At 66.4% G+C, this 45,786-nt stretch carries 49 protein-coding genes; 20 read left to right on the top strand and 29 right to left on the bottom strand.

Annotated features, from left to right (window positions below):
- The first annotated feature begins 750 nt into the window (after nucleotides 1-750).
- On the top strand, nucleotides 751-1,215 hold the full coding sequence (locus Q2100_RS08455) for an SRPBCC family protein (protein WP_302913653.1): 465 nt from the start codon (nucleotides 751-753) through the stop codon (nucleotides 1,213-1,215).
- Nucleotides 1,216-1,251: 36 nt separating this feature from the next.
- On the opposite strand, the gene Q2100_RS08450 is transcribed toward Q2100_RS08455, so the two are convergent.
- From Q2100_RS08450 to Q2100_RS08435, 4 genes are all read right to left on the bottom strand, one after another.
- Nucleotides 1,252-2,061 carry an LLM class F420-dependent oxidoreductase gene (locus Q2100_RS08450; protein WP_302913652.1) on the bottom strand — a complete coding sequence of 270 codons (810 nt, stop codon included), beginning with the start codon at nucleotides 2,059-2,061 and terminating at the stop codon, nucleotides 1,252-1,254.
- 88 nt (nucleotides 2,062-2,149) lie between these two features.
- Nucleotides 2,150-3,853 (bottom strand): GMC family oxidoreductase, encoded by a 1,704-nt coding sequence (locus Q2100_RS08445; protein WP_302913656.1) that lies wholly within the window; start codon nucleotides 3,851-3,853, stop codon nucleotides 2,150-2,152.
- Nucleotides 3,850-3,996, bottom strand: a complete 147-nt coding sequence (locus Q2100_RS08440) for a hypothetical protein (RefSeq protein ID WP_302913651.1) — start codon at nucleotides 3,994-3,996, stop codon at nucleotides 3,850-3,852. The genes Q2100_RS08445 and Q2100_RS08440 overlap by 4 nt, the downstream gene beginning before the upstream one ends.
- Before the next feature lie 112 nt (nucleotides 3,997-4,108).
- Nucleotides 4,109-4,660 (bottom strand): YaeQ family protein, encoded by a 552-nt coding sequence (locus tag Q2100_RS08435; RefSeq protein WP_302913655.1) that lies wholly within the window; start codon nucleotides 4,658-4,660, stop codon nucleotides 4,109-4,111.
- A 158-nt stretch (nucleotides 4,661-4,818) separates the two neighbouring features.
- Between Q2100_RS08435 and Q2100_RS08430 the strand changes: the two genes are divergently transcribed.
- The 4 genes from Q2100_RS08430 to Q2100_RS08415 all read left to right on the top strand — a co-directional run bounded on the left by Q2100_RS08430 (nucleotide 4,819) and on the right by Q2100_RS08415 (nucleotide 8,114).
- Complete coding sequence (locus tag Q2100_RS08430; RefSeq protein WP_302913650.1) at nucleotides 4,819-5,076, top strand: DUF3297 family protein; 258 nt, start codon at nucleotides 4,819-4,821, stop codon at nucleotides 5,074-5,076.
- 207 nt (nucleotides 5,077-5,283) lie between these two features.
- Nucleotides 5,284-5,766: a hypothetical protein gene (locus tag Q2100_RS08425; protein ID WP_328518116.1), complete on the top strand. Its 483-nt coding sequence runs from the start codon at nucleotides 5,284-5,286 to the stop codon at nucleotides 5,764-5,766.
- A gap of 515 nt (nucleotides 5,767-6,281) precedes the next feature.
- On the top strand, nucleotides 6,282-7,028 hold the full coding sequence (locus tag Q2100_RS08420) for an SDR family oxidoreductase (RefSeq protein WP_302913648.1): 747 nt from the start codon (nucleotides 6,282-6,284) through the stop codon (nucleotides 7,026-7,028).
- 591 nt (nucleotides 7,029-7,619) lie between these two features.
- Nucleotides 7,620-8,114: a hypothetical protein gene (locus Q2100_RS08415; protein WP_302913647.1), complete on the top strand. Its 495-nt coding sequence runs from the start codon at nucleotides 7,620-7,622 to the stop codon at nucleotides 8,112-8,114.
- Between the two features lie 46 nt (nucleotides 8,115-8,160).
- On the opposite strand, the gene Q2100_RS08410 is transcribed toward Q2100_RS08415, so the two are convergent.
- Nucleotides 8,161-9,819, bottom strand: coding sequence for a hypothetical protein (locus Q2100_RS08410; RefSeq protein WP_302913646.1), 1,659 nt, complete (start codon nucleotides 9,817-9,819; stop codon nucleotides 8,161-8,163).
- A gap of 302 nt (nucleotides 9,820-10,121) precedes the next feature.
- On the opposite strand from Q2100_RS08410, the gene Q2100_RS08405 reads away from it, so the two are divergent.
- Nucleotides 10,122-11,957 carry a hypothetical protein gene (locus tag Q2100_RS08405; protein ID WP_302913645.1) on the top strand — a complete coding sequence of 612 codons (1,836 nt, stop codon included), beginning with the start codon at nucleotides 10,122-10,124 and terminating at the stop codon, nucleotides 11,955-11,957.
- A 577-nt stretch (nucleotides 11,958-12,534) separates the two neighbouring features.
- On the opposite strand, the gene Q2100_RS08400 is transcribed toward Q2100_RS08405, so the two are convergent.
- The 4 genes from Q2100_RS08400 to Q2100_RS08385 all read right to left on the bottom strand — a co-directional run bounded on the left by Q2100_RS08400 (nucleotide 12,535) and on the right by Q2100_RS08385 (nucleotide 15,590).
- The gene (locus tag Q2100_RS08400; RefSeq protein ID WP_302913644.1) at nucleotides 12,535-13,149 is read right to left on the bottom strand and encodes a PIN domain-containing protein; all 615 of its coding nucleotides are present in this window, start codon (nucleotides 13,147-13,149) and stop codon (nucleotides 12,535-12,537) included.
- Entirely contained in the window at nucleotides 13,146-13,967 is an 822-nt protein-coding gene (locus tag Q2100_RS08395; protein ID WP_302913643.1) for an ImmA/IrrE family metallo-endopeptidase, read from the bottom strand. Before Q2100_RS08395 ends, Q2100_RS08400 begins: the two co-directional genes overlap by 4 nt.
- Before the next feature lie 15 nt (nucleotides 13,968-13,982).
- Nucleotides 13,983-14,318: a helix-turn-helix domain-containing protein gene (locus Q2100_RS08390; protein WP_302913642.1), complete on the bottom strand. Its 336-nt coding sequence runs from the start codon at nucleotides 14,316-14,318 to the stop codon at nucleotides 13,983-13,985.
- 156 nt (nucleotides 14,319-14,474) lie between these two features.
- Entirely contained in the window at nucleotides 14,475-15,590 is a 1,116-nt protein-coding gene (locus Q2100_RS08385) for a sigma-70 family RNA polymerase sigma factor (protein WP_302913641.1), read from the bottom strand.
- Nucleotides 15,591-16,614: 1,024 nt separating this feature from the next.
- Between Q2100_RS08385 and Q2100_RS08380 the strand changes: the two genes are divergently transcribed.
- On the top strand, nucleotides 16,615-18,444 hold the full coding sequence (locus tag Q2100_RS08380; RefSeq protein ID WP_302913640.1) for a hypothetical protein: 1,830 nt from the start codon (nucleotides 16,615-16,617) through the stop codon (nucleotides 18,442-18,444).
- A gap of 518 nt (nucleotides 18,445-18,962) precedes the next feature.
- Here the strand turns inward: Q2100_RS08380 and Q2100_RS08375 are convergent.
- The 3 genes from Q2100_RS08375 to Q2100_RS08365 all read right to left on the bottom strand — a co-directional run bounded on the left by Q2100_RS08375 (nucleotide 18,963) and on the right by Q2100_RS08365 (nucleotide 20,983).
- A complete protein-coding gene (locus Q2100_RS08375) occupies nucleotides 18,963-19,400 on the bottom strand; it encodes a hypothetical protein (protein ID WP_302913639.1) in 438 nt (145 codons plus the stop codon).
- Nucleotides 19,397-20,146 carry a DUF899 domain-containing protein gene (locus tag Q2100_RS08370; protein WP_302913638.1) on the bottom strand — a complete coding sequence of 250 codons (750 nt, stop codon included), beginning with the start codon at nucleotides 20,144-20,146 and terminating at the stop codon, nucleotides 19,397-19,399. Before Q2100_RS08370 ends, Q2100_RS08375 begins: the two co-directional genes overlap by 4 nt.
- 111 nt (nucleotides 20,147-20,257) lie before the next feature.
- Nucleotides 20,258-20,983 (bottom strand): SDR family NAD(P)-dependent oxidoreductase, encoded by a 726-nt coding sequence (locus Q2100_RS08365; RefSeq protein ID WP_302913637.1) that lies wholly within the window; start codon nucleotides 20,981-20,983, stop codon nucleotides 20,258-20,260.
- 164 nt (nucleotides 20,984-21,147) lie between these two features.
- On the opposite strand from Q2100_RS08365, the gene Q2100_RS08360 reads away from it, so the two are divergent.
- Complete coding sequence (locus Q2100_RS08360; RefSeq protein WP_302913636.1) at nucleotides 21,148-22,158, top strand: sigma-70 family RNA polymerase sigma factor; 1,011 nt, start codon at nucleotides 21,148-21,150, stop codon at nucleotides 22,156-22,158.
- Between the two features lie 13 nt (nucleotides 22,159-22,171).
- On the opposite strand, the gene Q2100_RS08355 is transcribed toward Q2100_RS08360, so the two are convergent.
- Complete coding sequence (locus Q2100_RS08355; RefSeq protein ID WP_302913635.1) at nucleotides 22,172-22,804, bottom strand: TetR/AcrR family transcriptional regulator; 633 nt, start codon at nucleotides 22,802-22,804, stop codon at nucleotides 22,172-22,174.
- A gap of 69 nt (nucleotides 22,805-22,873) precedes the next feature.
- Between Q2100_RS08355 and Q2100_RS08350 the strand changes: the two genes are divergently transcribed.
- Entirely contained in the window at nucleotides 22,874-24,094 is a 1,221-nt protein-coding gene (locus Q2100_RS08350; protein ID WP_302913634.1) for an oxygenase MpaB family protein, read from the top strand.
- 48 nt (nucleotides 24,095-24,142) lie between these two features.
- Here Q2100_RS08350 and Q2100_RS08345 read toward each other — a convergent pair whose 3' ends face one another.
- The 5 genes from Q2100_RS08345 to Q2100_RS08325 form a co-directional block, all read right to left on the bottom strand.
- Nucleotides 24,143-24,910 (bottom strand): SseB family protein, encoded by a 768-nt coding sequence (locus Q2100_RS08345; protein WP_302913633.1) that lies wholly within the window; start codon nucleotides 24,908-24,910, stop codon nucleotides 24,143-24,145.
- A gap of 62 nt (nucleotides 24,911-24,972) precedes the next feature.
- Nucleotides 24,973-25,299, bottom strand: a complete 327-nt coding sequence (locus tag Q2100_RS08340) for a hypothetical protein (protein WP_302913632.1) — start codon at nucleotides 25,297-25,299, stop codon at nucleotides 24,973-24,975.
- Between the two features lie 132 nt (nucleotides 25,300-25,431).
- Nucleotides 25,432-25,860, bottom strand: coding sequence for a DUF4383 domain-containing protein (locus Q2100_RS08335; RefSeq protein WP_264014385.1), 429 nt, complete (start codon nucleotides 25,858-25,860; stop codon nucleotides 25,432-25,434).
- 84 nt (nucleotides 25,861-25,944) lie between these two features.
- Nucleotides 25,945-26,607, bottom strand: coding sequence for a response regulator transcription factor (locus Q2100_RS08330; protein WP_264014386.1), 663 nt, complete (start codon nucleotides 26,605-26,607; stop codon nucleotides 25,945-25,947).
- On the bottom strand, nucleotides 26,604-27,815 hold the full coding sequence (locus tag Q2100_RS08325) for a sensor histidine kinase (protein WP_302913631.1): 1,212 nt from the start codon (nucleotides 27,813-27,815) through the stop codon (nucleotides 26,604-26,606). Before Q2100_RS08325 ends, Q2100_RS08330 begins: the two co-directional genes overlap by 4 nt.
- A gap of 132 nt (nucleotides 27,816-27,947) precedes the next feature.
- Here Q2100_RS08325 and Q2100_RS08320 point away from each other — a divergent pair, with 132 nt between their 5' ends.
- From Q2100_RS08320 to Q2100_RS08310, 3 genes are all read left to right on the top strand, one after another.
- Complete coding sequence (locus Q2100_RS08320; protein ID WP_302913630.1) at nucleotides 27,948-28,331, top strand: hypothetical protein; 384 nt, start codon at nucleotides 27,948-27,950, stop codon at nucleotides 28,329-28,331.
- Nucleotides 28,332-28,537: 206 nt separating this feature from the next.
- On the top strand, nucleotides 28,538-29,047 hold the full coding sequence (locus Q2100_RS08315; RefSeq protein ID WP_302913629.1) for a hypothetical protein: 510 nt from the start codon (nucleotides 28,538-28,540) through the stop codon (nucleotides 29,045-29,047).
- 25 nt (nucleotides 29,048-29,072) lie between these two features.
- A complete protein-coding gene (locus tag Q2100_RS08310) occupies nucleotides 29,073-29,456 on the top strand; it encodes a hypothetical protein (protein ID WP_302913628.1) in 384 nt (127 codons plus the stop codon).
- A 9-nt stretch (nucleotides 29,457-29,465) separates the two neighbouring features.
- Here Q2100_RS08310 and Q2100_RS08305 read toward each other — a convergent pair whose 3' ends face one another.
- Nucleotides 29,466-30,077 carry a class I SAM-dependent methyltransferase gene (locus Q2100_RS08305; RefSeq protein WP_302913627.1) on the bottom strand — a complete coding sequence of 204 codons (612 nt, stop codon included), beginning with the start codon at nucleotides 30,075-30,077 and terminating at the stop codon, nucleotides 29,466-29,468.
- 79 nt (nucleotides 30,078-30,156) lie between these two features.
- Between Q2100_RS08305 and Q2100_RS08300 the strand changes: the two genes are divergently transcribed.
- Nucleotides 30,157-30,603, top strand: coding sequence for a MerR family transcriptional regulator (locus Q2100_RS08300; RefSeq protein WP_302913626.1), 447 nt, complete (start codon nucleotides 30,157-30,159; stop codon nucleotides 30,601-30,603).
- On the opposite strand, the gene Q2100_RS08295 is transcribed toward Q2100_RS08300, so the two are convergent.
- A complete protein-coding gene (locus Q2100_RS08295) occupies nucleotides 30,582-31,292 on the bottom strand; it encodes a YwaF family protein (RefSeq protein WP_456094133.1) in 711 nt (236 codons plus the stop codon). The two genes, Q2100_RS08300 and Q2100_RS08295, sit on opposite strands and share 22 nt — an antisense overlap.
- 96 nt (nucleotides 31,293-31,388) lie before the next feature.
- On the opposite strand from Q2100_RS08295, the gene Q2100_RS08290 reads away from it, so the two are divergent.
- On the top strand, nucleotides 31,389-32,993 hold the full coding sequence (locus Q2100_RS08290; RefSeq protein WP_302913624.1) for an SLC13 family permease: 1,605 nt from the start codon (nucleotides 31,389-31,391) through the stop codon (nucleotides 32,991-32,993).
- On the top strand, nucleotides 32,990-34,042 hold the full coding sequence (locus Q2100_RS08285; protein ID WP_302913623.1) for a tartrate dehydrogenase: 1,053 nt from the start codon (nucleotides 32,990-32,992) through the stop codon (nucleotides 34,040-34,042). The genes Q2100_RS08290 and Q2100_RS08285 overlap by 4 nt, the downstream gene beginning before the upstream one ends.
- Before the next feature lie 24 nt (nucleotides 34,043-34,066).
- On the opposite strand, the gene Q2100_RS08280 is transcribed toward Q2100_RS08285, so the two are convergent.
- From Q2100_RS08280 to Q2100_RS08270, 3 genes are all read right to left on the bottom strand, one after another.
- Nucleotides 34,067-34,630, bottom strand: coding sequence for a phosphate-starvation-inducible PsiE family protein (locus Q2100_RS08280; protein ID WP_302913622.1), 564 nt, complete (start codon nucleotides 34,628-34,630; stop codon nucleotides 34,067-34,069).
- Nucleotides 34,630-35,106: a TspO/MBR family protein gene (locus Q2100_RS08275; RefSeq protein WP_302913621.1), complete on the bottom strand. Its 477-nt coding sequence runs from the start codon at nucleotides 35,104-35,106 to the stop codon at nucleotides 34,630-34,632. Before Q2100_RS08275 ends, Q2100_RS08280 begins: the two co-directional genes overlap by 1 nt.
- Before the next feature lie 67 nt (nucleotides 35,107-35,173).
- Nucleotides 35,174-36,580 (bottom strand): purine-cytosine permease family protein, encoded by a 1,407-nt coding sequence (locus Q2100_RS08270; protein ID WP_302913620.1) that lies wholly within the window; start codon nucleotides 36,578-36,580, stop codon nucleotides 35,174-35,176.
- A gap of 120 nt (nucleotides 36,581-36,700) precedes the next feature.
- On the opposite strand from Q2100_RS08270, the gene Q2100_RS08265 reads away from it, so the two are divergent.
- Nucleotides 36,701-38,173 (top strand): MFS transporter, encoded by a 1,473-nt coding sequence (locus Q2100_RS08265; RefSeq protein ID WP_302913619.1) that lies wholly within the window; start codon nucleotides 36,701-36,703, stop codon nucleotides 38,171-38,173.
- Here Q2100_RS08265 and Q2100_RS08260 read toward each other — a convergent pair.
- A complete protein-coding gene (locus Q2100_RS08260; RefSeq protein ID WP_264014216.1) occupies nucleotides 38,170-38,598 on the bottom strand; it encodes a type II toxin-antitoxin system Rv0910 family toxin in 429 nt (142 codons plus the stop codon). The genes Q2100_RS08265 and Q2100_RS08260 overlap by 4 nt on opposite strands.
- A 291-nt stretch (nucleotides 38,599-38,889) precedes the next feature.
- Between Q2100_RS08260 and Q2100_RS08255 the strand changes: the two genes are divergently transcribed.
- Genes Q2100_RS08255 through Q2100_RS08240 form a run of 4 tightly spaced genes read left to right on the top strand, consistent with a single transcriptional unit; the run spans nucleotide 38,890 to nucleotide 43,005 of the window.
- Nucleotides 38,890-40,011 (top strand): ABC transporter ATP-binding protein, encoded by a 1,122-nt coding sequence (locus Q2100_RS08255; protein WP_269895309.1) that lies wholly within the window; start codon nucleotides 38,890-38,892, stop codon nucleotides 40,009-40,011.
- A gap of 55 nt (nucleotides 40,012-40,066) precedes the next feature.
- Entirely contained in the window at nucleotides 40,067-41,269 is a 1,203-nt protein-coding gene (locus tag Q2100_RS08250; RefSeq protein ID WP_302913618.1) for a polyamine ABC transporter substrate-binding protein, read from the top strand.
- A 3-nt stretch (nucleotides 41,270-41,272) separates the two neighbouring features.
- Nucleotides 41,273-42,148, top strand: a complete 876-nt coding sequence (locus Q2100_RS08245) for an ABC transporter permease (protein ID WP_302913617.1) — start codon at nucleotides 41,273-41,275, stop codon at nucleotides 42,146-42,148.
- A complete protein-coding gene (locus Q2100_RS08240) occupies nucleotides 42,145-43,005 on the top strand; it encodes an ABC transporter permease (RefSeq protein ID WP_302913616.1) in 861 nt (286 codons plus the stop codon). The genes Q2100_RS08245 and Q2100_RS08240 overlap by 4 nt, the downstream gene beginning before the upstream one ends.
- Nucleotides 43,006-43,017: 12 nt before the next feature.
- Here the strand turns inward: Q2100_RS08240 and Q2100_RS08235 are convergent, their stop codons facing one another.
- The 5 genes from Q2100_RS08235 to Q2100_RS08215 all read right to left on the bottom strand — a co-directional run.
- Nucleotides 43,018-43,371, bottom strand: coding sequence for a hypothetical protein (locus Q2100_RS08235; RefSeq protein WP_302913654.1), 354 nt, complete (start codon nucleotides 43,369-43,371; stop codon nucleotides 43,018-43,020).
- 34 nt (nucleotides 43,372-43,405) lie between these two features.
- Complete coding sequence (locus Q2100_RS08230) at nucleotides 43,406-44,272, bottom strand: EamA family transporter (protein ID WP_302913615.1); 867 nt, start codon at nucleotides 44,270-44,272, stop codon at nucleotides 43,406-43,408.
- 89 nt (nucleotides 44,273-44,361) lie between these two features.
- Complete coding sequence (locus tag Q2100_RS08225; protein ID WP_302913614.1) at nucleotides 44,362-44,817, bottom strand: Rieske (2Fe-2S) protein; 456 nt, start codon at nucleotides 44,815-44,817, stop codon at nucleotides 44,362-44,364.
- A gap of 42 nt (nucleotides 44,818-44,859) precedes the next feature.
- Complete coding sequence (derI1, locus tag Q2100_RS08220; RefSeq protein WP_302913613.1) at nucleotides 44,860-45,348, bottom strand: D-erythrulose 4-phosphate isomerase DerI1; 489 nt, start codon at nucleotides 45,346-45,348, stop codon at nucleotides 44,860-44,862.
- A partial coding sequence (locus Q2100_RS08215) for a DAK2 domain-containing protein (RefSeq protein ID WP_302913612.1) occupies nucleotides 45,345-45,786 on the bottom strand: 442 nt, incomplete at its 5' end. The genes Q2100_RS08215 and derI1, both read right to left, overlap by 4 nt.

Below are 45,786 nucleotides of genomic sequence, written 5' to 3'. Positions count from 1 at the left end.
CGAATCCGCCAGCCGGGGCGCCGATATTGAACCAACCACTCCAACTCATCTGATTTATGCTCCATTCTGGTTTCTTTGGGTTGGCCAACGTGCCATGGTCTGCCTCGTCGAAGCCGTCTCTCGACCGTTCCCGCCGCACGCTGCCACTTCACGACCGGTAACAGCCACCGGATGCCTGCCCGGCCGCCGGTTGGGATCAGCAATCAGCTTTCGCATGTTTCGAACGTTAGGAACTCGTCCGACCAATGGCACGAGTAGCGGGCTACTCGATATCGCAGGGCTCTGCGTACTGGCGCCCGCTGGCGCCAGAATCCAATTCGTCTGGTCGTCAGTCCTGTCAGACGAATCGATGATGTGCACGGCACCCATCGGATGCCAGGTGGCCCAGCTTCTATCGGCGGCGTGGGCGTGGGCCCTCAGTCTTGGTGGTAACCCGCCATGTTGATCCGCCGACTTCCTCGCGATGCGCAGCCGCGAATCGGATGAAAGTGACAGGGGATGAGGCGCTGGGTGCTGGGATTGCCACCAGCGGGACGGCGGTCACGCCCATACATGCGTGGATATGACGCGGTCGGCACGCGTCGACCTGGTCGGACTCGGCGGATGCAGCGACCGCATCAGGTTGTGGTCCTCGTACTCGACGGGCGCTCCCGCTGGACGTCGAAGTGGCCAAGTGAAGACAGGGCTACAGGCCGGCCTCGGTCTCCGCGCAACGTTGCCGTATTGGCTGAGTTTCGGCAGTGTGGGGGGATGAGCGAAAACGCGAAGGTCACCGTTGAACGAACCATCGATGCGTCCGCGGCCGCGGTCTTCGACGTCATCTCCAATCCCGACCGCCACCCGGCACTCGACGGCTCGGGCTTCGTCCGCAGTGTTCATCACGCTGACCGGATACAGGCAGTGGGCGAGGTGTTCACGATGAACATGCAGGGCGACCACATGGGCGGGGAGTACAAGACCGACAACCACGTGTCCGGTTATGCGAAGGACAAGCTGCTCGCCTGGAAGACGGCACCCCAGGGCACCGAGCCTCCAGGATGGGAGTGGCTGTGGGAGTTCGAGTCTCAGGGACCGAATCAGACGTTGGTACGCCACACCTATGACTGGTCGAAGGTCACGGACAAGAAGCTTCTCGAGAAGGTGACGTTCCCGCTGGTCACCAAGGAACAACTGGACGACACACTGTCCCGGCTCGCCGCCGAGACCTCATCCTGACTCGGCGTCTCGTCAGGGGAGTGAATCCGAAGTGTCTCAACCGTTGTCGCGCCAGGTGAGCACCTCCTTGAGAGACGTGAGGTCGTAACCGTCTTTGGCGGTGAGTTCGGTCTGGAACAACGTGACTCCCGCCTCGCGGAAGGCATCGGCGCTGCCGGCGTTCTCCCAGAGCGTCGAACGTTCGATGTCGGCGCCGCTGCGGCCGAACGTCGCTGCCAGCTCGTCGACGCGGTCGCTGGACCTGCGGAAGGCGTCGAGGTCGGTGAACGCGTGCCAGATGTCGGCGTGCCGGGCGACGGCGGGCAGCGAGCGCTTGGGCCCGGTCCCGCCGATGAGGATCGGTAGCTTGCGCACGGGCGGCGGAATCAGTGCGGCGAGCCGGTTCTCGATGCGGATCAGGCTTTCGTCGAACAAGTCGAAGCGAGAGCCGAAGGTGCCGAAGTCGTAACCGTAGGTGGTGTAATCCTTTTCGTACCAGCCCGCGCCCAAGCCGAGAATGAGCCGGCCGCCGCTGATGTGGTCGACGGTGCGCGCCATGTCAGCGAGCAGATCCGCGTTGCGGTAGCCGACGCCGGTGACGAGGAGCCCGATCTCGGCGTGTGAGGTGATCTCGCCCCACGACGCGAGCGCGGTCCAGCCCTCGAAGTTGGCGACGTCGGGCTGCTCTGCTGTCAGAACGGGCTTGCCGTCAACGATGCCCTCCATTGCCGGGTAGTGGAAGTGGTCGTAGCCGAAGATCACGTCGGCGCCGAGGTCGTCGGCGGCCAGGACGGCGTCGCGCCATGTGCGGTAGTCGGGCGTGCCGCCCGGCTGGATCTGCACGGCGACGCGGACGGGACGGGTCATGGATGCTCCTGAGTCGGGGGAGAGGCGACTCTTGAGCCAAGTTCAGCGGGTCCGGGTTTATTCCGGATCGGCGCGTCGACGCCGACGCTCATTCCAGGATTGCCCGCGCTGCGCGTTCCGCGATCAGCATGACCGGCGCATTGGTGTTGCCCGAAGTGATGGTGGGCATCGCCGACGCATCAACCACTCGAAGGCCGGCGACACGGTACACGCGGCAATCGGTGTCGAGCACCGTGGCGGCCGAACGTGGCCGCCCGTGTGGATCGAACGCCCCCATCGCGCAGGTGCCCACCGGATGAAAGATGGTCGTCCCCAGCTCACGGGCCGCTTGCTCCAGGTCTTCGTCGCTCTCTCGTTGGGGGCCAGGAAGCACTTCTTCCGGGCGGTAGCGGGCCAGAGATTGCGCCGCCATGATTTGCCGGGTCATCCGGAGGCCGAGTACGGCAATCCGACGATCGGCGTCGGTCGACAGGTAGTTACAGGAGATGCGCGGGGACGTCAGCGGATCTGCGCCGGCTATCCGCACATGTCCTCGAGAGGTGGGGCGCAGGTTGCACACCGACGGAGTGATCGCCCCGAAGGGATGCAGGGGTTCGCCGAACTTGGCCAACGACAACGGCTGCACATGCCACTCCAGATCGGGACTGGCCAGTGCGGGATCGCTCTTGGCGAAGGCTCCCAACGTGGAGGGCGGCATGGTCAGGGGTCCTGAGCGCAGCAACAGGTACTGAATTCCCATGCCCGCCCGGGTGACCCAATTCCGATAGAGCGTGTTGACAGTCCGGGCGCCCCGCACCCGGTAGACCGTTCGCAGCTGCAGATGGTCCTGGAGGTTTTCGCCCACCCCGGGTAGATCAACGGTGACCGGCACCTGGTGTTGGGTGAGCAGCCCGGCCGGTCCTAGCCCCGAGGCCTGCATGAGCTGCGGCGACCCAATCGCTCCGGCGCTCAGGATCACCTCCCGGCGGGCCTGAACGTCGATGATCTGGCCGTCTCTGCGCAGCCGTACACCGGTGACGCGGTGCCGAGCCGTGGTCCACGCGCCGCGCCGCTGACCTTCGTGGACCTGGCCGTCCATCAGCAGGTGCAGGGCCTGGGCGTGGGTGTAGATGGTCAGATTCGGTCGTTGCGCGACGGGGTGCAGGAAGGAATCGGCCATCGACCAGCGGCGGCCGCGCCGTTGGTTGACGTGAAAGTACGCACTGCCGTCGTTGCTTCCGCGATTGAATTCGTCGATCGGATCAATGCCCAGTTCGGCAGCGGCGGCCTGCCAGGCGTCCAGGATCTTCCAGCGCACACGTGGCCGCTCGACAGCGATCTCACCACCGGCGCCGTGCCACTCGTTGGCGCCGCCGAAGTAGTCTTCCAACTCCTTGTAGATCGCCAGGGTCTCGCCACCGGACCCGTCGGTGCCGCCCCACCGCCACCGCTCGTCGCCGGTGGCCTGGGCCCACAGCTCGTAATCGGAGGCCTGGCCGCGCATGTGGATCATCGCGTTGATCGACGAGCTGCCGCCGATCACCCGGCCGCGCGCGTAGTGAATGCTGCGGCCGGCCAGTCCGGGGTCGGGCTCGGTTGTGAAACACCAGTCGGTGCGTGGGTTGGCAATGGTGTACAGGTAGCCCACCGGGACCTTGATCCAGAACCAGTCGTCTTTGCCGCCGGCCTCGATCAAGAGCACACGGTGGTCAGGATTGGCGCTGAGCCGGTTGGCGAGCAGGCAGCCCGCACTGCCTGCTCCCACGATGACGAAGTCGAATTCGGCGGCGGGGCTCGACTCCGGCGCGGTCAGTCTTTTTCCTCGTCGCGGCGGCGCGCGGCCTCAATCACCTCGGGCGAGGCTGGTTTCTGCAACCAGGCCCGTATCCGCAACAAGCCACCGGCGACGGTGCCGACGGCCAGGACCGCAACGAAGATCCAGAGCGCAGTGGACATACAGCCAGTGTCCTCCAGCGCCCAAACTGTTCGGGCCGATATCCGTGACAGGACCCGCAGCGAGATGAGCGTCCATTGCGCCAACGCTATTGATCAGCACCTCGGGCCCAGTTCACTGAAACGGCTCGGGCGTGAAGGTGACGTCGACACCGCCCACCGCCATCGTCACCTGGTCTTCCATCACCATCACCTGCGCCGAGACCCGTCGATCGATGCTCTGAGCCAGTTGCTGCACCGGCCCGTGCGGTATCTGCACCACCGACAGGTTCGACAGCTTCGCCACCTTGGGTCCCACGGTGCGCCACCAGGTGGCCACGCCGGCGGCGAACGGGAACAGCAGCACCTGGTCAGCCTGGCTGGCCGCCTTGCCCAAGGTGCGTTCATCGGGCTGGCCAACGTTGATCCACTCCAGGATCCGGCCCGTGTAGTCCGCAAGCCGCAAGTCCGGTACACCAGGGGTGGACAGGCCCGCCCCGAACGCCAACTCACCGTCGACGTCGCTGAGCCGGTGTGCGCGCAACCCAAACGCCAACAACCGCACCACCATCCGCTCATCGGTCTCACTGGGATGACGGGCTACGGTCAGAGTGTGATCGGCGTAGTAACCGTGATCGACATCGGAGACGCCGAGTTCGATTTTGAACACTGTTGCAGAAAGAGCCACGTCATAGTGTCCACCCTGGTGGTGTTCCCCCAATAGTCAGGCCGGCTTCCGAAAACCCGCCCAACGCCAGGTTGGGCCTCCAAGGCCTACGCGCATCCCGCTACGGCACAGTCGCGTAGATTCTTTGAGAACAGTCCGAGCATTCAACGAAGGCCAACATGTCCGAGGACCAGAACACAGACGTTCCACCGAATCACCTCTCCATCGATCCGCGCAGCGCCTTCTACAACGAAGAGGTCCTTCGCCGCGATGTGGGTATCCGCTTCAATGGCGCCGAGAAAACCAATGTGCACGAGTACAACGTGGCCGAGGGTTGGGTGCGTGTCGAAGTCCCTACCGCGAAGGATCGCCACGGAAATTCGATGGTCGTCAAGATCAGTGGGACGGTTGAACCCTATTTCCGCTCAGCGGAATAGCGGACGCCTGGTCCACCTCGGTGGTACCGACGGCGAAGCCTTGAACTCCCTTCGAATCCCGCGTACGATCTGAAACTGAACACGGTTCATAATTCGATTGATTGAGCACGTTGGTCACAAATGCTGGCCACTCGAACTCCGGGGAGTGCAATGCCATCGGTGCCTGCCGGTCTCGCTCTATCACTAATCGCCAGTCTGTCCTCGGCCATGCTGTGCGCGTCCACGGCTCAGGCGGCACCGGCCGACTTCCCCGACCTCGATTCCTACCCCGCGGTCGATCCCGCGGTTTACGAGGTGTCCGCGCCGCGCGCGAGCGCGTCGGGGTGGGCGTTCAAAACCCCAGGGGGCCTGCGCTGTGCGAACAGCCAAATCCTCGTCCTCGGCGTCTCATGCCAAGGTCCCGCACCGGACGCTCGCCCTGTCGACATCATCGCGGGAGTGACGTTGACGAAGCCGGGCTACGTGATTGACACCGACGGCGAAATCGGTGACGCGCCTGTATCGCTTCTGCCCGTCGGTTCGAAGTTCGCCGCCGGCAATGGCGTGGTGTGCGCAACGCTCGACAACATGACGCTCGCATGTCAGGCCGCCAAGCCGGATTCGTGGCCCGCTGACATTCCCGATCCGCCAGGCCTCCATTACGGAGAGCACGGATTCGTCGTCGGCCCGACCGGCAATCGCACCTACTGACACAACAGCCGCGACGCTATGTCCGCTGGAGGGTCGAAATAGGGGTCGTCGCGAAGAGCACGAGTATGAGCCGTTCGACGTCTTGCGCGGTGTCGATCTCACGGACTCCGACTCCGAGCGAGTCCGTCGAAGTCGAGCTCTAGGATCCGATCGGGGTGTGCGCTGCCGCGTCTCCGCTCGAGACCGAGGTCGACGAACACCTCGTCGTCTTCACTACCGGGTTGCGTCCGCAGCGTCCAGGGGTGTCGGCACTGTTCTCCACGCCAGCGACGACACGGGCCACTGTGTCGATGATGACCAATGCGGCGTCGTGATATTCGGGCAGACCGTTCCGTCCCCACATCTGAACGATTTTGCTCAGTGACGGGGGAGAGCGGTGGCACCACGGGTTTGTCCACGCTGTCGCGTTTCGCGGCTCGCTGTTCCTTTAGGTGACATGTCTCGGAATAACGTGTCATGTCACGTAGTTGTCGGATGTGAAACGCAACAGGCGTTTTCGACAACAGGAGGACGAGATGGCTCAGCTCGAAGGAAAAACAGCACTGATCACCGGCGGCACATCCGGCATCGGCTATGCGACGGCGCGCGCCTTCGCAGACGAGGGCGCCAAGGTGTTCATCACCGGGCGTACCCAACAGCGCGTCGACGCCGCCGCAGCGTCACTGGGTTCCGGTGTCGTCGGTGTTGGCAGCGATGTCACCAGCACCGAGGATCTGGACCGACTTGTCGGGGTCATCCGCGACGCAGGTGCCGGTCTCGACATCGTCTTCACCAACGCCGGCAGTGGCGAGTTCGCCACGCTGGAGGACGAGACACCCGAACACCTCATCGACACGTTCAACCGCAACGTGGGCGGGACGGTGTTCACCGTGCAGAAGACGCTGCCGCTACTCAATCCCGGTGCCTCGATCATTCTGTCCGGCTCCACCGCGGCCACCAGGGGTACCCCGGCATTCGGCGCCTACGCCGCGGCAAAGGCTGCTATCCGGTCCTTCGGCCGTACCTGGGCCACCGAGTTGGGCGAGCGTGGCTTCCGGGTCAACACGGTCGTACCCGGTCCCATCCTGACCGAGGGACTCACCGAACTGGTGCCTGACAAAGACCAGCGGCAGGTGTTCTTCGACGGTCTGGCGACGAACCCGATGAAGCGGATAGGTGAACCTGCCGAACTGGCCGCCGTGGTGGTGTTCCTCGGCTCCGATGCGAGCAGCTTCATGACAGGTGCGGAGATCTTCGTCGACGGGGGCATGAACCAGGTTTAGCTGGTCTATCTGAGGTCGGGACGCGGCAAGGTGCGCCCTCGCGCAACAGACCCTCGTGTACAACGGCGAGGAGCCTCTGGGCACTCGACTTGATTGACACCTCTGGGGCGATCGAGGAAGCCATCGCCGCCAGTAGTCGTCGGTATTGCGACTCTCATTCCGTTGCACACGAGCAGCATTCCTAACAGTTGACATAATGTGGCTTATCGGCAAAACGGCTAGCTGGGGCGATAGACGATCCGCACTCGTCAACATTTGTTGACGCGCATGTCCGATCCAGAACTAGTTGAGAGTAATCCGGGAAAACCCGAGAGCTGTCCGACTTCTCGCCCTGCGTTCCAGAACTATCTGACAGTGCCACCCGCCCAGGTCCCCGCCCATGCACCTGCGGATGTTCGGCCGGCGAACACACGACGCTGGGCCTGAATCCGCGACTACCTGACAGCGCCGGACCGGACGATTGACGGTCCAGAAATACCTGACACCGGCGGACACCCGTGGCCTCGCAACCCCTACGGCCCCGAGCCCGATTCGTCACTGTGACGTTACCGCCGTGGTGCGGCGCCTCCCGGGGCGCGGATGTACCGGCAGATGCTTGAAGATATCGCCGAAAGCCCTTGGGATCGTGACGAATCACAGCGTGTCCACGCGCTTTATCTACTCGACAACCTGCCGGTTGCCGAGCGGGCAACGATGGGCCGCCGGCTCCTAACCCATCTAGGACGAGCTCCACAGATGCAGGCGGGCAGCAGCCGCTGGGATTCTCGACGTTACCTGCTCGGAAATGCGTACCTGCATCTGGCGTATACGGTGTGCAACCAGTTCACCGACCTTCACAGAGAAGCGTTCAGCCGGTGGGTCATGCTCCGCCATCATGAGTGGACTAAAGAACTTATGCCCGGCATACGTGACGAAGCGACGACAGTAGCAGTCATGCTGACGCCGCGGCACGACCGGAAACGCCCCTGGGACACGACTGTTTTCGGCGCATTCGGCGATCTTGCGCTGGAACCTGACGACTTGGCAGCGATGCAACGCCTGTGGAACAACCCGCAGAATGCAGTAGCAGACGTGAACGCGCCGTAGCGCGATTGGGGACTTGATGGGTCGCGCACCCGGGTCGGGCGCTGACTTAGCGTGCGTGACAGAACCTCTGCAGCAGAGCAGCCAGGATCTGGTCGTCGTCGAGTCCGTGGTCTTCACTGAGCACAGAAGCTGACGCGGTTCGGATGGCGTCGAGGGGCAGCCACGCGGGGATTTGACTGTAGACGCGATCGAACCGAAAGGGTCGGTACGTTTGGCGGTCGAGTTGTTCGACCCAGCCTGCGCAGGACACAACCAGCGGCTCCAGAATGTCGGGGTTGGTGTGCAGGGCATGCGCCAGGCGTTCGCGCACTTCGTCTGATGAGGTCAAAGCGGCAAAGGTGTACATCATTGATTGACCGTTGATGCCGTTGCCGGCCCACGACGCCGCACAAGACCAGTCGGTGTCTGACGACAGGCGCTGGAGCTGTTCACGTGCAGCGTTGGCGTGGGCGTGCTGTCCGTCGGAGTCATCGGTGCGAACAGCCGCCGCCAGCAGGGCCGTCGCGGCGCAGGTCGGGAGCTGCTGTCGGTCACGCTCGACCAACTCGAGCAGGTCATCCTCGCTGGCATTACCCGCCACGGCAACGGCAAGGTGGGCTGTCGTGTCCAGGCCGTATGGGAGCAAATGCGCGGTCGGTGGAATGGTCGCCGCGTACTCGGTGGCCTCAGCAACACGCTCGCGTAGCGCCGGGACGTAGGGGCGATGGCTGACACGGACGAATGGCCGGGCTTCGTCGAGAAGCTGTTGATGTTCGGCAAACGGGTCCGCAATGTCTTTCTCGCCGACGACCATTGGCGGTTCGGGCACATCGACATGTTCGCCACGCGAGGCCCGAACCAGGTCGTCAACAGCCCGCTGAAGGTCGGTCACTGCGGTGTCGAATACGCCGTCCGCATCCGGGTCGGCGCGTGTTGTCCAGACCGAAGCCCCCTCAACCACCCGAGTGATCGCACGATCTAGTGTCTCGCACCACGGCGCCACCTGAGGCCGCGTCGTGAGGACCGCGGCGAGTTCGGTCCGCGCAGCCTCGGACGATGGCCGCACCTCATCGAGTGCCGCAGTCAAAGCCTTCTGAATGCCCTGTTGTAGCGGGCGAACCTGAAATTCCGAGGGTTCAAGGTACACAGGGTCACCGTTATCGTCCCACGCGGTGAAGGACCTCTTGGTCTGTTCGTTCAGCTGCTGCCATCGGCGTGACCACGATCGAGGGCCACTGCGAGTCCGCTCCGCGACGAGCCGTAGCGCCTCGACCCGCCGCACCAACTCAACTGTTGCAGGCGCGTGCAGGACCTCGAACGTCTCCGACGCGACGAGAACCTCGGTCACCTCCTCGTCGCTGATCAGCCAGTTGCGTTGGATATCGTCGTACTCGGCGATCTGCGCCGCCTTCCATTCGCGAAGCATCTCCGCCGGGAAAACGTCCGGGGTCTCATCGATCTCGTAAGAATGCTCGATACACAACAGGATCAGATTGGCACTGGCCCGGTTCTCCTCCGGAAGCATGTCGATCCACCGTGGCCCGCCCTCTCGCCGCGCGTGGATGTGGGCTACCCGGCTGTTCAACACCCGATTACCCGTCTCGTTGTTGAGCTTGTATAGCGGCCGCTGGCACTGCGGATGCGCACAACGAAACGCCGACCCATAGAGCTGACGGACTGTTGCCGCTGTGGGCGGCGGGTATGCGGTGTCCGTCTTGCTCGCCATGCTGCCAATTGTCGTCCAGAGGGTGGCTCAACCCAGGCAGGCGCGGCGCGCCACCTCCTTAGATTCGTGCCTAGAGGCCATCGCTCCGTGAGAATGAGGTGTGATCCGAGATCTTCACGTCGCGGGTGTCCCCGGCGCCCCATCCCTCGGCGAGTTACGTTGCCTACAGACGGCTGTTCGGCTGCAACTGCGGCTCGAGTTCCTGGTCCGAATTGGTCGACGATCACGAACGGTGATGTCCCGGCCCTGTGCACCGCTGTTGGTTCGTTCCAACGACCGCCATCAGGTACGCGGCTGCTGACATGGCCAAGAGAAAACCGCAGACGCCGTTGCAACTTCGTGGCCAGCTGATGCTGCAGGTTTCCGCTGGCCGCTACTTTCGGCCCGACATAGAAATCCGGGAACGCCCCCACCGGCGCACGGTGTACACCAATGCGTGGCTGCTCGATCCCACGTCCGTCGGCCTGCCAGTCGGCACCATTACCGGTTCAACCGAGTTCGCCGCCGTCTCGACGGTGATGATCGAAGCGATGGATCGGCTCGAAACGCAGAAATTTGATGGCAGCGCCTCAATGCTCGTCGCGACAGGCGGCGATGAACTCATCGATGATGTCGCCTATGTGACGTCGTTTGTGCTGAATCGCACCTTCAGCCGCAACGATGATCAAGTTCATCGCCTGGTCGTAGCCGACGGCTCGGCTCGTCGCCGTCATAGCGCGGCCAGTATGTTTCCCGGATTGTTCGACGGTGCGCAGGTCGTTCACGCGACCGAATGGGACGCCGTCCAAGCGTTCATGACCGATCTGGTCGCGCTCGGACGCGAGGATTTCGCGCGCTCCATGCGAGTTATCCGCACCACTGTGGACGCGACGCGACGAGCCATCGATGACCCGACTGGCGCCTACACCGATATCGTCGCGGCATTGGAATCACTTGGCGACGATCACCTAACCAGCCCGACGACATGGGATCGCTACGACTCAGCCAAACGTAAGATCATCGATTCCGCGCTGAGCGACCTCGACTCCGCCGACGCCGCGCGAGTGCGAAATGCAATCTTGGAGGCAGACCGGGCGGGTCTCAAACGACGGTTCGTCGCGTCCACCCTCGCCCGAATCTCCCCCGCCTATTACCGGGCAGAGGCCGGCAACGCAGTCCGGCCGCCGCGGGCAGCCGACCTTGAGCGAATGTTGGGTATCGCGTACGACATCCGCTCTCGGCGAAGCCATGTCCTGCAAGACCTGGGCGCCGAAGCCTGGATTTTCGCCGACGGTGCAGAGACGACGTTTGAAGTCAAGTTCGACCGCATCCTCACCCTGGCCGGTTTGTGGAGATTGACCCGTCACGTCGTGATGCGTTTCGTTGCCGATGCCCCCAAGACCCAGCCCGAACCCTGGGACTATTGGGGCGCGTTGCCGGGACAAGTTCAGTTGCAGCTTGCACCCCAGTACTGGATCGGCAACGCAGAAGCATTCGATGCCTGGAGCGCAGCGCGGTGGTTTAACGGTGCCGTCGAGGCCCTGTTGTCGTGGCGGTCGGGCGAGAGCAACGACGGCTTTAACCTCACCGCCGTCGTCGACAAGATCGAGCACATAGTGCCACGGCTACCAGACGGCGACGCAAAGACCACGATGGTGGCCCTGCACGTGCTCTGGCATGACTCGCTGCGCCCGCAAGACCGCAGCACGATCGCAGCCGAGTTCACCGAGAAGTACGGGTCTTGCCTCGACTTGCCTACGCCAATGGCCTTCACTGTCGGCATTCTCTGCGACCGAGGCATTCCGGTTTGGACTGCTGACCAGTGGTCCGAACTGGCCTCGAGCCGCCACGCCGCGCGGCGCACGGGGAAGGAAGACCCACTTCCGGCGACCATCGACGCGCTGCTACAGCTGGAGGCCGCCGATCAACTGGAAGCTGCTGGCCGCCATGAGGAGGCGGTCGCATTGGCCGCTAACGCCGTCGAAGAGTCGCCAGGTAATGCGGCCGTCATCGCGTGGGAACAGCGATTGCTGTCCGACGACCACGACCCCGACTTCGACGCGCACCAATTCCTTTACGGCAGAACTTCTAACGCTAACTCGGGCGATGAGACCACGGCGGAATCGGGAGCCGTCAGTGACGGGCCAAACGCTGACTAATAGCTATCGCGTCGCGCAGGACCAAGACAAGTCCCAGTTGGCCATATCGCTCAAGGCTGGTTGCGTCGTCTATCGGACCATGGTGAGTCAGCGGGATCGCGCGGAGGCAATACGCGTCCATTCGGTTGCACGCCGTCCACCTGTGCCTCTTGCTGCGGTCGACTGCGCTTATCGGTTGGTACTCGCTAATTGGCAGACGGAAGCCTGCGCGGTACCTCGCTCAGCGCTTGATCACCAGATGCCGCTGACACGAGCGATCGTATCGTCGGTGGTCCGGACACCAAGTGAGATGCGGGCCTCGGTTTACTCCGGGCGAACGATCAAGATCGTCGTTCCATGAAGCCTCTGACACTGGCCGCCACCTTTTGCCGCTGGCTGCTCGCACCGGGCAGCCAGCGCTGCCACGCCCTGCTTGGCCAGCTGCACGAAGCCTACGCATCACCTTCAACACCGACGGGTGCCGCCAATTCGACCAGCCAGACGAGGAGGGATGTGCAGACATCTCGCGCGGCTGTTTCAACGTGTCGAGCCCCCGCTGCTAAGCAGGCCCCGCCAGGCGGCACGGCGAACGTTCCGGCTACTGCCAGCATGGGAGGTACATGAGGTTGGTATTGGCCAATGGCGGCAGGCCGTCATCGAGCTTGCGTAACCGGCCGTAAAGGTCTCGCATGGATTCTTTGGTGGGCAGGTGTTCGCCACCGGCGGCGCGTTCGAGAACCGTGGTGGTGTGGATCATGTGGATGCTGCCTACGGCCCGGCCGCTGACCTGGAGGCGTTGCAAACGACGAGCTTCAGTCGTGGCGAGCTGGCAGCCGAAGCCTTCATCGATCAGGACGGTGACGTGTTCTCCGGTCTCGGCGGCCACGGCGGCGTGGGCGAGGACCATGATCTCGCCGAGGTCTTTCCCGGTCCGGGCGCGTTGGGCGAGCGGGACGCCGCTGATACGGTAGACGGCCGCGGACAGTTGAGCGGTCACGTCGTCGCAGAGCACTCTCATCAGATGTTCGGGAAGCTTTTTCCATACGCGTTCGGCAGGCGCAAAGCGCTGATCTTGGCGGGCTTTGCGCAGGATCTCTGTTTCGACTGCTTCGGGGACGCTCAGAGGCCCGACGGTAGCAAAGAGCAGACGTTCCTTGTTTACGGAGAGGAAGTTGAGGCCGGGTCCGGCGTCCATGATGGGGCGCGGGTTCATACGGTAGGCATGCCGTCGTCGTCCAGGTCGCTGAGGTCGACGGTCACTGGGGGCAGGTCGGCTGCGGTCATCCAAGGCGGTTGGTGTTCGATGGGGACGACTCCGGCTTCAGTGAGTTCTTCGTCCACCTCTTCGACGCTGACTCCCCGCAATGTGGCCAAAGTCTGTGCCGATACGACTCCTTCGCGGTAACCGGCCACGGCGCGGGCAAGCAGGCGCTGAGGGGAACGCGTGCGATTGGCGTCGTTTTGCAGCGATCGATACTGGTCCGTCCAGCCGTAGCGGGTCGCCAGTTGAGGCGTCGAAAGCTGCATCCAGTGGTCTTTGGTGATGGCGTCGATGTAGTCCCAGTGGTACAGGGCGATAGCGGCAAGAGCCGGGGACACGAGGAACCACTGCACCACGGCGGAAAGGTCAGCCTCGGCTACGTCACGGGAGTGCGAAAGGAACACTTTGAGGCCCTCGCCGGGAATCAGCAGGTGTCGGGCGAAGGCGTCGGCCCGGACCTCTGCTGGGGAACGGCGGTCGAGGTCTTCGGCGCCGGTCCAGTCGCTGAAGAGGACGTGGGCCAGTTCGTGGGCCAGCGTGCTGCGCTGCCGCATGGGGTTGCAGCTGCGCGCCACGGCGATGAAGACAGCCTGACGAGTGGGGTCGCGCATGGTCAGACCGTGTTCGTCCGGGCCTGCTTCGAGTACGGCGACGTCGTGGCCGGTGGTCCTCTCGATGAGTGCTACTAGGTCACCGAGGGGTTGAATTCCCAGGTGATGGTCGCTGCGGAAACTCGCGGCCGCGGCCGCGGCCTCATGCTCAGCTGACATTGCTCGACCAGGCTGTCATCTAGCGGCGGGGATTGCCTGATCGTCCAGGTAAGCGTCGAGCTCAATGAAGTGCAGCAGTCGCTGACGCATCTTTTCCATAGCCGATCCGTTCGTTGATCGCGCCGCGCACTGCACCCGATCGGCGACAGCCGTCCCGGTCAGCTGCGCCACGGTGCAGCCAAGAGCATCAGCGATCTGGATGATCTCGGTCATTTTCGCCGGCCGTCTGCCGGAAAGGATGCGGCACAAAGTCGATTGCGAAATCCCCGTGCGATCTTCAAGTGCCCGTTGGGACAGGTGAGCTGCTTCGCGGGCGCTCTCGATCGCCGCGGCCATCTGTGTCGCTGTCATGGAAACACCTCCTGAATCAGATTCCTAAATATGATTCAAGTGTAGCTTGCCGTCCCGACGAGTTGCCGAGAACGGCGACGCCCATCGGACCCGATCGTGCTTAGTCTGTCGGATGCTGCCCGGCGCGATGCGCGGATGGATGTACTGACTCACCGGTCAGCCCGCCTCGGCGATGGGTGACTGAGGGCCGCTGTCCGTCTTGGCCAGCCGGTTGACCTTGCGGCGCAGCTTCTCCCCCTCGTTCGGCGGGCCGCCGCATTCCACCGCGGCCGACGCCCAGGTGACTCGCGGCTGTGCCTTCACGCGGAGGATCTCCCGCTCGCGCGGGTTCAACCGCCGCCACACCCGGGCGATCCGGGGGTCGCTGAACTCGCGCTCGGCGACGGCGGAGGGGTCTGGCGCGGCCCAGTCGGGCAGCAGCTCGCGCAGAGACGTCGGCGTGGTGTCGCTGTCGGTCAACTTCACCGGCTGTTCCAGAGACAGCAGCGGCTGCTTTTGGAAGCGGAGCTTCGGGTCGGTGCTCAATCGGGTCACGGCGCGGTGCTCGGCCAGCGTCAGTTTCCGAAGCTTCGGCCGCGGATCGAAGTCCAGCGGCACCGCGCCGGTCGGCAGCCACAACGGCACGTTGAGCAGCACCAGGGTTGCCGAGGTCACCAGATCGTGGGAGCTGCGCCGGAACCCTAGCCAGTCGACGACGAATTGCTGGACAGCATCCCGCGCCCCAGGATCGTTGGTGGTCAGCAGGCGCACCACCTTCAGCGCGGCCCGAAGCGCGACCCGCGCCGCGTAGAACCCGCGGTCGGCGGCTGGCCACCAGGACCGCAGCATCTCTGCAATCGACTCGGCCGGGATGTGGAGGTCACGCATCCAGGGGGCGGGGCCCGGCATCAGCGACCGCTGCCGCATGAATTCGTGGACGCTGTGCTGGGTATCGCGCATCAGCTCGGCCATCGACGAGCCGTAGTCCTGCATCCCCAGCAGGTCGGTGAACGCGCCGCGGCCGCCGCCGAGATAGCCGAGCGCGAACCGGCCCGGCCCGCTGGCCTGCCAGTCGGCAGTCAGCGCCTCGATCGCGGCGCGTGCCCCCGTGAGCTGCCCGAGCCGGTGGTCGTACTGCCGCAGCGCCTTGGTGAAGGTCGGCTCATGCCGGGTCAGGGCGTTCATCACGCTGGACTGCACCCCGTAGAGGTGGCCGATCGCGGTGTCGTACTGCTGCATCGCCTTCGCGAAGGTCGATTCGTGGCGGGTCAGTGCGTCGATGGCCGACTGCATCCCGGGCAGCTGCTTGGATTCCGTAGTCGTACTGCTGCAGCCGGTTACCGATGACGGACTGGATGGACGACAACCTGTCGATGGTGGGCTGCAGGCTACGGCCGACGCCGACGCCGACGCCGACGCCGATGTCGCCCTGGCGCTGCTGGAGGTGGTCCAGCGGCGAGGTGCAGCCCGGAGTGGTGGCAGTGATCAGGTCGGTGATGCTGCGGTGCCCGCCCAAGATCTCGGGAGCTAACCCGCCGAGCGGGCTCTTCATCGAGGCGGCGGCCCCGCGGGAGACCGCTTCTATGGCGCTGCGGGCGCTGCTACTCAGGCTGCCCTCGAGCGGGGTGCAGGTGTGCAGGTGCCGGATCGAGTCCTGAAGGACGCTGCTGGCACCGATCGCGTCGGCGACACCGCCGGGAAGGCCCTGTAACGCGTCGGTAGCGATGCTGCGGATGTTGTCGCTCACGGCCTGGGCTATCGGACTGCCCGCCCCGCTGATCACGTCGGCGACTGCGGCGCGGACCGCTGCGGACAGCGCCTCCGCGTCGGGGACAGTCGATCCGTCGTCGTGCTCGGCGTCGGGGTCGTTGACCTCGCTCATGTGTTGTCCCTCCTGCGGTAATGCCCGCACCTGTCGCGGGTCCTATCTGGAAGGGGGCTCAGCAGCCCAAAACGGCAACAGAGTGACGCGCATCACGCTGACGGGTTTCCGTCCAGGTCGCATGCACCTCGCCCTGCAACAAAAAGTCGCGCCGAACTTTATTGTCGCAGCCGACAGCGACGGCACCCGGCGTGTCGGGACGCGTGTTGTGCCGCGTGGACGTCGCCCGGAGTGCAGAGCTCGACGAACTCGGCGCCGTCCTCGTCGAACGCCAAACCGCGCTGCGCACCATGCGTGTGAACGTCGGCCTGACGCTCGACCAGTCGCAGCGTGACGTGACGGCGCACACTACTACTGTATTCGAACGTACGTACTACACTTTGGCGGTAGCCTGCGGCGTGACCGGACGGCACCTCAACACCCGAAGGAGGTTCGATGCCCGCTCCTCTGAATGGTGGTGCGCCGTTCAACCTCGGCCGATTCGCCGGACCACCACCCGTAGTTGTCGCCTCCGAAATACTCGATAGTCCAATGGGGGCTTCCGCTCGCCGCGCCGTCTGGCGCTGCGTCGGCGCCCTTCCGGCTTTGACGGTGGTTGCCGGTCTCTTCGCCGACTTTGACCTCGCGGCTATCGCCGAAACTCGATCCACGATCGAACGTCAGTTCATCAACGGATGCGTCGGCGATCTACAGAAGCCGTTGGCCCGTCAGATGTCGCGAGGGCGCACGGTCTTCACCAACGTGGGCCTAATCACGTGCATCAAGGAGATCGTGCAGTATGCCGCCGAGGACTCCATGGTGGAGTTGACGGCGGGCGACTTGACCCGATGCGTACTGGGAATCAATCAGGACAACGATCGCGTCGACCCTGCCGTGATGGCACGGGCGACCAACCCGTCCGGGGTAGACATAGAAGCCCTTAGGGCAGACGCCGATGAACTCTCACTGGACTTTGTAGCTCAGGGGCTTTTCGATTACACCGACACTCTGGAAACTCTTGCCTGTTCGGTGCAGGAGATCTGGCGTAGTGGATGGGCACCTGGCACCCCGCAAAAGGTCGTCGACGCTCTGGGCGCTAGCCCGGCCGACCTCTTCGCTGAGGTTACCGGCGTGCAGCTCGATGACTTCGTAGCCCTGGCGTGGTTCTTCTGGAACGCTGCCCGAAATGACGGACAGGTTGGATTCGACGCAGGGCTTATCGACGCTACCGGTTTGAGCCCCAACACGATTGAAACGTTCCGGCGGCAATGCACGCTGTCGCTGTCTGAGCTGCGGGATCGTCTTGCCGATGAGCGGATGAGCAATGCGGCCACACCGTGGGCGCGGTACACCTTGCAGGAATTCCCCTTTCTGCGGCTCAACGACGGTTCCGTGCTGATGCTCCGCCTGCAATACGTCATACAACGCCTGTTTGGCGACTTGCTGTATCTCAAAGTCCATGATGCGCTGAAAGTTTCAGACCCTAAGCGAGCTGACAAGTTCAAGAACGCGATGAACGCCATCCACGAAAGCCGGGTCGGCTCTGTTCTGCAGCGCATCGCCGCGCACGAGGCTCGATTCGGTGGCGCTGTAGTCATCACCGAAGAGGAGATGAAGGCGGCCTGGAGCAACCGGCGCGGTGAGCACCCGAAAATCTGCGATTACGCCTTCGTCCAAGGCGACCACGCGATACTGATTGACGCGAACAACCGGAGCCTGCCCAAGAAGTTTGCCGATCGCTCGGCTGCCGGAAGCGACCTTCATGATGAAATCCAGAATATGTTCGCCGCGACCAAGTTCGGACAACTCACCTCGACTGCCAGGCAGTTCCGCTCGCACGGATGGGCCGACACGGACGGCAACGCGTTGATCACGGACCGCACGAAGTTCCTGCCGTTCGTCGTGACCCCCAACGCGGGCATTCCGTCGAACATGTTTACCGAGCGGCTGATCATGGCGAAAGCAATCCCACTCATTGCCGAGTTCAACAGCAAGGTGCTTCCACCGACCATCCTCACCTGGCGCGACTTGCAGATCCTGGAGGGAATCGCCGAGCAGGGCAAGGGAGGTCGGGTCATAGAGCTGCTGATCATGTGGCGCATCTCCAACTACCGGATGCTAACCCAGGGCCGGGGCCTGCCGAGGTCTCTGACCGACTTCATCGACGAGACGTTCACCCTCGGCCATCCCATGCCTGCGCACGATCAGACCGTCGGAACCAAGTTCCTACAGGCGATTCACACCCACGCCCAGCGCCTCTTCAACGATGCCGAAGGGGCGCAATAGCAGGCCCAGATCCGGGCGATCGAAGCGAACGGGTCTTCTCTGCCCGGCATTCTCACGTTTTTCTGGACTATCCGGCGCTGGCATGTCGTAGCGGACGACCCGAGTCAACATCACTCCGCGACGACCTGAGAGCGCCCAGCTCAGAGCACTGCAGGGCTCTCAACTAGTTCCGGATCGGACAGCGCACAGCACTGCCATCATCCTCCAGCCGGCGGCGAATAGACGCGACGGCCGAGATCATCATCGTCCGCTGCGCCGACTTGATGTGGTGGCGCCCCCCGCCACATCAAGTCGCGACGTGAAGCCGCGCCCCGTAGGAAGCGTGCCGCGAATGCCACCATCAAAACCCCTCCAATTTACCCGCACGCTGCCCCGCTTCTCATTGACTGTCATTCGTCACTGTGACGAATAACGGTGCTGCGCAGGGGGTTCCTTGACGGCAACGTCCGAGGTGCCGATCGGTGTTCGGGCCCACCGACCCGCGAATGCCATCCGGTCACCGCGGAGGCCGGCATCCTCTAGCCCCCTTGCCAGCCATCGAGCCGTCGGTCGTCGACGCTCTCACTTGTAGGCTGAATTGCGCGAGTCCGGTAATACAGCACCGCAGCGCTGATGACGACCTCGACTGCCGCGATGGCGGTAGCCAGGGTCATGACCGTGGAATGCTGAACGGCCGCATCTGCGTCGACACCGCCCCCGTGGTGATGCGTCGCCGATACAGGCGTATGGCTGGCGATCATGGCAAGGTTCATCAGCGCAACCAGGACCCAGGCCCGCAGCGTGCCGCGAGCCCAAAGGTCACGCGCGCAGAACAGACACGCGGCGAGCATCACCACAGTCAGTGCGGTCGCCGCGGTGCTCGTCGTGTTCGTAAGCGAGAAGCCATGCAGCACAGCTGAACACGCCGCCAGTGCTGCACACGCTCTCCGCCCGAACACGGTGGCGCGGCCGATCACGTGGCGACGGCCTTCGGATCCTTTCGCAGCAGGTCCTGGGCTGCGGCTGACCGTCGCTTCCATTCCTCGGACGACGACGCGGGGTCACCGTATTCGTCGTGCCAGTTCCACCACTCATAGGGCGGAGTCTGCGGGTAGCCGTCCGGTGAGTCTTCCCAGTTCTCCTGACGCCCGAGGGCGGTGATGTCGAGGTAACTCCACGTGCTGCCCAAGGACTCGTCGCCGCGGTTGTTGATGAAGTAGGTGCGGAACACAGTGTCGCCATCGCGGACGAACGCGTTGGTTCCGTGCCATTGATCGACACCGAAGTCGACGTCGAAGTCGTCGGTGAGCGAATACCACGGCATCCGCCAGCCCATCCTCACCTTCACCCGCTCGATATCGGCCTGCGGTGCGCGCGACACCAGCACGAGCGTGGTGTCGCGAGCGTTCAGGTGGGCGACGTGGCCGATGTTGTCGGCAACCATGGAGCAGCCGCGGCAGGCATGGTCGGGCCATCCGTGCACGCCGGGTTCGAAGAAGGCGCGGTAGACGATCAGCTGACGGCGTCCGTCGAACAGGTCGTGCAGGGTGGCCCGGCCATTGGTCCCGTCGAACTCGTAGTGCTTTTCCACGGGCAGCCATGGCATCCGTCGACGCGAGGCGGCCAGCGCGTCTCGGGCGCGCAGGGCCTCCTTCTCTTTGACGAGCAACTGCTGGTGTGCAGCCTCCCACTCCTGCGCCGACACGATCGGTGGTGTGTTCATCACGGTTTCTGCCTTTCGGTTCTCAAGATTTCGCCTGTCTGTCTGTATTGACGGCGGCCGATGCACGAACTGGGCGCTGGAGACAGGGCCGACTTTCTCCGCGCGGCCTGATCACGGCGTGACTGGCTGTGCTTTGACGAGTGCCGCGAATTGACGCTCGAGCCCTTTGGCCGCACTGCTGCGCCAGCTCTCGGCCATTGACTGCGACATCGGATCGGGGAAGATGTCCTCCTCCCCGATCTGCAGTCCATCCACGATGGCGCGTGCAACGGACTCCGGGGAGGCCTTCGGAATGTCGAGGTCTCGGGACATGTCCGTGTCCACCGGGCCGGCTAGAACGGCGTGGACGCTCACACCCTGACCTGCCAAGAGAGCACGCAGCGATTGCGTCAGGTTGAACACGGCTGCCTTTGAGATCGAGTAGGCCGGTATGACCGGCAGGGCGGCGAGGGCCGTCACCGATCCCACGTTTACGATCGCTCCGCGCGAACGAATCAGCATCGGCAGGAAAGCCCGGGTCACGCCGTACGTGCCGAAGAGATTGACAGCGAGTTGCTGTTCCAGCGCGGCGGGATCGCTCAAGTCGTCGTAAAGCGCCAGGCCGGCGTTGTTGATGAGGATGTCGAGAGATTCGACATCATCGACGGCCCTGCGGATCTGCGCGGCGTTGGTCACGTCCAGAGTCAGGGGTGTGACGCGCCGATCCGGGTGCGTCATGGGCCGACGCGCGGCGGCGTACACCCGTTTCGCGTCTCTCGTCAGGGCCTCCTCGATGAGTGCCCGTCCGATTCCGCGGTTGGCCCCGGTCACCAGAACCGCCTTGTCTGCGATGGTCATGCGTCCTCCTACTGATGGATCTCGAACTGTCGAAGATGTAGGCGCGGCGACTTTGAGAAATTGGGCGCGGATTGTGCGCCCAGTTGGCGGTCCGGCCGGCGTCGATACTCGTGTAGGCCCACAATCAGAGGAAGTGCCGTGATGCGAGGGCGAAGTGGTGACGCGTGGTGACAACCGAGCTGATCACGAGGGCGCGGGCCGGAGACGGCGACGCGTTTCGGACGCTGACCGAGCCGTACCGCCGAGAGTTGCTGGTGCACTGCTACCGGATGCTCGGGTCTTTCCAGGACGCCGAGGACGCCCTGCAGGACACGCTGCTGTCCGCCTGGCAGGGGCTCGAACGGTTCGAGGGGCGCGCCTCGATCCGCACCTGGCTCTACCGAATCGCAACGAACCGGTGTCTTGACGCGCTTCGCTCGGCCAAACGCCGCCCGGCCAAGGAGTGGAACATCCCTGACATCGAACTTCCAGCACCGAGTCGGCTCGGCGAAATCGTCTGGCTAGAACCTTTTCCCGACGCACTCCTCGAAGGCACGGCCGACACCCCGCTGGGTCCGGAGGCTCGCTACGAGCAGACCGAAGCCATTTCCCTTGCCTACGTGACCGCGCTGCAAATCCTGCCCGCCCGCCAGCGGGCGGTGCTCGTCCTGCGCGAGGTACTCGGATACCGCGCCGACGAGGTAGCCGACATGCTGGGCGCAACCGTCGACTCGGTCAACAGCGCGCTCAAACGGGCCCGTGCCACGCTGCAGCGGCGCCTACCGCCGAGCGGCGAGGAGGCGCCACCTCGCGCAATCGACTCCCCCGCCGAGCGGGTGCTGGTGGCAAAGTTCGTCCGCGCGTACGAGTCTGGTGATGTCGACGAGCTGGTCGCTTTGCTCACCGCTGACGTCTCCGTGTCCATGCCACCAATTCCGCTCGAATACCACGGCCGCGACGTCGTGGCACGCTTCTACGCCAGCATCTTCGGCCGTGGGCCGAGATATCACCTGGTGCCGACGCGTGCCAATGGCCAGCTGGCGTTCGGGGTCTACCTCCGCACCCCCACCGGCGGCATCCGCCACGGGGCGGGCCTGCTGGTCCTCACCGTCTCGGGCGACCGGATCTGCGCTTTGACCCGCTTCGACAACGACGTGCTGCCATCGTTCGGGCTACCACGATCGCTTCCCAGCTGAGGTATGGCACATCTCAATCAGCTCGCATTCGTTCGACGACGGCGACGCACAGTCCGGCGGCGATCGCCGCGAGTTCGGCAGGCGTCTCCTTCGGGTCGCTGAGCCACGTCTCGATGAGGTGGTTGGCACCGCCGACCATGAACAGCGCCCCTCGGCGCAACGCGTCCGCACTCGGTGTCTCGGCGCCGAGGACCTCGGGGGCGAGTTCGACGATCAGGGAGGCGATCTGGTCGAGGATTCCCGCACGGTGTTCGGGAAGACCCGGGACGGCGCTGACGTCGCCGGTCGCGATGCGATGGACGCGCGGGTCCGCGGCGATGATCTCCAGAAACGCCGTCAGTGCCGAAGTGAGCTTGTCGGCAAGGGTGCCGGGATCGCCCACCCCGGCCTCGACCAACGCCGCGAGCAGCTCGGCACGCACCTCGTCGACGACCGCGAACACGATCGCGTCCCGGTTCGGGAATTGCTCGTAGAAGTAGCGCGTGGTCAGCCCCGCGGCGCTGCACACCCCGCGCACCGTCACGTCGGCGACGCCGGACGTGCCCCAGATCTGGCGGGCGGCGGCGATCAGCTTCTGACGTCGTTCGGTGCGGCGGTCGTCCGCGCTCACGCCGCCGTAGTCACGCACCACCTCCGCGCGCTTCATTGACACGACCCTACCTGCGATCTAGTTTTGGACAACGGCTGTTATCAGAAGTGCTCGAGGAGCGTTGCGATGAACCATTCCGTGCCCGCCCGCCATCCGTCGACGCCCGGTCCGGTCCCGGCCGCCGTCCGGCTGTTCGCGAACCTGCTGGGCGTCGAGCCTCCATCCGCCGAGCGCTGGCAGAGGCTCGGCGAGCACCTCACCGTCGGCGACGAGCCGATGGACCGCCTGGTCGGCTGGATGTCGGCCACCGGGATGGAGCAGCTGCGGCCACTGTTCGACCGCGCGCTGACGTCGGGCATCGACAGCGTGGCCGACGCGCCAGAAGCTCTGCGCGCGTTCTTCACCGAGGTCGAGACGGCGCCGGCGTGGGTCGACTGGGAGCTGCTGCGCATCGGGCAGCGGGCGATGCGCCGCGGCGGGGCCGACGGCATGTACATCGCGCGTGATGTGTCGCTGCTCGGCGGTTACCAGTTCTCCGGCTTCAACAAGACGCTGCTCCGGACGGGCGCGCTGGAGAAGGGGTCGAACAGGCGATTCGCCGAGACCATGCAGTGGGCGATGGACACCTTCGTCGAGGGCGGTCTGGCGCCGCAAGGGGTCGGCTACCGGTCGACGCTGCGGGTACGGCTGATCCATGCGTTCGTACGCCGTCACGTCGCGGCGATGCCGGACTGGCGGGGCGACGAATGGGGCCTGCCGGTCAACCAGACGGACATGGCCGCGACGCTGGTCGGCGCGCTGATCGCGCCGTCGGCGGGCGGACTGGCGATGGGACTTGTGTTGTCGCCCAGAGAATATGACGCCATTGCGCACCTGACCCGGTACGTCGGGTGGCTGCTCGGAGTGGACGACGCCTGGTTGCCGCGCGACTTCCGCGACGGCATCCGGGTGCTGTACCACACCGTGGCGGCGCTGTCGGAGCCCGACGAGTCGACGAAGCAGTTGGCGATGCCGATGGCCGAGGACCCGCTGCAATGGAACTATCCCCTGCTGGCGTCGCTGCGCCGTCGGCTGGCGCGCGCCCAGCACCTGTCGGTGACCAGCGCTTACCTGGGCCCACGGGCGATGCGGTCCCTCGGCCTGCCTGCGTATGTGCCGCCCTGGTATCCGGCCATGAGGTTGCCGGTCAACCTCACGCGAAGCGTGGCGGCGCTGACCCGACGTGGCGGGCTCGACCGGGCGGCGCAGCGCGGCTACCGGGAACAGAAGGCGTTGCTGCGCATCATGATCGGTGACGACGAGGCGACTATCGGCGAGTCGGCCACACATGTGAGCCGGGTGGCCTGACCGGAGCAATGCCCCCGTTGGGGACGGCGACGATGATCGGCCGATACCCTACGCACGCAACGCGCCATCGATCTCGCTGCGCGGCAGCGCGATCCACGGCCCTGCCGGATCGATCACCAAGCCGCCGTATCCATCTGACCGCATCTTGCGCAACACCGCTGAAACCGACATCGCGGCTACCGCATCGGAGGGGCTGTAGGCGACCACCTCCGGCGCACTGGTGAAACCCAACAGCGCCGAAGACCCATCGGCAATGGTCGTTGACCGGACACCGATCTTGCCCGGCACACTCCGATCATCAGCGGCCAGCAGCAGCGGCCCATCCTCACGCAGCACGTCCACCACGCTGCGGCGCTCTGCCTGTCGGGCGGCGAACCTCACGAGGGCGTCCTTCAACGGGCCATTGCGCGGATTGCGCAGCGCGAAGTCGACCTCACCCGCGGCCAACGCACACGTCGGACCCGCTGGGTCGAGGTACACCCACCCATCCCCCTGCTGTCGCGCAAGCTCCAAGGCGCCAACTGCCGGGGTGACCATCGACTGCGTCCGAGTGCCTGGCGGATGCAGTCGCGCGATCTGCTCATTGCTGGTGAACGCGAACAGGGCGCGGCGCCCGTCAGGGCCCGCACCGCCACGGATCTGAAGGCGGGACCCCGCGGTGAACATGGCATCGGCCGGCGCGTCGGAGCCGGTGATATCAAGTAGCAATTCGCCGGACATGCACTGGCGCAACACCTCCAACGCACGCCGCGGCCCCGGCTCGGCGGCGAACGCTGCCACCGCGTGCCGCACGGCGCGATTGTCGACCAACCTCATCGCACAAGTATCCGCCACCGCGCAGTGTGACCTCAGCACAGATTCCGTCTACACGACGTCACCTATGCGGGCTTGCCGCAGATCTCCTCAGCCGCCATCGGGTCGATGACGCTCATCATCAGGTCCTCGTGCTGCGGGCAGACGTGGTGAACAGCGGTCAGCAACACCAACGCCCCGTCCATCTCGTCGAGGCGTCCGTCGACCAGGTCGGCCATCCCGCCGAACACCCCGTCTTCGGTGGGATCGGCGTTGATGGCGCTGCACAGCTGCTCTGCCGACGACTCGATGACCGGCATGGGTGTCGCCGGGTTGGCGTGCGCCACTGCCGAGCCGGCAAGAATGACCACGGCGCCGACGGCTGCGGTGCAGACGATCGAAATCTGGTTCATGGCGCTTCCCTTCCTCGCTTCCGGGTGGTGTCACCCAGGAATCGATCGTCTCGCCGATTCGTATCGCGGCTGCGAGTAGTACGGCACTCGATTTAGGCGGCTCGCAGGCCGTCGACTACTCACGACAACCGCTCAGCCCCGCAGGTCCGCCAGCGATTTCCTGATGCCGCCGTCGAGCACGATCTGCACCGCGGCGACCCCGATCATCACCGTGGCGGTCACCACGTGAATCACCGCGTCGGTCACGTTGTTCGGGAATGTGAAGACGTAGGCGACCTGCTGGGAGAAGAACGCCCAAATCCCCGGCAGCCCAGCGGCCACCGCGCCGACGAGCAGGTACAGCACCGACCAAGACTTGCGCATCGCGAACACCAGCCCGGGCCCGAACAGCGCGACGCCGGCGAGCGCGTGCCAGCCGTTGTAGTCCATCCCGAGGATCTGAACGGTCGGCGCGCCCGGTCCGGTCGCGAAGCTGGGTTCGGCGATGAAGCCGATGACCGCCTGGATCAGGTGCAGCACACAGATGATCAGCAATCCGACTTGAGCGAAACTCCACCGCATGGCGCGCCTCCCCTGCCCTCTGAATCGGATACTACGCGCTGTAGTAGTCGCTGCCAATGCCCTGACCGGAAGCACTTGGAGAGGTCAGTTCGGGGAAACGATCCCGTGGTCGTAGGCATAGACGATCGCCGCCGCCCGGTCGCGCAGACCGAGCTTGAAGAAGATACGGCCGATGTGACTCTTGACCGTCACACCGGAGATGAACAGCTCGTCGGCGATCTCACCGTTCGACCGTCCCCGGGCGATCAACGTCAACACATCGAGTTCGCGGGACGTCAGGTCGGTGGCGACCGGTTCGTGAGGCGACTGCGCCGCACCGCGATACACGTTCAGCACCCGTGAGGTCACCGCCGGATCGAGATAGCTGTCACCCCGGGCAACGGCGCGCACGGCGTGGATCAGCTCCTCGGCCGACGAGTCCTTCAACACGAATCCCGCTGCGCCGGCGCGTAACACACCGGAGAGCAGGTCGTCGTCGTTGAACGTCGTGAGGGCGAGCACCGGTGGCCCACCGCCGCTGGTGAGCAGTCGGGTGGCCTCGATGCCGTCGACCCGCTTCATCCGCAGATCCATCACCACGACGTCGGGCCGGTGCTGCTCGACCGCATCGAGGACCTCGTCGCCGTCCGAGCATTCGGCCACGACCACGATGCCGTCCTTGCGACGAAGGATGCGCCGCAACCCCGAACGCACCAATTCCTGGTCGTCCACCAGCAGTGCGGTGATCTCCGCCGTCTCGTGGCTCACAGTGGGCAATGCCTCGGCGGCCGGCCGGCGTTCCCGTCGGCCAGCGGGATGTCGGCCCGCACCGACCAGGCGCCTCCGGACGGTCCGGCGTCGATACGCCCGCCCAGCAGTTCGACGCGCTGGCGCATCCCCTGCATGCCGCGGCCCTCCCCCGGGCACGCGGCGCCGACCGTGACCGGGATGTCGTTGGTGACGGCCAGCAGTGCGTGGTGGGCGGTGATGGTGAGCGCGACATGACACCGGGCGTCCGCGGCGTGTTTGGCGACGTTCGCCAGCGACTCCTGGGTGATCCGGTACAGCGCCAGGCCGACGGCGGCGGTCACCCGGTCCAGCGGGCCGTCGACGACGAGATCCACCTGCACGCCGGCGCGGGCGAAATCGTCGACCAGGCCGCAGATGTCGGCGACACCGGGTTCGGGCGCCGTCTTCACCGTGGCGGTGTCCAGCAGCCCGACGGTGCGGCGGATGTCGGCCATCGCCTGGCGACCGAGCTGCTCGGCCTGCTCGAGCGCCTCGACGGCATCGTCGACGTCACGGTCCTCCTGCAGTCCGCGGCGGGCGCCGGTGACGTGCAGCAGGGTGATGGACAGCGAATGGGCGATCACGTCGTGCACCTCGCGGGCGATGCGGCGGCGTTCCTCACCGGCGGCCATCTCGGCGAGCCGGGCCTGTGCCTGCTGCTGCTGGATCAGCAGCTGGCTCTGACCGTTCATCAGATACCCCACCAGCCAACCAATCCCGACGAAACTCAGGTACAGCGGCAGCGAGTCGACGCGACCGAACGCGGACGCCACCAGCAGCAGAACCGCCGCTGCCGAGGCCGCCAGGAATCCGCCCGTCATCGCCGTCAATGCGCCCACCACGCCGACCATCAGGCCCAGCAGCAGCGGCGCGAAGTCGTCGGCGACCGGACCCGAAGTTGCGAACAGAAAGATTCCGGTGGCCGCCGTCCATGCGACGCACAGCGCGAATCCCTCGTACTTGGGGCCGATCGTGAAGAAGAACAACCACGGCGTGAGCGACACGACAAGCGCGACGACGGCGATCGGCAGATCGGACAGCGGGCGCTGCAGCGCCGCGACGAGGCCGACGCCCAGCATCGTGGCGTCGACGGCCATCACGAACCGCCACGTGTAGCCGAGCGGAATCATCTCGGCCCCGCGGCGGAGGCATCTCCGCAGGTAGTAGCGCTGTGCCTGACGCGGCATCGTGCCATCGTAGAAGAGTCGGTCGCCCGCGTACATCATCCCGTGGTCGGCATCTGTCGTCCTACCACGGTCGCAGAGGCGATCGACCCGCAGCACGACGCGTACGCCCGTACCAGTTCGTAGCGTCGAGACATGACATGGTCACAGTTGCACGAACGCATGGCCTTCATGGCTGATCTCATCGAACAGGCCACCGTCGACCCGCAAGGGGCACTCGACCTCGACGACGACCGTGCCACCGAGGTGACGCGCCTCTTCGGCGACGAGGAGGGGCTGCTGCTGTCGCTTCGGCACCGCTGGATGACGATGCTGGCGGCCCGGCTCGACCAGGCGGTGCACGACGACTTCCCCGCCGAGCAGGCCCACGCCGAACTGACGGCGAGCCACCCCGGGTTGCGCGCGCTGCTCGACGCCGCGGCCCGGCGCTCGGTCCGGATGCGCGGCCTGCAACGCGGCGAGCAGCGGATCATCGACATCCACTCGAGCCCGGACACGAGCCGCCGAACAGTCGCCTGACCTCCACATCGGCTCGTCAAAGCGTCACTGTGACAATTCATCCCGGTTCCGCTCGCGCCGGAATGTGTGCACAATAGGTCGTCTGAAACCCCCGGACGACAGGAGCGATCTTGGCCGCTGTGTTGGCGCCCCCGTCAGGTCAGTACCGGACTCGGGGACGACACAGGAAGCCACCCTCGCATCGGCAGCAGTTCGTCAGACGCTGCGTGGCCGGCGGCGGGGTCACCGCTCTGCTGGCCGGCGCACTCGTGCTGGCCGGCCTCGTGATCACATGGCCGATGAAGGCGGCGGGGCCGATGATTGGGCCCCGGCCGGCACCGTCGGCGACGGCGGCGCCGCCGCCCCGCCCCTCGCCCGATCCGCCGTCACGCACGGCGACCGCGTCGGACATCCGCGGGTTCACCGAGAGCGGGCCGCGCTGTGACCCAGCCCAGACCGCGCTGGCGATCGGCCGCACTCCACGGTCGCTGGTGGTGATCTGCACCGCCGCCGCAGGACGACTCGAGTACCTCGGCGTCCGGTTGAGCGACTCTGCGATGCTCCGAACCACTGCCGAGCGCACCGCCGCGCGGGGATTCGTCGCGCGCAACGACGATGTGCGCTACGCCGTCTCACCCACCGAGCTGCTGATCACCGCGGGCAGCACCGTCATCAAGCGCGAACCGATGGTCGAATTCGTGCGCGCCGGCGCCACCGATGCCCCGGCACCGCGGTGAAGCGCCGAGTGACTACGGTGTGACGGTGCGGACTCTCCTGCTGATCGGCGTGCTCCTGTGCGGGATCGTCGCGGCGCCGTGGACCGCATACGCAGATCCGGACACGGACGGCTCGGTCCCCTTCGTCGACACCCCGCAGATCGTCGACAGCCATCCGTTGCAGGTGGAGTCGTGGACCGTGCAGGACGGCGGCCGCACCCTGCGTCTCCGTTTCACCGCGGGCACCCCTGAGTGCTTCGGCGTGCACGCCACGGTGCTGGAGACCCCCGACACCGTCGAAGTGCGGTTGCGCAGCGGCGCCCGGCCCGAGTCCGTCGCCCGTGCCTGCATCATGATCGCGGTGTCGGGCACCCTCGACGTACCGCTGACCCAGCCGCTGGCGCACCGCGCGGTGCTCACCCCGTACTGAGCCCCCAGTTCACGGACGGAGGCCACGCACCACCCAGACGCCGCGCCGGCCCTGCCCGTGCTCCGTGACGCCGACATCGGTGAATCCCGCAGCCCGGCACAGCGAGGCGAAGGCCTCCGCCTGATCGCCGGTCCAGCCGTGTGAGGCCAACCCCGTGGCGTCGGCGGAGGTTCGGCGCTCGACGGCCAGCAACCGCCCCCCGGGCTGCAGGACGCGGTGGGCTTCGGCGAGCCCGGCGTCGACGTCCTTCCAGTGGTGCACCGTCGCCAACGACCACAGCACCGTCGCCGACGCATCCGGCAGCGGGACCTGCTCGGCGCTCCCCTGCGCCCAGCCGACCGTCCCACCGCCGCGGGTGACGAGCCGGGCCACCCGCAGCATCACCGGCGCCGGGTCGACACCTGTCGCGCCGGCTCCCCGGCGTGCGGCGGCGCGCACCGCCACTCCTGCACCACAACCGATGTCGACGACGCGATCGGCGTTCGACACCTCGGCGAGCTCGACCGCGAGGCGGGCGTTGGGGCGCCCGATCAGCAGCAGGGCGATGGCGAACAGCAGCCCGCCGGGGCCGGCAAAGCCCGGATGGTCCGCGTGATGGTTGACGACGGTGGTTCCGGCCATCCCTGACTCCTTCGGCCACATCGGCGGTGATCTCGAAAAGACCTTGCCGGTTCAAGCCGGGTTGAAGTCAAATGCGGAGATGGAACTGATCCCGATCGGTGATGCGGCGCTGCGGCTGGGGATGCGGACGTCGGCACTGCGCTACTACGACGAGCGCGGACTGGTGTCGCCGTGCGCGCGCAGGGGCGGACGCCGCATGTACGGGCCAGACGAGATGCGGCGGTTGGCCTTCCTCAAACTTGCCAACGGACTGGGTCTGCCCCTGGACACCGCCGCCGCGGTGCTGGACGCCCCCAGTTCCGATTGGCGACAGACGGTCCGCGACCAGATCGACGCCCTCGACCGAGTCATCGCCCAGGCGAAGGGCGCACAGGTGTTCCTGACCCATGCGCTGCACTGCCCGGCCGACCGTCCGGCCCGGGAATGCGCGACGATGGTCGGCACGCTCGACCGCCTGGTCGACGGCCTCAGTGTGGAACAGCTGTCCGCCGAGCAGATGGGTGCTCACCCCGCCGGCGAGTCGTGACCGCGTCCGGCCCGCGTCCACGGCCACGTCATCAGCGCCCACAGCACGAACACGGCGACCGCGCCCACGACGACGTAGAGGGGCCACGGGCCGAGGACGTCGAGCAGGCTGCCGGTGCTCGGCTTGCCGTTCAGGAAGCCGTAATTGCTGCCCGTCAGCCGGTTGAACGCGAACGTGACCACCATCCACGCCGACGTCACCGCCACCGCGATGCGATAGCTGCGCCAGTTCGGGCGAATGCCGCGCCCCCACGTGAGATAGACCGCCCCCCACACGACGACGAGGTGGATGAACCAGAACCCGAGGTACTGGTAGTGCGGAAAGTCCGGCCCGCGCAGGGCCGGTGAGATCAGCGCCTGCACGCTCAGCACCAGCCCCCAGTAGTACATCAGCGCATGCGCCCAGTGTCGCTGGGACCACCAGGCGCACGCCGACACCACGGTGGCGAGATCAGTGAGGTGCAGCGGGACCGACCGCTCGATGCTGGGTGGGAACATCGAATAGACAACCGCCACAGCGTAGATCGCCGCCGTCACTGCTCCGACGACGCGGCCGAACCGGCGGGACTGCGCAGGGCTCTGACGGCGGCCGAGCCCTACCAGCAGCACGGCGCCTGCCACGAACACCGCGATCGCGGCCCAGTGCGAGATCCCGTAGGCGGTGAACTCACCGGATGCGCTCGCCACGATTGGCACGCTATCGCGATTAGTCCTGCGGTGGTTTGGGCACTCCCCTTTCGGTGTGACGCAAGCCACACGTCTTCCAGTTGCCGTCAGGAGAGCGCCATGACCGCCGGGGAACAGGCCAAGAGGACAGACGTCGACAAGGCGCTGATGGGCGGCGCCACCTACCGCAGCCTGGGTGAGCAGCGGCTCTCACCGGGTGAGGAGCGGTTCGAGAAGGGCCGGCGCACCGTCGGTCTCTTCCTCGCACCGGTTGTCGCGATCGCCTTCCTCGCGCTGCCACTGGACATCCCGCCGCAACAACAGACCTTGGCCGGCGTTCTGCTCGGCGTGATCGTGCTCTGGGTGAGCGAGGCGGTCCCGATCCCCATCGGCGGTCTGCTCGGCGTCGCGGTGGTCGTCTTCATGGGTGTGGCGCCGGCCGATGACGTGCTGGGCCCCTTCGGTTCCTCGACGGTGTTCACCTTCATCGGCGCCTTCATCCTCGCCCAGGCGATGCTCAAACACGGTCTCGCCCGGCGCTTCGCGTTCCGCATCCTCGCACTGCCCCGCGTGGGGCAGTCCACCACCGGGGTGATCGTCGCCTTCGGCGGGATCACCTGTCTGCTCTCGGCATTCGTCTCCAACACCGCCACCGTCGCCATGTTGCTGCCCACCGCGATCGGCATCCTCGGCGTCGTGGCGAAGCTGCTGCAGGTGCAGGGCAAGGTCCCCGAAGACTTCGACCCGCTTCGGCTGAAGGTCGGCGCCGCCGTCATGCTCATGCTGGCCTACGCGGCCAGTGTGGGCGGACTGCTGACACCGGTGGGCAGCCCACCCAACCTGATCGGCCGCGGCCTCATCGAGGAGGCCACCGGTGAGCGGATCAGCTTCGGCCAGTGGATGGTGATGGCTGCGCCGATCTGCCTGCTGATGTTCGTGGTCCTCGCGTTCGTGCTGATCAAGCTGAACAAGCCGGAGATCAAGCACATCGAGGGCGTCACGGAGTACGTCGACGAACAGCGCGCGGAGATGGGCAAGCTGTCGAGGGCGGAGAAGAACACTCTCATCGCTTTCGGCATCACCGTCTCGCTCTGGATCTTTCCCGGCATCATCGCGCTAATCTTCGGCAACGACTCCGACATCTACACCGCGGTCAGCGACCGGCTCGACGAGGGCACGGTCGCGGTGTTCGGCGCGGCGCTGCTGTTCCTGCTGCCCACCGACTGGGAGAACCGCGAGTTCACGCTGCGGTGGAAGGACGCCGCACAGATCGACTGGGGCACCATCGTATTGTTCGGCACCGGCATCATCTTCGGATCGCTGCTCGCCGACACCGGACTGGCCGAGACCATCGGCACCTCGGTGGCCGACTCGCTCGGGCTGTCCAGCGTCCTGCCGATCACGATCTTCGCGGTGCTGCTGGCGATCGTGGTGTCGGAGACGACGAGCAACACCGCATCGGCCGCAGTCGTGGTGCCGATCATCATCCCGGTGGCGGTGGCCGCGGGTGTGAACCCGTTCGTCCCGGCCCTGGCAGCCACCTTCGCGGCGTCGTTCGGCTTCATGCTCCCGGTGTCCACTCCGCAGAACGCCATCGTCTACGGTTCCGGGGCGGTGCCGATCACGACGATGATCCGCTCCGGCATCACCTTCGACATCGCCGGCGCGATCCTCATCATCGTGTTCCTGCCGCTGCTGGTCGCGATGCTGGGGCTCGGATCGTGACCGTCCAGAAGATCGCGGTGATCCCTGGCGACGGGATCGGCGGTGAAGTGATCGACGCGGTATGCGCGGTCCTCGACGCGGTATGCGCCAAACACTCGATCTCGCTGTCCTACACCGATTTCGACTGGTCGTGCGAACGCTACGCCAACGAGGGCGCGATGATGCCCGCCGACGGGATCGACACCCTACGCGAGTTCGACGCCATCCTGCTCGGCGCCGTCGGCTGGCCGGGCGTCCCCGACCACGTCTCGCTGTGGGGTCTGCTCATCCCCATCCGGCGGGCCTTCCGCCAGTACGTGAACCTGCGGCCGATCCGGGTGTTCGACGGCGTGCGCAGTCCGCTGCGCGACGCCGACGGGGTGGACTTCGTCGTGGTCCGCGAGAACGTCGAGGGTGAGTACAGCGAGATCGGCGGCCGGATGAACCGCGGCTTCCCCGACGAGATGGCGGTGCAGGAATCGGTGTTCACCCGCGTCGGCATCACCCGGATCGCGGACTATGCACTCGAACTCGCCGCGACCCGGCGCAAACACCTCACCTCGGCGACCAAGTCGAACGGCATCGTGCACACGCTGCCGTTCTGGGACGAGGTCGTCGCCGAACGCAGTGCCCGCCATCCCGACATCGAGGTGGTCAGTGAGCACATCGACGCGCTGGCAGCGAAATTCGTGTTGGACCCGCGGCGCTTCGACGTGGTGGTGGCATCGAATCTGTTCGGTGACATCCTGTCCGACCTCGCGGCCGGGGTCGCCGGGTCGATCGGTATCGCGCCGTCGGCGAACCTCGATCCGACCAAGCAGTACCCGTCGATGTTCGAACCGGTGCACGGCTCGGCGCCCGACATCGCCGGACGCGGAGTGGCCAATCCCGTCGGCGCGGTCTGGTCGGCCGCCATGATGCTCGACCACCTCGGCCACCCGGCGGCCGCCGCGGACATCGTCACCGCGATGGCGGCCACCCTCGCCGAGCCGCACACCCGCACCGGCGACCTCGGCGGCACCGCGTCCACCCGCGAGGTGACCGACGCATTGGTGGACGCCGTGCGCTGAGGCCGGAAACGACGCGCGCGGAGCCTATTTGGATTCCGCGTCGTCCTCTTCTTCGGCTTCCTCCTCGGCGACCTGCTTCCCGGCGTCCTCGGTGTCACGCCGGCGCTCCCGCAGCACGAAGGCGGCCACTGCGAGGGCCAGCACCACGCCGGCGAGCACCCCGATCTCCACCACTGCGCGGGCGAACACCGGGCCCTGGTCGAGCAGTTTCGCCGCCTCCACGGACAGCACCACGATCTCCTTGATGCCGGCGAGGATGCCGACGATCAGGAACGGTTCGGCGACGATCTCATGAGATCGCAGACACGACCGCACCGCGTAGAGCAGTTCGACGAAGATGAAGATCAGCAGCAGGCCGTCGAGCACCTCGAGCATGACCGTCGAGGCGGGCGAGTTGCGCAGCCGCAGCATCGTGTTGAACTGGGCGACCAGCAGGGCGCCCGAGCCGATCACCAGGACGACGGCGATCGCCCAGTAGATGGTGTCCTCCATGACGCCGAGGGCACGGTCGGCGAACCGCTGCCGGTCGTCTTCTTTCTCTTCGTTCTTGGCGTCTTTGGCGTCCTTGACGTCTCTTGTCTTCGCCATCAGCGGTTCAGCCGCCAGATGCTGGTGGACAACGCAGTGGCGAACGCGCACCACAGCGGATAGGGCGCCAGCACCGCCGCGCCAGGTCCGCGCGCCTCGATCGCACGCCGGGTCAGGTCGGCGCTGCTCGCCGTCAGCGCCGCCGCGGCCACCGCCGACGCCCCGAGCCGGTGCTGGTTGAAGAACAGCCAAGTCCAGCCGCCGTTGAGGACGAGATTCGCCGCCAGCGCGACGCGGTAGGCGCGCGCCTTCTCGGGCGCGGTTCCGTCGAGCTCGTCGAGGGTGCCCGCGGACACCGCGGCGATGTCGGCGTACAGGATGGGCCAGACGATCGGAAAGGCCTGCCGCGGTGGCTGAAAACTCGGCTTCTTCAGCTTCGCGTACCACGCCGACTCGGCCGGCCGGCTCGCCAGACCTCCCACTGCCGCGGTGGCGAAGACTGCTCCGGCCGTCTTGGCCAGGGTGGCTGCCCGCATGGGGACCCCTTTCGTCGGATGAGCGATACCCGAATCGCGACCGGGCGAATCTCCGCCGCTCCCAGAGTCAGCCGACCGCGGCACCACGCACGCGTCGCCGCGTAGCCAATCGATAGCCGCCGTAGAGCACCGCGGCCACCGCGAAGTTGACGAAGTAGGCGATGTCGGCGCCGTGCCAGGCCCGTGCCACGAACCCCTCGATGAGGGTGGTGTGCATGAACGGCATCGCGGCGAGGTAGGCCACCACGAACGCGCCGAGTGCCACCGCCGCGTCGCGCGGGTCGGTGTGCTCGGCAGCGGGATCGATGGTGTCCCGCCCGGCGCTGCGCAGCCGCCAGTCGATCACGACCACGGCGACGAACGCCGGGATCCAGTAACTCACCAGCAGCAGTACGTCGGTGAACCTCGTCGCGGTGTCGGCGGCGTGCAGCCACAGGATGAGCAGGAACGCCAACGCCGTGATGATGACCGCCGACACCGGCCTGCGGACCCGGACGCCGACCGTCTGCAACGCCAGCGAGCCGCTGTAGTCGTTCATCACCCCGGAGCCCACCGAGGCCAGCGCGATGACCACCAGCGCCAGGCCGCCGACGACGCCGCCGCCCATCACCGAGCGCACCCCTTCGGCGGTCTGGTCGGCGAGCAGGTCGGCGGCGGCGATGCCGATCGCCTGAACGAAGATGTAGGCCAACACGACCCCGCCGAACGTGTATCCGAAGACCTGAGCACGCCGTGAGTTCGCGGGCAGGTAGCGGCTGAAGTCGGCGGCATAGCTGGCCCAGGAGATCGCGAGGCTGAACGCGATCGTCACCTCGAGGACGAACGCCCCGACCAGGTCGGGGCCCGTCACGGTGGCGGCGGTGATCACGTCGTGGCTGCTGACGACCTTGATGGCGAACACCAGGAAGGTGGCGAACAGCACGACGGTCAGCACTGCTTGCAGCCGGTGGATCAGCTCGTAGCCGAAGAACCCCACGACGCCCTGCACGCCCAGCACGATCAGCACCGCGACCCAGAACGGGATGCCGAGCAGGGCCGCGAGGGCCTCGCCGCCGAACAGTCCCACCAGCGCGTCCCACGCGATCGACGATCCCCACTGCAGCACGCCCGGCAGCACCACCCCACCGCCGAAGGCCATCCGGGAATGCGGCAGCTGTCCGGTGCCGGTGCGCGGCCCCCAGGTCGAAAGGTAGGCCACCACAAGGGAACCCAGGACGGTGCCGATGACCATCGCCAGCATTCCCAGCCAGAAGCCGAGGCCGAGCACGATGGCCAGCGTGCCGGTGAACACCCCGCTCATGGTGACCTGCGGCGCGAACCACACCGTGAACAGCCGGGACGGCTTGCCGTACCGCTGGTCGGTCGGGATGGGCGCGATGCCGTGGGTCTCCACGGACATGTCACCCACCCCCGAGGGTCGGTGACCTGTGAAGGTCGCCGCAGTCAGCGCATTCGACGTCGGGCCGGAAGTCATGCGTTCATTCGACCACGATCGGTCGCTCCCGCCCCGGGCCACCTCGCCGTCGCGTCGGGCGCGGCGAAGGCTAGCGTCAGGGGAACTGACAACGAAGGCGAGCTAACGATCGGAGTGGGTGTGGTCGAGACCGACGCGAACCGGTCGACGCCCGCCTTCCCGCCGGTGCGGCGGCCCGGCCTGCTGGTCGCCGGGCTGAGCGTCGTGGTGCTCACCGTCGCGGTGCTGCAGACGGCGGTGGTCCCGGTACTGGGCGTCATCGCCACGCAGCTGTCCGTGTCCGGTGTCGCCGTCAGCTGGGCGGTCACCGCCAACCTTCTCGCCGCCATCGCCCTGACCCCGCTGATCGGCCGGCTCGCCGACCTGTACAGCAAGAAGCGCGTCCTGCTCACCGTCCTGGCGGTGGTCCTGGTCGGCAGTGTCCTCGCGGCCACCACGTCGTCGCTCGCCATGCTCATCGTGGGTCGCGTCCTGCAAGGTGCGTCGTACGCGCTGTACCCGATCGGGGTGGCGGTCCTGCGCGAGGAGTTGCCGCGCGAGCGCCTGGTGGGCGCGATGACGGTGATGTCGGGAACGCTCGGATTCGGCGGCGGGGCGGGACTGGTGGTCACCGGCCTGCTGATGGCCGACGGCGCCGGCTATCAGCGGGTGTTCTGGCTGACCACCGCATTCACCGTCGTGGTCATCGGCGTGGTGCTGGCGGTGGTGCCGTCCCGGACGCGCACGTCGTCCGGGACGATCGACTGGCTGGGGGCGGCGGGTCTGGCGGCGGGCCTTTCGGCGGTGCTGCTCGCCGTCACCCAGGGCAACAGCTGGGGATGGGCGTCGCCGCGCACGATCGGCACCGCGGTGACGGGAGTCGTCGTGCTGGTGGCCTGGTGGTGGTGGGAGCGGCGCGCTGCGCGGCCGCTCGTGTCGACCCGGATGCTCGCCCGCAGGCCGATCCTGCTCACCAACCTGGCCACCGTCTTCGTCGGTATGGGCCTGTACTTCGCGTTTCTCGGGCTGACGCAGTTCGTGCAGACGCCGAGCGCGGCCGGTTACGGCTTCGGCGCCGATGTGCTCGAGGCGAGCGTGGTGTACCTGCTGCCGGGTGCGGTGACGGGATTCGCCGTGGCACTCATCAGCGGGCGGTTCATCGAGCGGTTCGGCGCGCGCCGGGTACTCGTGGCGGCCGCGCTCGCAGGCATCGCCGGGTTCGTCATGCTGGCGGTCGCTCACGGCCGCCCCTGGCAGGTGATCGTCGCCGGCATCCTGGCCAACGCCTACATCAGCCTCGGCTACGGCGCGCTGCCCGCACTCATCGTCGGCGACGTCGACGCGGGCGAGACCGGCGTGGCGACCGGCATGAACGCCATCGCCCGCACCATCGGCAGTTCGACGGCGGCCGCGGTGGTCGCGGTGCTGCTGTCGCACACTCAGCCCGGCACCGGGCTACCGGTGGAAGCCGGCTTCGTGACGATCTTCTGGGCGGGCGCGGTGACGGCCGCACTCGCGATGGTGCTCATCGCGCTGTCGCGGTCCCGGGAACGCGGTGTCGACACCGACGAGGCACGCTACGAGACGCGGGCGATGAACCACGAGTGGGGTTAGCGCAGCGCCGCGAGGTTCGACACCGACTTCTGCACGTCGGATTCGATGACCTTGGCGACGAGATTGCCCACCCTGGTGTTCAGCAGGCCGCCGGAGAGGTCGGCGATCACCCGGAACTTCGAGCCGTCGCCCTCCTCCTCCACGTGCAGCGACAGTGCGATGCAGACCCCGGGCCTGCCGGTGCCGACGAGCTCGATGTCCTTGGGCTCGTCGTAACGGGTGACCCGCCAGTGGATGGTGTTGCGGAAGCCCTTGACCTTGATCAAGGACGACACGCAGGTGCCGACCTCGATCTCGTCGGGCACGTGACTGCGCCAGCCGGCGAAGATCGTCAGCCACTCGTCGAAGCGGCGCAGATTGGACGCCAGCTCCCATGCGTCCTCCGGGCTCAGGTCCGAGGAAACCGCGACGTCAACCGATGCCATGCCACCTCACTACCCGATGAAGTGCGAATGGTAAACGGTCTCCGGTTCCCGGACACCCCGATCCGACACCCCGTTCCACGCGGAATCTCTCGATGTCACCCGGCATAACGAAGGATTCCATTGTCGGAATGTTAAATCGTTGCGGAATCGCTTGCGAAGGTCGCCGGTATCGGCCATGTTTATAAGGCTGCGGGGGGCTGCATCGAGGAGGACTGCGTTCTGACCGGCACACACACCACCGCCGTCGACAACATCACCGGCACCCCGGGCGGATCCGCCGCGACCGGCCCGGTGATCGAGATCGACCACGTCACGAAGCGCTTCGCCGATTACGTGGCGGTGGCCGATGCCGACTTCTCGATCGGCTCGGGAGAGTTCTTCTCCATGCTCGGGCCGTCGGGCTGCGGCAAGACCACCACGCTGCGCATGATCGCCGGGTTCGAGACCCCCACGTCGGGTGCCATCCGCCTCGAGGGCGCCGACGTGTCCCGGGTCCCCCCGCACAAACGCAACGTCAACACGGTCTTCCAGCACTACGCGCTGTTCCCGCACATGTCGGTGTGGGACAACGTGGCCTACGGTCCGCGCAGCAGGAAGAAGGAGAAGGCGGAGATCAAGCGTCGCGTCGACGAACTGCTCGAGATCGTCCGGCTGACCGACTTCGCCACCCGCAGGCCGGGTCAGCTCTCTGGCGGCCAGCAACAGCGGGTGGCGCTGGCGCGGGCACTGGTCAACTACCCGAGCGCACTGCTGCTCGACGAACCGCTCGGCGCGCTCGACCTCAAGTTGCGTCAGATCATGCAGTTCGAGCTCAAGCGGATCCAGCGCGAGGTCGGCATCACGTTCATCTACGTGACGCACGACCAGGAGGAGGCGCTGACCATGAGCGACCGCATCGCGGTGATGAACGCGGGCAACGTTGAGCAGATCGGCACGCCGAACGAGATCTACGAGCGGCCCGCCACCGTGTTCGTCGCGAGCTTCATCGGCCAGGCGAATCTCTGGCCCGGACGCCAGACCGGCCGGAGCAACGGTGGCCTGGTCGACGTCGAGGTCCTCGGCACCACACTGCGTGCCCGTCCCGGCGAGACCACCATCGAGGCCGGCGGCCACGCGACGCTGATGATCCGTCCCGAGCGGGTCAGGGTCGCGATGGAACAGCCCGCCGCGGAGTTCGCGGCCGTCCGCGCGAAGGTCAGGGACCTGACCTTTCAGGGACCGGTGGTGCGGCTCTCGCTCGCCGCCGCCGACGAGTCCGCCATCGTCGCGCACGTCGGGCCCGAGCAGGAACTGCCGCTGCTGCGCCCCGGCGACGAGGTCTTCGCCTACTGGTCGCCGGAAGCCTCGCTCGTGCTGCCCGCCGCGGACATCCCCACCACGGAGGACCTGGAGGAGATGCTCGACGATTCCTGATCGTCTCGGCATCGGCGTCCGCTCCCCCACACCCATCACGAAAGGCACACCCGCCATGCGCTCCAAGAACTCCGCCGACATCGACCCCGCGCTGCTCGCCCGGCTGACCGCCGCCAGGACGTCCCGCCGTCGCTTCATCGGCGGCGGCGCTGCCGCGGCGGCGGCCCTGGCACTGGGCCCCACCGTGCTGGCGGCCTGCGGCTCCGACAGCGGCAGCGGTTCGTCGTCGCCGACCGCCACCGATGACGGTGCGCCGGCCAGCGGCAATCTGCGGATCTCCAACTGGCCGCTGTACATGGCCGACGGCTTCATCGCCGCCTTCCAGACCGCCACCGGTCTGACCGTCGACTACAAAGAGGACTACAACGACAACGAGGAGTGGTTCGCCAAGGCCAAGGAGCCGCTGTCGCGCGGACAGGACATCGGCGCCGACCTCGTGGTGCCGACGCAGTTCATGGCGGCGCGGCTCAACTCGCTCGGCTGGCTCAACGAGATCAGCGAATCCCGGTGGACCAACAGGAAGAACCTGCTGCCCGAACTGATGGACTCGCCCGCCGATTCGGGACGCAAGTTCAGTGCGCCGTACATGTCCTACATGGTCGGCCTGGCCTACAACCGGGCCGCCACCGGCCGCGACATCACCAAGGTCGACGACCTGTGGGACCCCGCGTTCAAGGGCAAGGTCAGCCTGTTCTCCGACACCCAGGACGGGCTCGGGATGATCATGCAGGCGCAGGGCAACTCGCCGGAGAACGCGGACTCCAAGACCGTTCAGCAGGCGGTGGACCTCATCCGTGAGCAGAAGGACCGCGGCCAGATCCGCCGGTTCACCGGCAACGACTACTCCGACGACCTCGCGGCCGGCAATCTCGTCATCGCACAGGCCTATTCGGGCGACGTCGTGCAGCTGCAGAAGGACAATCCCGACCTGCAGTTCATCGTGCCCGAATCCGGCGGCCTGACGTCGATCGACACCATGGTCATCCCGAACTCGACCAAGAACAAGACCGCCGCCGAGGAGTGGATCAACTACGTCTACGACCGCGCGAACTACGCGAAGCTGATCGCCTTCACCCAGTACGTGCCGGTGCTGTCGGACATGGACGCCGAACTCGACAAACTCGACCCGACGCTGGCGAAGAACGAGCTGATCAACCCGCCGCAGGCCACCCGCGACAAGCTGGCGACCTGGCCCGCGTTGACCGACGAACAGACCCAGGAGTTCAACGCCGCCTACGCCGCGGTCACCGGCGCCTGACCGATGGCAGGCACCGCCACCAGCAGTCGCAGGCGCAGCAGGATCGCGCCCTATCTGATGATCCTGCCCGCACTGGCATACCTGGCAGTCTTCTTCGTCGTGCCGCTGGTCTCGCTGGCGCGCACGTCGCTGTCGTCGTCGGGCGGGTCGGTATACCTTCCGACGCTGACGTTCTCGTGGGAGTTCGGCAATTACGCCGACGCGTTCAGTCGCTACCACGACCAGATCCTGCGGTCGTTCGGATACGCGCTGACCGCGACGGTGGTGTGTCTGCTGCTGGCGTTCCCGCTGGCGTACGTGATCGCCTTCAAGGCGGGCCGGTTCAAGAACCTGATCCTGGGTCTGGTGATCCTGCCGTTCTTCGTCACCTTTCTGATCCGCACCATCGCGTGGAAGACCATCCTGGCCGACGACGGCTGGGTGGTCTCCGCCCTGGGCACCGTCGGGCTGCTGCCCGGTGACGGCCGGCTGCTGTCCACCAGCTGGGCGGTGATCGGCGGGCTGATCTACAACTGGATCATCTTCATGATCCTGCCGCTCTACGTCAGCCTGGAGAAGATCGACCCGCGCTTGGTCGAGGCGTCCAAGGACCTGTACTCGTCGAACACCCGCAGCTTCACCAAAGTGATCCTGCCGCTGGCCCTGCCGGGCGTGCTGGCCGGCAGTCTGCTCGTGTTCATTCCCGCCGCAGGCGATTTCATCAACGCCGAGTATCTCGGCAGCACCCAGACCACGATGATCGGCAACGTGATCCAGCAACAGTTCCTGGTGGTCAAGGACTACCCGGCCGCGGCGGCACTCAGCCTGGTGCTCATGTCGATCATCCTCGCCGGTGTGCTGCTGTACACGCGTGCGCTCGGCACGGAGGACCTGGTATGACGACGCAGGCGGGCGCCGCGGTGGCTGCCGCGGCCCAGGAGGCCGGGCAACCGGCCAAGACGATCAAGGGCAGCCCGCGATGGGGTGACTGGGCCCTGCGGATCGTGGCCGGCCTGGTCCTGCTCTACCTGTTCATCCCGATCTTCGTGATCGTGCTGTTCTCGTTCAACGATCCGAAGGGCAAGTTCAACTACAGCTGGCAGGGTTTCACGCTCGACAACTGGCTCGATCCGTTCAAGTATCCGGCGCTCACCGAGGCGATGAAGCTGAGCCTCAGTGTGGCCGGAGTGTCGACGGCGGTCGCGCTGGTGTTGGGCACGCTGGTGGCGATCGCGCTGGTGCGCCAGCGATTCCGCGGTCAGCGGGCGGTCGACACGTTCCTGATCCTGCCGCTGACGGCGCCCGAGGTGGTGATGGGTGCGTCGCTACTGGTGCTGTTCCTCGACCTGGGCTGGGCGACAGGTTATGTCACGATCCTGTTGGCGCACATCGCGTTCGAGGTCAGCTTCATCGCGATGACGGTGCGGGCCAGGATGCGCGGGTTCGACTGGACCCTGGAGGACGCGTCGATGGATCTGGGTGCGGGTCCGGCCAGGACGTTCTTCAAGGTGACCCTGCCGCTCATCGTTCCGGGCATCATCGCCGCGGCGATGCTGTCGTTCGCGCTGTCGCTCGACGACTTCATCATCACCTACTTCGTGAGTGGCTCGTCGGTCACCTACCCGCTGTATGTGAACGCCGCCGTGAAGGCTGCGGTGCCGCCGCAGATCAACGTGCTGGCCACCGCGATCCTGGTGGTCAGCCTGATCCTGCTCGGCGTGGGAACGCTGCACCGGCGCAAGCGGATCGACGGCTGAGGGCTTCTGCGCTCAGCGGTCGAGCGTCACCGTCACCGAGACCTCACCGCGGTCGTCGCGGTGCGCCACGGCGTGACCCGTGCGGTCGCGGCCCTCGAAGTCGAGCAGGGTGATCGGCGCACCGCCGCCGAGGAAGTTGCGCCACCAGTTCTTCTTGTCAGGCGCGACGACGCCGATGAGGATCGTCTCGCCGCGGCGGCGGTAGCCCACCGGCGTCTCGAACGTGGCGCCCGAACGCCTTCCCACATAGCGGATCACCACCAGGCCGCGGCCGACCAGGCGGCCCACGACGGGCAGGTTCAGCAGCCCGGTCACACCGGCGTTCACGACACCCACGACCGGTGAGTCGAACATCCCTCGCGCCATCGCCACCTCCCTGATGCTCCGACGAGCGTAGCGCTCAGCCGACCTCGGCGGGGACCGGCGCCGGCCGGCTGCCGGCACGCGCGGCGCCGATGCCCGCCGCCACCACGAAACAGATGCCGACCGCCGCCGAGACACCGGGGATCTGGTGCAGCACCACCAAACCGATGATCAGCGCGAACGCCGGTTCCAGGCTCATCAGCGTGCCGAAGGCGGCGGTGGTGAGCCGGCGCAGCGCCAGCAGCTCCAGCGCGAACGGGACCACCGGCAGCAGGACGGCCAGCCCGAGGCCGATCAGCAGGAGTTGCGGTGTGAGCCGGTCGAAGACGTCGGGACCCACCACCGCGGTCGCGACCAGCGCCGCCACCGGCATCGACACCGAGAGACCGCCGATTCCGGCGACCTGGTCACCCACCCGCTGGGTCAGCAGGATGTAGCCCGCCCAGCAGCACGCGGCGGCCAGTGCGTACATCACGCCGACCGGGTCGACGGTGCCCGACCACGGCTCGGTCATCAACAGCACCCCGGCGGCGGCCGAGGCCGGCCACACGATGCGCCCGAGGCCGCGGCCGTGGGCGATCGCCACGGCGAGGGGGCCGAGGAACTCCAGTGCGCTGGCCGTTCCCATCGGGATCCGGTCCAGGGCGGCCATGAACAACAGAGTGACTCCTGCAATGACGACGCCGAGGCCGACACAGGTGGCGAATGTCCGGCGGGTGAACCGCGCGGCGCGTGGCCGCAGCAGGATCAGGAACAGCAGGCCGGCCCAGGCCAGCCGCAGCCAGGCGGCGCCGTCGGCGCCGATCCGATCGATCAGCGCGACCGAGACCGCGACGCCGAGTTGCACCGACAGCATGGCCGCCACGGCCATGAACGCCCCGGTGCGGGTGTGACTGCTGGACATGCCTGAATTGAACGGGAGTCGGACCGTTCGCGTCCACGCGATTTCGACGGACACACCGTTCAGCTTCTACGAACAATCGCTGTCCGCGGTCAGTTGACGAGGTGAATCGCCCCGTCCTGCAGCCGGACCGGGAACGTCCGCAGTCCGAACCGGCTGCCGAGCAACCGGAACATCGCCGAGTACGGACGGAACCCGAAGATCCGGCCCTTCGGCCCCTCCACCATCCGGCCGTTCGTGACGTCGTAGCGCGCGCGGTGCCACGGGCACTCCAGACAGCCCGACGCGGTGACACGGCCGCGGCCCATGCGGGCGTACTGGTGGCGGCAGACGTTGCCGACGGCGAACGGCTCTCCCCCGGGCGTGACGCCGACCGCCAGCACGCCGTGCCGCTCGGTCCTCACCTCCCGGACACCGCGCTCGTCGAGCTGGTCGACGCGGATGAGTAGATCACCCTGCGCCACCGCGGGATTGTCGTGGATGATCGGCGGCAGCACACTGCCGGTGTCGACGCCGCGCTCGTGCGGGTCGTTGCGTAGGCGGACCATGCCCTAACGGTGCCCGGGATGCAGCCGGTCAAACGCGTGCAGTCAGGACGACTGCGACGTCGGTTCGTATCCGCAGATGGCCTCGACCTTGTCGGCCGATGCGCTGGAGGGGTCGAACTCGTAGCCCAGCCACTCGCGCGCCAGCCGCCGGGCGAGCTCCAGGCCCACCACGCGCTGTCCGAAGCAGAGCACCTGGGCGTTGTTGGACAGCACCGATCGCTCGACGGAGAAGCTGTCATGGGCGGTGACAGCGCGGATGCCGGGCACCTTGTTGGCGCTGATCGCCACACCGAGGCCGGTGCCGCACACCAGCAGCGCGCGGTCGGCCTTGCCCTCGGCCACCAGACGCGCGGCGGCGACCGCGATGTGCGGGTAGGCGGTGTTCTCGTCGGTGCCCACGCCGACGTCGGTGACCTCGGCGACGCGGTCGTCTGCCCTCAGGTCGCCCTTGAGGGCTTCCTTGTATTCGTAGCCTGCGTCGTCGGAACCCACGACGATGCGAAGTCGGTCGGTCGTCTGTCGGTCGGTCACTGCGTGTCTCCTCCTGCGGTCAGCGTGAAACAGCCCGCGACGGTGCGCGCGCACATCGCCAGCGACGTGGCGCCGGCGTCGGGGGTGCCGACGCTGCGCTCGGCCAGCGGTCGGGCGCGGCCGACCTTTGGCCGCATCTCGGCGGTCGCGCGGGCCGCCTCGGTCGCGGTCTCGGCGGCCGATGTCCAGGCCTGTTGCCAGGATTCGCCGTCGGCGGTCCTGCGCTCGAGTTCCTCGACGAACGGCAGCAGCGCGTCGAGCATGGTCTTGTCACCGGGCGCCGCTCCGCCCAGTTGGATCAACGCGTCATAGCCGTCGCGCATGCCCGCGGCCACGGTGGCGGAGTCCGGGCGGCCGGTGTCGCCGAGACGTGCCCCGAGGGCGCTGAGCAGCGCACCCCACAGCACGCCGGACGTGCCGCCGGCCTTGGCCGCCCAC

This window comes from Mycolicibacterium arseniciresistens (genome assembly GCF_030519285.1).
Classification (GTDB): Bacteria; Actinomycetota; Actinomycetes; order Mycobacteriales; family Mycobacteriaceae; genus Mycobacterium; species Mycobacterium arseniciresistens.
The sequence above is the reverse complement of the archived record's forward strand: the minus strand, read 5'-3'. Positions and strand labels throughout refer to the sequence as shown.

Coding starts and splice junctions, on each gene's coding strand:
- Q2100_RS08455 (WP_302913653.1), top strand. CDS start 751: ATGAGCGAAAACGCGAAGGTCACCGTTGAACGAACCATCGATGCGTCC.
- Q2100_RS08450 (WP_302913652.1), bottom strand. CDS start 2,061: ATGACCCGTCCCGTCCGCGTCGCCGTGCAGATCCAGCCGGGCGGCACG.
- Q2100_RS08440 (WP_302913651.1), bottom strand. CDS start 3,996: ATGTCCACTGCGCTCTGGATCTTCGTTGCGGTCCTGGCCGTCGGCACC.
- Q2100_RS08430 (WP_302913650.1), top strand. CDS start 4,819: ATGTCCGAGGACCAGAACACAGACGTTCCACCGAATCACCTCTCCATC.
- Q2100_RS08425 (WP_328518116.1), top strand. CDS start 5,284: ATGCTGTGCGCGTCCACGGCTCAGGCGGCACCGGCCGACTTCCCCGAC.
- Q2100_RS08420 (WP_302913648.1), top strand. CDS start 6,282: ATGGCTCAGCTCGAAGGAAAAACAGCACTGATCACCGGCGGCACATCC.
- Q2100_RS08415 (WP_302913647.1), top strand. CDS start 7,620: ATGCTTGAAGATATCGCCGAAAGCCCTTGGGATCGTGACGAATCACAG.
- Q2100_RS08410 (WP_302913646.1), bottom strand. CDS start 9,819: ATGGCGAGCAAGACGGACACCGCATACCCGCCGCCCACAGCGGCAACA.
- Q2100_RS08405 (WP_302913645.1), top strand. CDS start 10,122: ATGGCCAAGAGAAAACCGCAGACGCCGTTGCAACTTCGTGGCCAGCTG.
- Q2100_RS08400 (WP_302913644.1), bottom strand. CDS start 13,149: ATGAACCCGCGCCCCATCATGGACGCCGGACCCGGCCTCAACTTCCTC.
- Q2100_RS08395 (WP_302913643.1), bottom strand. CDS start 13,967: ATGTCAGCTGAGCATGAGGCCGCGGCCGCGGCCGCGAGTTTCCGCAGC.
- Q2100_RS08390 (WP_302913642.1), bottom strand. CDS start 14,318: ATGACAGCGACACAGATGGCCGCGGCGATCGAGAGCGCCCGCGAAGCA.
- Q2100_RS08385 (WP_302913641.1), bottom strand. CDS start 15,590: ATGCAGTCGGCCATCGACGCACTGACCCGCCACGAATCGACCTTCGCG.
- Q2100_RS08380 (WP_302913640.1), top strand. CDS start 16,615: ATGCCCGCTCCTCTGAATGGTGGTGCGCCGTTCAACCTCGGCCGATTC.
- Q2100_RS08370 (WP_302913638.1), bottom strand. CDS start 20,146: ATGAACACACCACCGATCGTGTCGGCGCAGGAGTGGGAGGCTGCACAC.
- Q2100_RS08365 (WP_302913637.1), bottom strand. CDS start 20,983: ATGACCATCGCAGACAAGGCGGTTCTGGTGACCGGGGCCAACCGCGGA.
- Q2100_RS08355 (WP_302913635.1), bottom strand. CDS start 22,804: ATGAAGCGCGCGGAGGTGGTGCGTGACTACGGCGGCGTGAGCGCGGAC.
- Q2100_RS08350 (WP_302913634.1), top strand. CDS start 22,874: ATGAACCATTCCGTGCCCGCCCGCCATCCGTCGACGCCCGGTCCGGTC.
- Q2100_RS08345 (WP_302913633.1), bottom strand. CDS start 24,910: ATGAGGTTGGTCGACAATCGCGCCGTGCGGCACGCGGTGGCAGCGTTC.
- Q2100_RS08340 (WP_302913632.1), bottom strand. CDS start 25,299: ATGAACCAGATTTCGATCGTCTGCACCGCAGCCGTCGGCGCCGTGGTC.
- Q2100_RS08335 (WP_264014385.1), bottom strand. CDS start 25,860: ATGCGGTGGAGTTTCGCTCAAGTCGGATTGCTGATCATCTGTGTGCTG.
- Q2100_RS08325 (WP_302913631.1), bottom strand. CDS start 27,815: ATGCCGCGTCAGGCACAGCGCTACTACCTGCGGAGATGCCTCCGCCGC.
- Q2100_RS08320 (WP_302913630.1), top strand. CDS start 27,948: ATGACATGGTCACAGTTGCACGAACGCATGGCCTTCATGGCTGATCTC.
- Q2100_RS08305 (WP_302913627.1), bottom strand. CDS start 30,077: ATGGCCGGAACCACCGTCGTCAACCATCACGCGGACCATCCGGGCTTT.
- Q2100_RS08300 (WP_302913626.1), top strand. CDS start 30,157: ATGGAACTGATCCCGATCGGTGATGCGGCGCTGCGGCTGGGGATGCGG.
- Q2100_RS08290 (WP_302913624.1), top strand. CDS start 31,389: ATGACCGCCGGGGAACAGGCCAAGAGGACAGACGTCGACAAGGCGCTG.
- Q2100_RS08280 (WP_302913622.1), bottom strand. CDS start 34,630: ATGGCGAAGACAAGAGACGTCAAGGACGCCAAAGACGCCAAGAACGAA.
- Q2100_RS08275 (WP_302913621.1), bottom strand. CDS start 35,106: ATGCGGGCAGCCACCCTGGCCAAGACGGCCGGAGCAGTCTTCGCCACC.
- Q2100_RS08270 (WP_302913620.1), bottom strand. CDS start 36,580: ATGACTTCCGGCCCGACGTCGAATGCGCTGACTGCGGCGACCTTCACA.
- Q2100_RS08260 (WP_264014216.1), bottom strand. CDS start 38,598: ATGGCATCGGTTGACGTCGCGGTTTCCTCGGACCTGAGCCCGGAGGAC.
- Q2100_RS08250 (WP_302913618.1), top strand. CDS start 40,067: ATGCGCTCCAAGAACTCCGCCGACATCGACCCCGCGCTGCTCGCCCGG.
- Q2100_RS08245 (WP_302913617.1), top strand. CDS start 41,273: ATGGCAGGCACCGCCACCAGCAGTCGCAGGCGCAGCAGGATCGCGCCC.
- Q2100_RS08240 (WP_302913616.1), top strand. CDS start 42,145: ATGACGACGCAGGCGGGCGCCGCGGTGGCTGCCGCGGCCCAGGAGGCC.
- Q2100_RS08235 (WP_302913654.1), bottom strand. CDS start 43,371: ATGGCGCGAGGGATGTTCGACTCACCGGTCGTGGGTGTCGTGAACGCC.
- Q2100_RS08230 (WP_302913615.1), bottom strand. CDS start 44,272: ATGTCCAGCAGTCACACCCGCACCGGGGCGTTCATGGCCGTGGCGGCC.
- Q2100_RS08225 (WP_302913614.1), bottom strand. CDS start 44,817: ATGGTCCGCCTACGCAACGACCCGCACGAGCGCGGCGTCGACACCGGC.